Annotated in this window: 49 protein-coding genes and 2 tRNA genes (1 of these 51 only partly in view); 30 read left to right on the forward strand and 21 right to left on the reverse strand. The window is 36.5% G+C overall.

The features are described 5' to 3' along the window. From MM236_RS00240 to MM236_RS00250, 3 genes are all read left to right on the forward strand, one after another. On the forward strand, window positions 1–559 hold the 3' portion of the coding sequence (locus tag MM236_RS00240) for a Nif3-like dinuclear metal center hexameric protein (RefSeq protein WP_241272911.1). The gene continues 542 nt to the left of window position 1, outside the view; 559 of the gene's 1,101 nt are visible here — the last part of the coding sequence; the start codon falls outside the window, past its left edge; its stop codon occupies window positions 557–559. 3 nt (window positions 560–562) lie between these two features. Then, complete coding sequence (locus tag MM236_RS00245) at window positions 563–1,336, forward strand: zinc ribbon domain-containing protein (protein ID WP_241272912.1); 774 nt, start codon at window positions 563–565, stop codon at window positions 1,334–1,336. Window positions 1,337–1,442: 106 nt separating this feature from the next. After that, window positions 1,443–1,868: a hypothetical protein gene (locus MM236_RS00250; protein ID WP_241272913.1), complete on the forward strand. Its 426-nt coding sequence runs from the start codon at window positions 1,443–1,445 to the stop codon at window positions 1,866–1,868. Here MM236_RS00250 and MM236_RS00255 read toward each other — a convergent pair. Next, window positions 1,846–2,475, reverse strand: coding sequence for a histidine phosphatase family protein (locus tag MM236_RS00255; RefSeq protein WP_241272914.1), 630 nt, complete (start codon window positions 2,473–2,475; stop codon window positions 1,846–1,848). The genes MM236_RS00250 and MM236_RS00255 overlap by 23 nt on opposite strands. A 53-nt stretch (window positions 2,476–2,528) precedes the next feature. On the opposite strand from MM236_RS00255, the gene MM236_RS00260 reads away from it, so the two are divergent. The 3 genes from MM236_RS00260 to menD are packed head-to-tail and all read left to right on the forward strand — an operon-like array spanning window position 2,529 to window position 5,872. Next, the gene (locus tag MM236_RS00260) at window positions 2,529–2,951 is read left to right on the forward strand and encodes a hotdog fold thioesterase (protein ID WP_241272915.1); all 423 of its coding nucleotides are present in this window, start codon (window positions 2,529–2,531) and stop codon (window positions 2,949–2,951) included. 27 nt (window positions 2,952–2,978) lie between these two features. Then, on the forward strand, window positions 2,979–4,196 hold the full coding sequence (locus MM236_RS00265) for a chorismate-binding protein (protein ID WP_241272916.1): 1,218 nt from the start codon (window positions 2,979–2,981) through the stop codon (window positions 4,194–4,196). Next, complete coding sequence (menD, locus tag MM236_RS00270) at window positions 4,193–5,872, forward strand: 2-succinyl-5-enolpyruvyl-6-hydroxy-3-cyclohexene-1-carboxylic-acid synthase (RefSeq protein WP_241272917.1); 1,680 nt, start codon at window positions 4,193–4,195, stop codon at window positions 5,870–5,872. The genes MM236_RS00265 and menD overlap by 4 nt, the downstream gene beginning before the upstream one ends. A gap of 1,179 nt (window positions 5,873–7,051) precedes the next feature. Here the strand turns inward: menD and MM236_RS00275 are convergent. After that, the gene (locus tag MM236_RS00275; protein ID WP_241272918.1) at window positions 7,052–8,356 is read right to left on the reverse strand and encodes an MFS transporter; all 1,305 of its coding nucleotides are present in this window, start codon (window positions 8,354–8,356) and stop codon (window positions 7,052–7,054) included. Between the two features lie 72 nt (window positions 8,357–8,428). After that, window positions 8,429–9,253 (reverse strand): helix-turn-helix domain-containing protein, encoded by an 825-nt coding sequence (locus MM236_RS00280; RefSeq protein ID WP_241272919.1) that lies wholly within the window; start codon window positions 9,251–9,253, stop codon window positions 8,429–8,431. Between the two features lie 529 nt (window positions 9,254–9,782). Between MM236_RS00280 and MM236_RS00285 the strand changes: the two genes are divergently transcribed. Genes MM236_RS00285 through MM236_RS00300 form a run of 4 tightly spaced genes read left to right on the forward strand, consistent with a single transcriptional unit; the run spans window position 9,783 to window position 12,510 of the window. Further along, entirely contained in the window at window positions 9,783–10,574 is a 792-nt protein-coding gene (locus MM236_RS00285; RefSeq protein ID WP_241272920.1) for a hypothetical protein, read from the forward strand. Beyond that, window positions 10,564–11,118, forward strand: a complete 555-nt coding sequence (locus tag MM236_RS00290; protein WP_241272921.1) for a hypothetical protein — start codon at window positions 10,564–10,566, stop codon at window positions 11,116–11,118. The genes MM236_RS00285 and MM236_RS00290 overlap by 11 nt, the downstream gene beginning before the upstream one ends. A 47-nt stretch (window positions 11,119–11,165) precedes the next feature. Next, window positions 11,166–11,921: a hypothetical protein gene (locus MM236_RS00295; protein ID WP_241272922.1), complete on the forward strand. Its 756-nt coding sequence runs from the start codon at window positions 11,166–11,168 to the stop codon at window positions 11,919–11,921. After that, entirely contained in the window at window positions 11,911–12,510 is a 600-nt protein-coding gene (locus MM236_RS00300) for a hypothetical protein (RefSeq protein ID WP_241272923.1), read from the forward strand. Before MM236_RS00295 ends, MM236_RS00300 begins: the two co-directional genes overlap by 11 nt. A gap of 5 nt (window positions 12,511–12,515) precedes the next feature. Here the strand turns inward: MM236_RS00300 and MM236_RS00305 are convergent, their stop codons facing one another. Further along, entirely contained in the window at window positions 12,516–12,875 is a 360-nt protein-coding gene (locus tag MM236_RS00305) for a hypothetical protein (protein WP_241272924.1), read from the reverse strand. A gap of 181 nt (window positions 12,876–13,056) precedes the next feature. Here MM236_RS00305 and MM236_RS00310 point away from each other — a divergent pair, with 181 nt between their 5' ends. Next, window positions 13,057–14,538, forward strand: a complete 1,482-nt coding sequence (locus MM236_RS00310) for a M28 family peptidase (protein ID WP_241272925.1) — start codon at window positions 13,057–13,059, stop codon at window positions 14,536–14,538. A 245-nt stretch (window positions 14,539–14,783) separates the two neighbouring features. Further along, entirely contained in the window at window positions 14,784–15,242 is a 459-nt protein-coding gene (locus MM236_RS00315) for a hypothetical protein (protein ID WP_241272926.1), read from the forward strand. A 62-nt stretch (window positions 15,243–15,304) separates the two neighbouring features. On the opposite strand, the gene MM236_RS00320 is transcribed toward MM236_RS00315, so the two are convergent. The 4 genes from MM236_RS00320 to MM236_RS00335 form a co-directional block, all read right to left on the reverse strand. Next, window positions 15,305–15,865, reverse strand: coding sequence for a 1-acyl-sn-glycerol-3-phosphate acyltransferase (locus MM236_RS00320; RefSeq protein WP_241272927.1), 561 nt, complete (start codon window positions 15,863–15,865; stop codon window positions 15,305–15,307). 5 nt (window positions 15,866–15,870) lie between these two features. After that, window positions 15,871–16,665, reverse strand: coding sequence for a patatin-like phospholipase family protein (locus MM236_RS00325; protein WP_241272928.1), 795 nt, complete (start codon window positions 16,663–16,665; stop codon window positions 15,871–15,873). Then, entirely contained in the window at window positions 16,655–17,500 is an 846-nt protein-coding gene (locus MM236_RS00330; RefSeq protein ID WP_241272929.1) for an MBL fold metallo-hydrolase, read from the reverse strand. Before MM236_RS00330 ends, MM236_RS00325 begins: the two co-directional genes overlap by 11 nt. 110 nt (window positions 17,501–17,610) lie before the next feature. Next, window positions 17,611–18,558 (reverse strand): acetyl-CoA carboxylase carboxyltransferase subunit alpha, encoded by a 948-nt coding sequence (locus MM236_RS00335; protein ID WP_241272930.1) that lies wholly within the window; start codon window positions 18,556–18,558, stop codon window positions 17,611–17,613. A 902-nt stretch (window positions 18,559–19,460) separates the two neighbouring features. Between MM236_RS00335 and MM236_RS00340 the strand changes: the two genes are divergently transcribed. Both MM236_RS00340 and MM236_RS00345 read left to right on the forward strand, forming a co-directional pair. Further along, window positions 19,461–19,534: transfer RNA gene (locus MM236_RS00340), tRNA-Asp, on the forward strand. A 115-nt stretch (window positions 19,535–19,649) separates the two neighbouring features. Then, a tRNA-Asp gene (locus tag MM236_RS00345) sits at window positions 19,650–19,723 on the forward strand. 506 nt (window positions 19,724–20,229) lie between these two features. Here the strand turns inward: MM236_RS00345 and galE are convergent. Both galE and MM236_RS00355 read right to left on the reverse strand, forming a co-directional pair. Next, window positions 20,230–21,252: a UDP-glucose 4-epimerase GalE gene (gene galE / locus MM236_RS00350; protein WP_241272931.1), complete on the reverse strand. Its 1,023-nt coding sequence runs from the start codon at window positions 21,250–21,252 to the stop codon at window positions 20,230–20,232. A 71-nt stretch (window positions 21,253–21,323) separates the two neighbouring features. After that, window positions 21,324–24,443: a PKD domain-containing protein gene (locus MM236_RS00355; protein WP_241272932.1), complete on the reverse strand. Its 3,120-nt coding sequence runs from the start codon at window positions 24,441–24,443 to the stop codon at window positions 21,324–21,326. A 175-nt stretch (window positions 24,444–24,618) separates the two neighbouring features. Between MM236_RS00355 and MM236_RS00360 the strand changes: the two genes are divergently transcribed. Beyond that, a complete protein-coding gene (locus tag MM236_RS00360) occupies window positions 24,619–24,969 on the forward strand; it encodes a MerR family transcriptional regulator (RefSeq protein ID WP_241272933.1) in 351 nt (116 codons plus the stop codon). Beyond that, the gene (dprA, locus tag MM236_RS00365; protein ID WP_241272934.1) at window positions 24,953–26,071 is read left to right on the forward strand and encodes a DNA-processing protein DprA; all 1,119 of its coding nucleotides are present in this window, start codon (window positions 24,953–24,955) and stop codon (window positions 26,069–26,071) included. The genes MM236_RS00360 and dprA overlap by 17 nt, the downstream gene beginning before the upstream one ends. A 244-nt stretch (window positions 26,072–26,315) precedes the next feature. Here dprA and ffh read toward each other — a convergent pair whose 3' ends face one another. Beyond that, window positions 26,316–27,653, reverse strand: coding sequence for a signal recognition particle protein (gene ffh / locus MM236_RS00370; protein ID WP_241272935.1), 1,338 nt, complete (start codon window positions 27,651–27,653; stop codon window positions 26,316–26,318). 179 nt (window positions 27,654–27,832) lie between these two features. Here ffh and MM236_RS00375 point away from each other — a divergent pair, with 179 nt between their 5' ends. The 8 genes from MM236_RS00375 to MM236_RS00410 all read left to right on the forward strand — a co-directional run bounded on the left by MM236_RS00375 (window position 27,833) and on the right by MM236_RS00410 (window position 37,111). Continuing rightward, window positions 27,833–30,256: a glycosyltransferase family protein gene (locus tag MM236_RS00375; RefSeq protein WP_241272936.1), complete on the forward strand. Its 2,424-nt coding sequence runs from the start codon at window positions 27,833–27,835 to the stop codon at window positions 30,254–30,256. Then, window positions 30,253–30,978, forward strand: a complete 726-nt coding sequence (locus tag MM236_RS00380; protein WP_241272937.1) for a class I SAM-dependent methyltransferase — start codon at window positions 30,253–30,255, stop codon at window positions 30,976–30,978. Before MM236_RS00375 ends, MM236_RS00380 begins: the two co-directional genes overlap by 4 nt. Before the next feature lie 154 nt (window positions 30,979–31,132). Further along, window positions 31,133–32,158: a glycosyltransferase family 4 protein gene (locus MM236_RS00385; protein WP_241272938.1), complete on the forward strand. Its 1,026-nt coding sequence runs from the start codon at window positions 31,133–31,135 to the stop codon at window positions 32,156–32,158. A gap of 21 nt (window positions 32,159–32,179) precedes the next feature. Continuing rightward, on the forward strand, window positions 32,180–33,658 hold the full coding sequence (locus MM236_RS00390) for an oligosaccharide flippase family protein (protein WP_241272939.1): 1,479 nt from the start codon (window positions 32,180–32,182) through the stop codon (window positions 33,656–33,658). A gap of 544 nt (window positions 33,659–34,202) precedes the next feature. Then, window positions 34,203–35,126 carry a universal stress protein gene (locus MM236_RS00395; protein ID WP_241272940.1) on the forward strand — a complete coding sequence of 308 codons (924 nt, stop codon included), beginning with the start codon at window positions 34,203–34,205 and terminating at the stop codon, window positions 35,124–35,126. A 565-nt stretch (window positions 35,127–35,691) separates the two neighbouring features. Further along, the gene (locus MM236_RS00400) at window positions 35,692–36,240 is read left to right on the forward strand and encodes an RNA polymerase sigma factor (RefSeq protein WP_241273329.1); all 549 of its coding nucleotides are present in this window, start codon (window positions 35,692–35,694) and stop codon (window positions 36,238–36,240) included. Between the two features lie 35 nt (window positions 36,241–36,275). Then, on the forward strand, window positions 36,276–36,647 hold the full coding sequence (locus MM236_RS00405; protein WP_241272941.1) for a hypothetical protein: 372 nt from the start codon (window positions 36,276–36,278) through the stop codon (window positions 36,645–36,647). An 11-nt stretch (window positions 36,648–36,658) separates the two neighbouring features. Then, on the forward strand, window positions 36,659–37,111 hold the full coding sequence (locus MM236_RS00410) for a hypothetical protein (RefSeq protein ID WP_241272942.1): 453 nt from the start codon (window positions 36,659–36,661) through the stop codon (window positions 37,109–37,111). A gap of 35 nt (window positions 37,112–37,146) precedes the next feature. Here MM236_RS00410 and mscL read toward each other — a convergent pair whose 3' ends face one another. Continuing rightward, entirely contained in the window at window positions 37,147–37,566 is a 420-nt protein-coding gene (gene mscL / locus MM236_RS00415) for a large-conductance mechanosensitive channel protein MscL (RefSeq protein ID WP_241272943.1), read from the reverse strand. Window positions 37,567–37,728: 162 nt separating this feature from the next. On the opposite strand from mscL, the gene MM236_RS00420 reads away from it, so the two are divergent. Beyond that, window positions 37,729–38,109, forward strand: a complete 381-nt coding sequence (locus MM236_RS00420; RefSeq protein WP_241272944.1) for a methylglyoxal synthase — start codon at window positions 37,729–37,731, stop codon at window positions 38,107–38,109. Then, the gene (pfkA, locus tag MM236_RS00425) at window positions 38,109–39,095 is read left to right on the forward strand and encodes a 6-phosphofructokinase (RefSeq protein WP_241272945.1); all 987 of its coding nucleotides are present in this window, start codon (window positions 38,109–38,111) and stop codon (window positions 39,093–39,095) included. The genes MM236_RS00420 and pfkA overlap by 1 nt, the downstream gene beginning before the upstream one ends. A gap of 63 nt (window positions 39,096–39,158) precedes the next feature. Here the strand turns inward: pfkA and MM236_RS00430 are convergent, their stop codons facing one another. The 4 genes from MM236_RS00430 to MM236_RS00445 form a co-directional block, all read right to left on the reverse strand. Further along, window positions 39,159–40,712, reverse strand: coding sequence for an alpha-amylase family glycosyl hydrolase (locus tag MM236_RS00430; RefSeq protein WP_241272946.1), 1,554 nt, complete (start codon window positions 40,710–40,712; stop codon window positions 39,159–39,161). Window positions 40,713–40,781: 69 nt separating this feature from the next. Beyond that, window positions 40,782–41,843 carry a class II fructose-bisphosphate aldolase gene (fbaA, locus tag MM236_RS00435; RefSeq protein ID WP_241272947.1) on the reverse strand — a complete coding sequence of 354 codons (1,062 nt, stop codon included), beginning with the start codon at window positions 41,841–41,843 and terminating at the stop codon, window positions 40,782–40,784. A 21-nt stretch (window positions 41,844–41,864) separates the two neighbouring features. Next, window positions 41,865–44,660, reverse strand: coding sequence for an alpha-amylase family glycosyl hydrolase (locus MM236_RS00440; RefSeq protein ID WP_241272948.1), 2,796 nt, complete (start codon window positions 44,658–44,660; stop codon window positions 41,865–41,867). A 118-nt stretch (window positions 44,661–44,778) separates the two neighbouring features. Beyond that, window positions 44,779–45,825 (reverse strand): SusE domain-containing protein, encoded by a 1,047-nt coding sequence (locus tag MM236_RS00445; protein ID WP_241272949.1) that lies wholly within the window; start codon window positions 45,823–45,825, stop codon window positions 44,779–44,781. A gap of 345 nt (window positions 45,826–46,170) precedes the next feature. Here MM236_RS00445 and MM236_RS00450 point away from each other — a divergent pair, with 345 nt between their 5' ends. The 3 genes from MM236_RS00450 to MM236_RS00460 all read left to right on the forward strand — a co-directional run bounded on the left by MM236_RS00450 (window position 46,171) and on the right by MM236_RS00460 (window position 51,734). Then, window positions 46,171–47,211, forward strand: coding sequence for a LacI family DNA-binding transcriptional regulator (locus MM236_RS00450; RefSeq protein ID WP_241272950.1), 1,041 nt, complete (start codon window positions 46,171–46,173; stop codon window positions 47,209–47,211). A gap of 317 nt (window positions 47,212–47,528) precedes the next feature. After that, window positions 47,529–49,952 carry a glycoside hydrolase family 31 protein gene (locus MM236_RS00455; RefSeq protein ID WP_241272951.1) on the forward strand — a complete coding sequence of 808 codons (2,424 nt, stop codon included), beginning with the start codon at window positions 47,529–47,531 and terminating at the stop codon, window positions 49,950–49,952. Between the two features lie 447 nt (window positions 49,953–50,399). Then, window positions 50,400–51,734, forward strand: a complete 1,335-nt coding sequence (locus MM236_RS00460; protein WP_241272952.1) for an MFS transporter — start codon at window positions 50,400–50,402, stop codon at window positions 51,732–51,734. An 11-nt stretch (window positions 51,735–51,745) separates the two neighbouring features. Here the strand turns inward: MM236_RS00460 and MM236_RS00465 are convergent, their stop codons facing one another. Further along, window positions 51,746–52,705: a hypothetical protein gene (locus MM236_RS00465; RefSeq protein WP_241272953.1), complete on the reverse strand. Its 960-nt coding sequence runs from the start codon at window positions 52,703–52,705 to the stop codon at window positions 51,746–51,748. A 457-nt stretch (window positions 52,706–53,162) separates the two neighbouring features. Here MM236_RS00465 and MM236_RS00470 point away from each other — a divergent pair, with 457 nt between their 5' ends. Further along, the gene (locus tag MM236_RS00470; protein ID WP_241272954.1) at window positions 53,163–54,032 is read left to right on the forward strand and encodes a type 2 periplasmic-binding domain-containing protein; all 870 of its coding nucleotides are present in this window, start codon (window positions 53,163–53,165) and stop codon (window positions 54,030–54,032) included. A 68-nt stretch (window positions 54,033–54,100) separates the two neighbouring features. Here the strand turns inward: MM236_RS00470 and MM236_RS00475 are convergent, their stop codons facing one another. The 4 genes from MM236_RS00475 to MM236_RS00490 all read right to left on the reverse strand — a co-directional run bounded on the left by MM236_RS00475 (window position 54,101) and on the right by MM236_RS00490 (window position 57,581). Next, window positions 54,101–54,652, reverse strand: coding sequence for a hypothetical protein (locus MM236_RS00475; RefSeq protein WP_241272955.1), 552 nt, complete (start codon window positions 54,650–54,652; stop codon window positions 54,101–54,103). Then, the gene (locus tag MM236_RS00480) at window positions 54,652–55,116 is read right to left on the reverse strand and encodes a hypothetical protein (RefSeq protein ID WP_241272956.1); all 465 of its coding nucleotides are present in this window, start codon (window positions 55,114–55,116) and stop codon (window positions 54,652–54,654) included. The genes MM236_RS00475 and MM236_RS00480 overlap by 1 nt, the downstream gene beginning before the upstream one ends. Window positions 55,117–55,471: 355 nt before the next feature. Continuing rightward, the gene (locus MM236_RS00485; RefSeq protein ID WP_241272957.1) at window positions 55,472–56,086 is read right to left on the reverse strand and encodes a hypothetical protein; all 615 of its coding nucleotides are present in this window, start codon (window positions 56,084–56,086) and stop codon (window positions 55,472–55,474) included. Then, window positions 56,049–57,581, reverse strand: coding sequence for a hypothetical protein (locus MM236_RS00490; RefSeq protein WP_241272958.1), 1,533 nt, complete (start codon window positions 57,579–57,581; stop codon window positions 56,049–56,051). Before MM236_RS00490 ends, MM236_RS00485 begins: the two co-directional genes overlap by 38 nt. Window positions 57,582–57,671 lie beyond the last annotated feature (90 nt).

Genomic DNA, 57,671 nt, shown 5'->3' on the forward strand with positions numbered 1-57,671 from the left:
AAAAGCAAATCCAAAAATCGGCCAAAAAGGCAATCCCCACACTGAACCTGAGACTAGAATTGAAGTGATCGTACCAAGTCATCTAGAAAGAAGAATCATAGCGGCATTAAAAGATGCACACCCATATGAGGAAGTTGCCTACTACCTACAGAAAATCGAAAATGAACATCAGCATGTAGGCGCTGGGATGGTAGGAGAATTACCATCAGAAATAGATGAAAAGGACTTTTTGAAGATGCTCAAATCAAAAATGAACCTACAAGTGATCAAGCATACAAAGTTAAACAACAAGCCTTTCAAAAAAGTAGCCGTTTGTGGTGGTGCAGGAATATTTCTCCTATCAGATGCAAAAAGGTCAGGAGCAGAAATCTTTATTACTTCGGACATAAAATATCATGAATTCTTTGATGCTGAAAATCAAATAGTTATTTGTGACATTGGACATTATGAAAGTGAAATCTTTACAAAAGAGTTATTATTAGAGTTATTGTCACAAAAATTCACTAATATTGCACTCTATTTGACAAAAGTAGTTACGAATCCCATAACTTACCTATAGTACATGGAAAGTACCGTTGCACAGAGACTTGAAGCATTACATAATCTTCAAAAGATAGATTCCCGCTTAGATTCCATCATTAAAGTTAGAGGAGCCCTCCCTGAGGAAGTCCAAGACCTTGAAGATGAAATCGCAGGCTATGAAACTAGAGTAGAAAAATTCAATACAGACATCCTAAGCCTCGAAGATGAAATCAAGAAGCATAAGGAGAACATCAAAGAGTCTGAAAAGCTGATCAAAAAATATCAAGAGCAGCAGATGAATGTCAGAAACAATAGAGAGTATGACGCCATCACCAAAGAACTTGAACTACAAGACCTAGAAATCCAAGTTTCCAAAAAGAAAATTGGAGAAGCACAAACAAGAATCGAAACAAAAAATCGAGATCTTGATGAGCTTAAGGAAGTTGTAAAAGACAGAAAGAAAGACCTTGACAACAAGCAAGGTGAATTGCAAAATATCGTCAATGAAAGCGAAGCTGAAGAAGCAAAACTTAACAACGACAGAGAAAAGGCATTAAAGAAAATCGAAGACCGTCTTGCAAAATCTTATTCTAAAATCAGAGTGAATGCCAAAAATGGTTTAGCTGTAGTTTTGGTAAAAAGAGGAGCTTGTGGTGGTTGTTTTAATGTCGTGCCTCCGCAAAGACAAGCTGACATCAGAGAAAAGAAAAAGCTTATTGTATGTGAACATTGTGGTAGAATCTTAGCTGGTGTTGAAGATGAAATCGAAGAAGAAGTAGCGCCAAAGAAAAAAAGAAGTACTAAAACTTCATAAGAATAGAGACCTGAAGAAATTCAGGTCTTTTTTTTGCACTATATTTTTTAAGATTAATCACAAACAAAATATTGATTTATCAGTTTAATTTTTATACATTACGGATATGAAAAATTTATTATTGACAGCGCTTCTATTCTCAATCATTAGTTTGGGTTTCGCCAAAAATCCATCTGAAAAAACGTTTTTGATAATATTTAACAAGGCAGAATTGAAACAAATGAAAACAAGCCCAGAATATATAGAACTAAGCTTGATGAATTTGTTTGACACAAAGTCTTTTTCCGGAAATTCAGATGCTGCTATTCTCGTAAAAACAACACAAGAAAGCATTGATAAATGCCTGCTTGGCGATTTTATAATCAGGCTAAACCAAACCACCATTGCTACACTTGATGAAGTTGCTTTCCAAATAGTAGATCTGGACAAATCAAAAGGTGTATATCAAACTTTGGTGTCAGATTTTGAAGCGAAAATTGAAAAAAGCAGCAAAAAGGCCAACAAGTTTTTTAAACTAAATGAAGTCCTTTAAGATGATCTCCTGAGTTGAATTTCAAAATCCTAAATACACCTGTATCATCTACATTCAACTCATACAAACCAAGGTTTTGATGATGAAATTCATCCATAAACCTCAAATCATATTTCATCAAAACACTCAGTAAGATTCGCATAGCCCTGCCGTGCATACAGATTAAAATCAGTTTTTCTGGCTTGCTCAAAATATAATCTATCCCTATTTTTAGTCTTTCTGCTACAATATTCGGACTCTCCCCTCCAGCTATTGCGTAATCCAATTCTCCTGAACTCCATTTCTCAAGCATGTGCTGATAATATCTGTTCTCTTCTGGAGTCATCGGCACACCTTCGTATTTTCCCCAGCTAATTTCATTGAGTTCGACTACACTTTCATGTGGAATACCCAAGTCCAAAAACCCCTCTACAGATTGCTTTGTCCTCTGTAGTCCTGTATAATAAACTTTCTCAAAAGGAATATCCTTATATGTGTCAAAAAATGCTTTCGCTTGCTTATAGCCATTGGAATTCAATGGTGCATCTATCCCACTTCCCTGAACCACTCCCTTCAAATTGTAATCAGTCTGCCCGTGTCTTACGAGGTAAATTTTTTTACTTAACAAGATTCTCTATTTTTGTTTGAAAGAACAAAGAAAAAACTTTTATTCCATTATCCATGATATTTCCTTCAAACCTTACTATAGATACGCTCAATCAATGGGGAGAAAATACGATGACCGATTTTTTGGGGATCAAATTTACCCAAATTGGGGAAGATTTTCTGGAAGCAACGATGCCCGTTGACCACAGAACCAAACAACCACTTGGATTGTTACATGGTGGTGCAAATGTCGTTCTTGCTGAGACAATGGGTAGTGTTGCTGCTACTTTGACTGTCGATCAGAAAAAACAATATTGTGTAGGCTTGGAGATCAATGCAAACCATCTTAAATCTGTAAAAGAGGGATTTGTGAAAGGTATAACCAAACCAATACACATTGGTAAAAAAACGCAAGTGTGGGAAATAAAAATCTACACAGAAAACGGAGAACTAACCTGTATAAGCCGAATCACAATGGCAGTCATTGACAAAAAATAAGATGATTATACGCTATTAAAAATAGATATGCAGACTGCATTAGAAATAAAATTCGATAGTTTAGAACATTATTTGAACAATTTACTTTCCTTACACCTTGAGAAGGGTCATCAATTAGCTATTTGGAGAAAACCAAAATCTCAATTTCTCCAAATACTGATAGACAATTCTGGGAAAGCAAAAAAAGTCTCTCCTAGGCTTGAAGAGTTACCCTCAGGATTTATTGTACATCCTTTTGAAGACCAAGAGGATCAAAAAGCCTATTACTTGGAAGCAAGTTCGTATTTCAAAATAGACCTCAACATTGCCATTGAGGATCAAAAGGAAAACTTGAAAGCAATAGGCATTGTCAAAACAAATACACAAAGCAAAAAACTGATCAATAAATCACTTTTTTCATCAGGTGAAACTGGCGGAAGAGAATCTTATCTTGAATACAGCAAACAAGATTTTGTTGAATTGGTAAAAAAAGGAATCAAAGCCATCGAAAATGGCGAACTGAATAAAATAGTACCCGCAAAACTAAAAAAGATTGAATTGACAGAAGGATTTGACCTTGTGAATTCCATCAAAAGCCTTATCCAAGCGTATCCCAATGCATTTATTAACTTTTTCCATATTCCAGAAGTTGGCTCATGGCTTGGTGCTTCACCGGAAGTATTGATTCAGACAAAAGGAGAGCTATTTTCCACCATGTCATTGGCTGGAACGCAAAAAGCTGTAGGCGATAATCCATTGAAGAACACAGCTTGGACACAAAAAGAAATCGAGGAACAGGCATTGGTAAGTAGGTATATCGTCGATTGCTTCAAAAAAATCCGACTGAGAGAATATGATGAAATTGGTCCAAAAACTGTTTTGGCTGGCAATCTTCTTCACCTCCGATCTGATTTTAGCGTAAACATGAATGCTACAAATTTCCCTCAGCTTGGATCTGTAATGTTGGAATTGCTTCATCCAACCTCTGCCGTCTGTGGAATGCCTAGAAAAGAAGCATTTGATTTCTTACGTACGCACGAAAAATTCGACAGATCGTTGTTTGCAGGATATATTGGCCCAGTAAATATTGAAGAAGAAACTTCCATATACGTGAACCTGAGAACAGCTAGGCTGATGGATGGTTTTGCGATTCTTTATGCTGGAGCTGGAGTCACCGAAGATTCAGATCCTGAAAAAGAATGGGAAGAAACAGAAATGAAATGTGACATTATTGGACAACACCTAAATCTTCAGAAAAAGCTTTGATCTTAGAACCTATTCTTAATCTTGTCTCCATTTGTAGCCAAAAAGGAGTTAACAATGTAATCCTCTCCCCTGGATCAAGATGTGCACCCATCACTTTGGCTTTTGTGAGACATCCAAAAATCCATTCAAGAACAATTTCCGATGAAAGAGCCGCAGCATTCATCGCATTGGGAATGGCGCAACAACTGGAAAAACCAGTAGCCTTGGTCTGCACTTCAGGTTCAGCTGCATACAACTATGCTCCAGCTATTGCAGAAGCATTTTTCCAACAGATTCCTTTGATTGTAATCACAGCCGATAGACCACCGGAATGGATCGATCAATGGGATGGTCAGACCATCAGACAAGAAGAAATCTACGGGAAGCATGTAAAGGGTTCATTCTCTTTCCCTGATGATTTCCAACACAAAGACAAAGTATGGCATGCAAACAGAATAGCCAATGAAGCTATCAACTTGGCTCAACAGTTCCCTGCAGGCCCAGTACATATCAATATACCTTTACGAGAGCCATTCTATCCAAATGCTGACGAGCAGTTCAATTTTGATTCAAAAGTCAAACAGATCGATGCTATCTCTACAGAAGCAGTGATAACTGGTGAAACCAAAGAAAAACTCAAATCAAAACTTTCCAAATTCAACAAAATCCTAATTGTACCTGGGCAGCAAAGGCCGAATGAAAAACTACAAAAAACACTAGATCAAATTGCTTCTTTGAACAAAGCCGTGGTCGTAACAGATACCATTTCAAACCTTCAATCTGAAGAAACCGTCAATTTTCATGATCATTTCATTGGGAACACAGTTTTTCAAAAGGATTTAAATCCAGACTTGATCATCTCTTTTGGCAAATCTATCATTTCCAAAAATCTTAAATTGTTCCTAAGAAATTCAGAAGCTGAGCATTGGCATGTGCAGCAGGATGGTTACTCTCCAGATACATTTCAAAGCTTAACGCATACCATTCAGTGCCAACCTCTTTCTTTTCTAAAATTTCTCGAGGAGAATATGGCTTCAAATGAATTCTATTCATCTTCTTGGAACTTACTTGAAGAAAAAATCAAAAACAACCTACCAAAAGTATTTTCCCAAACAGAATTCGGAGAATACAAAGCGATAGCATCCTGTCTGAAATTCATTCCCCAACACGCCAAACTTCATGTAGCAAACAGTATGGCCATAAGATATGTGAATCTTTTGGGCATCAGAAAACAAGAAGTGATTTGCAATAGAGGAACAAGCGGAATCGATGGAAGCAATAGCACAGCAGTAGGCTGCACTTTCACCACCAAAGATCCTGTTACATTGATCACGGGAGATTTAGCTTTCTTTTATGATAGAAATGCGTTTTGGCATAATTACTCCATGCCAAATCTTAGAATAATTTTGCTCAACAATCATGCGGGTGGAATATTTAGGTTAATCGATGGCCCAGCAAAACAACCTGAATTGGAGGAGTTTTTCGAAACCAAACAGACATTATCAGCCCAAAACCTATGCAAAGACTTTGGTTTTGAATACCATTACATAGCTGACGAAAAGAGTTTGACCGACGTCATGGAGAATTTTTACCATAAATCCTTGAATCCCAAAATCATCGAAATCAAAACTGAGAGTCACAAAAATGCAGAGATATTGAAATGGGTAAAGGCAAAGATAAATGAAGGATTGCTATAATTAAGCGTAGATTGCATCTACATTTTCATATCATTGGAATTTGCAATTCTGCTTTCAAATAATAAACCCCTCGAAGTCGCAATATTTAGGGTGTAGTTGCAAACTACACCCAGTTGGTTAGTGATTGATTTTTAAGGGTGTCTCAAAAATTTGGCGTGTGCCCTAAGTGTAGATTGAATCTACACTTCCATATCAATGGAATTTGCAATTCTACTTTCAAATAATAAAACCCTCGAATTTGAAATATTTAGGGTGTAGTTGCAAACTACACCCAGGCGGTTTGATTGGGGTGTAGTTGCAAACTACACCCAGACGGTTGGTGATTAATTTTTAAGGATGTCTCAAAAAATTGGAGCGAACCCTAAGTGTAGATTGAATCTACACTTTCATATCAATGGAATTTGCAATTCTGCTTTCAAATAATAAAACCAACGCAATCGAAATATTTTGGGTGTAGTTACAAACTACACCCAGTTGGTTAGTGATTGATTTTTAAGGGTGTCTCAAAAATTTGGCGTGAACCCTAAGTGTAGATTGAATCTACACTTCCATATCAATGGAATTTGCAATTCTACTTTCAAATAATAAAACCAACGCAATCGAAATATTTTGGGTGTAGTTACAAACTACACCCAGTTGGTTAGTGATTGATTTTTAAGGGTGTCTCAAAAATTTGGCGTGTGCCCTAAGTGTAGATTGAATCTACACTTCCATATCAATGGAATTTGCAATTCTACTTTCAAATAATAAAACCCTCGAAGTCGAAATATTTAGGGTGTAGTTGCAAACTACACCCAGACGGTTAGTGATTAATTTTTAAGGATCTCTCAAAAATTAGACGTGTGCCCTAAGTGTAGATTGAATCTACACTTCCATATCTATGGAATTTGCAATTCTGCTTTCAAATAATAAAACCCTCGAAGTCGAAATATTTAGGGTGTAGTTGCAAACTACACCCAGTTGGTTGGTGGTTGATTTTTAAGGATCTCTCAAAAATTTGGCGTGTGCCCTAAGTGTAGATTGAATCTACACTTCCATATCAATGGAATTTGCAATTCTACTTTCAAATAATAAAACCCTCGAAGTCGAAATATCTTGGGTGTAGTTGCAAACTACACCCAGGCGGTTGTAAACCTTTTAGCATGTTTTAGGTAAAATTATGGAACCAATTGTCCATACTCAGACCTCTTTTAATTTCACAGCAAAGATCAAAGCCAAAACAAGTAGGCCAACAAAGACGAAGAGCATCACAGGAATCCCAAAAATTGAAGATAAAGTACCCAAACCTGCTCCAACCAAAGTAAACACGCCAATCATGGTGTTGGAGAGAGATACATAAAGTGGTCTTTCGTCACTTGGTGCAAAATCCACTAAGTAAGTCTTCCTGCTTAACCTTGCACCGCCATGAGCCATCACTTGAATCAAAAACAAACCCGCGAAAGTATATATGTTCTTCCATGCTTCAGGCCAAATTGGAAAAATAGCCATCAAAGAAATGTTGACAATACCCATCAGTGAAACCCACACCATCAGCTTTTTGCTTGATTGATCTGCAAATCTCCCCCAAAATGGACTGCTGATGATGTTGGCGATACCAGCTGCGATGACCATGATCCCCAAATTAGTCACTTCATTTCCCAGCTCTTCTTTTCCCAAAATCACAAAAAATGGCTGTGCTAGTGGAATGGCCATCAAAAGCCCTCTGGTAAGGACAAATATTCTTAAGTTAGCGTCCTTCTTCCAAATTTTCAAACCGTTTTTTAATTCATTGATTGGAGATCTTCCGCCATCTGTGGCTCCAGCTTGTTCTGAAATAAGTGCAAAAAACAATGCCGAAAGGATCCACAAAAATGCTCCTGACAGTACTACCCAAAACAATAGATTATTATCCTGCTCCTTTTCTAAATCCTGAAGGATAAATACCCCTGCACCTAAAGTTAAAATACCACCAATCGTAGATCTCAAAGCCAATAACTGTCCTCTTTTCCCTTTGGGAATCGTTTTGGCAATGACATCCTTGAAACTGATACTTGCTACACCACTAGCCAAAGAGTAAACTAACAGAAGCAAAAGGATCAAATAACCTGCGAAACTCCCTTCCAATCTCAAAACAACAAAAGCCATCAGCGACAAAGCCAAAGCTTGTAAAACCGCAGGTACTACCCAAAACCATTTTCTGACAGGATATTTTCTGATTTTTGCGGAAACAAATAGCTGGGGCAATAGTGAGCCTGCATCTTTGATGGGAACGAGTGCTCCAGAAAAAGCATTTGGAACTCCAAGTGATGACATTATCCAAGGAAGTGTGGTACCTGGACTTACTAGCTGTTCCGCAAGCTTGGATAAAGCTCCACTGAGTACATTTTTGAAATAATTACCGGGGGTTTCTTCGCAGGCAGAATCAGGAATGGCATCACAAGCCCTCTCCTCTCCATCATCCGTAATCAAATCATAAGCTTTATCTGCTAAATTTTTATCAGGCATAGCCAAAATTAAGAAACCTTTTCCACAACCAAGTCTAAGTTATGGAAAAGGGGGAGATCTTTCAATTTTAGCTTAGTAAAACAATTGGGTTTTACCTAAAAATGAATACCCTTTATCTTGTTTTTTTAGGTTATATTCCTTGTGGAGTAACACTATCAAGAGCAATTCAAATACTGTAAGTACCATCAAACCAGGAATGGCAAAAACAATAGTCATAAAGCTGATGCCTGCAAGTAAACCTACAGCCCCTGTGATGATATAGATTGTGCCTTTACTTTTTGATAATTGAAGAAAACCAGTTGCAAATAAAACATACACTATTCCTGATATTATTGATCTAAATAACAACCCTGAAAACAAATCAACTCCCAACCAATAGGTTGCAATATCTTCCACAATAAACATCCCTGTCAAAACAATCAAGAAGATAGACATTACTTTCAACAAAGCACTTGACTGGAATTGACCAAGTCTATAAAATCCAAGGATGAACATGATAAACAAAACAAACACAGATATCTTAATAAATGTATATAAAAATCCCAATCCAGATGAAAGTACCACATTTTCAACAATCAAATAAACATCAAAAAATGATTCTACTATTGCCAAAGACAAATAAATAATTCCAGCTACGAATGAAAAGCGGTACCAAGAAGAAAGTCCTTCTGGGACACTTTTTTCAGTTAATTGTTCTTGAGCTGGCAATTCATCCTGAGAAACTCCAAGCACTTCCAAAATGGCTTTGATTGTATATGATCTTGGTGTGACTTCTCCAGCTTCGATTCGCTGGATTGTTCTGACATTGATGTTACATTTTTCTACAAGTTCTTCTTGAGTCAATCCTTTGGCCTTCCTCCACTCTTGGATTTTTTGACCGAGTTCTGGTTGTTTCATTGTGATGATCGTTTGTTTAACCATGGCAATTTGGATTGATTTCTACAAATATAACCTGAAAGTAGGGAGGATTTTACCCGACATTTGGACGGCATTGGGTTCTGAGAGCCAAAATACAAAAACTGATCGATAAACTCGACGTTTGACTTTATGATAAATACTAAAGTGCTGAGTTAAGTAGGACATGTTAAAAGCATCTTTTACCCTTCTGATAAAGAAAATCAGCAAAATCAAAGTCCTGAAAATATGAACATTATTTTAGTACTAAGCGAGGAGCTAAAATAACCAGTGATCGGAATCTAAATTATTTTAATCTATTTGAGTATTAAAATTTTCACAAATTTTTTGGAAAATAACCATTTGTATATATTTTTAACCATCAATAAATTTTTAACTAACTTTTAATATTATAGAAATTTTCAAAAAGGGTGAAAATCAAAGAAAGCGAATCCTGTCATTATGTAAAAAGAGGGAATCAAGATGGGGAAATCAGAATTTTAATCAATAAAAACATAGACTAAATTAAAAAATGAATATACCCAAATTTTATTTATATCTATTCTTCACAGCATTTTGTTCTAAAAATCTAATAGCCCAAGGAAAATTTTCCTTGGGTATAGATGCAGGAGTTCGTAATGAAAAAGCCAAATTTGATGATCCAAAGGAATATATATTTAGAAATTTATATCCTTCCGGCACGATTGGCTTAGCTGGAACTTATGAATATTCAGATCGATGGGAGTTTGAAATTGGGGTTTATAGAACCACATTCAATTCCAATGTAAGTGCATTTTATAATGAACCTGGCTATACACCATTCACCAAATACGGAGATCAAGGAGGTGGTGGTTTTGCCAGTTTGCAAATTCCTGTCCGTGGGATATACTTCTCAGGAATTAAATATAGAAAGTTCAGTCTTAATATACTCGGAGGAATTACTATTTTCCATCAATTTGATACAAGAAAATTTTCAAAATACATAGGTCCTGGCACAGTTGTATTTCCCCAACCTGCTCCTGTAGTTAGGATGGAGTTTATAGATCAAATTGTCAATAGAACATCAATTGCCTTTGAAATAGGCCCTGAAATTAGGTATGATATTTCAGAAAGATTTTATTTAGCATATAGATTTTCTGGAAATTTAGGAACTAGAGATAAGGTATCTATTGAGGGAAGTTATTTCACTAGTGATAACCCTCAAACTATCCATGATTTCGAAGTGGTACAAAGAGGAACATCAATAAATCATTTCTTAAGTATTCGCTATAGACTTGGTAGAAAAACAAAAAATAACACTGACTTTGATTACTATGGGTACTGATAAATTTCTTTTTTTATTGATTTCCCTCTTTTTTTCATTGGCTTTTGCTTCAAGTATTTTTGCTCAAAAAGGAAATAGTCATATATCAATTGGCATAGAGGTAGGTCCATCTCTTAATTGGCAAGCAGCAGACTTTCCTATTCAGATCGGAATACCATTCAAAGCCTATTTGGGTACTGGTAAAAATGGGCAAATGATGTTGAGAACCGGATGGCATCATTTCCCGAATTTAGCGAGACAACTAGAGCCTGATGTAGAAAGTCTAACCCGTACAGCTGTACCTGTAGCATTAGGGTATAGACACAATATCAAAAAATGGTATATTGAAGGAAGCTTCGGAGTTTCTTATGATGTGATATTAATTAGGCACAAAGATTCACTGAAAGAACCTGAAGGGCTTGTATCCATGGAACCGCATTATGGATTGGAGCTAGGCAGAAGATACAATAGTATCGATATTGGATTAGCTATATACAATCACGGCAATGTACCTTTTAACATCGCGTTTTTAGGCTTCAAATCGGTCTATAAAATTAGATGGTAGATCCCTTTTTATAAGTATGCAACATGTATAAAAAAGCTCTTTTTGGTTTGTGTATAATTTTAAATGTATCCACCTCCCTAGCACAAGGGAGGTTGTCTGTGGGTTTTGATTTAGCTTCAAGAAAAGAAATAAGAAGTTATCATGACCCACAAGGCTACCTTAACAAGCAATACACGCCTTTGTTTGCTATTGGTGGAAGTCTCAGTTATATGATAAATGATAAGTGGGAAGTAGAATCAGGAATTTATGAAACCAGCTTTCACCAGACGGTAAGTGCTTACTATAAAGAACCGGGCTATATCCCTTTAAGCGGTACAGGATGGCAAGTAAATGGATTAAAAACTTTGCAGATACCTCTGAGGGGAGTTTATGATCTTGGTTTGAACTGGAAAAGGTTTTCATTTTCAGCAATTGGGGGTTTAAACTTATACCATTTAAACGGTAGCTTAAAAACAAGAGGAGAAGCAGGCTTGAGTGCCATACCTGTTTATCCAACCCCTCCAACTAATTTGATGATTTACTACGAAAGTTATCCGATAAGAAAATCTAGTATTGCTTTTGAACTTGGAGGCCAATTAAAATATCAAATTTCAAATAGATTGAATTTTATTTATCGTTTTACTGCACTTGCTGGCACTCGTGACATGATCAAAATGGAGGGTTATTATGAAATAGACAACCCTCCTACCCTATATCCATTTGAAGTCACTTCCAATGGAACTGCCCTACATCACACATTCAGCCTCAGGTATAGAATGGGAAAAAAGAAAGAAAAACAAAACTGGTGGGAATATGAAGACTAAAACAATATTATTTTTGATTGCCTTGAGCTGTAGTTTTATTGCTTCAGCAAAAGATGGAGATAGTGAAAAGACAATTTCAGAATCAAAATACAAGACTAATCCAATGCATGGAAATGGTCTGAACTATGTAAGTTTTGGATTAGAAATAGGGCCTATACTCAACCGTTATAACCAAACTTACACTGTACACTTTGGCTTACCTGTGAAGGTGTATTTAGGCAGACAGAAAAAAGGTCGTTTTCTTGTGAGAACAGGAATCCATTACTTCCCTAGTACCAAAGAAAGCATGTGGGTGGATGTAAAAAGATCTTACAAGACAATTATTCCACTAGCAATTGGATATCGTAAAAACATCGATAGCTGGTATGTGGAAGGTTCTGTGGGCGCTGCATTAAACATGGGAACAACCGTATTCAAAGATTCATCCATCGAAAACTGGAGCGTTACTTATCGGGAAATCAATTATGGTATTGAGGTAGGAAAACAGATAGGAGATTTTGATATCGGGCTGGCAGTTTACAACACTGGCCCTATTCCATACCATATACTATATGCGGGAATCAAGGGAAGTTATAGGATCAAGTGGTAATTAATCTAATTGATATTAATCCCAATAATCAATCCCAGCCATGGTTTTCTTTGATAGATCCATAGATTAGAATTCTTATCTAGGAGCCTATCCCAACCTAGTGCGAATCCCAAATTCAAGTAATCTATCCCAATGCTAAAGGCAAGCCCATTTGACCAAACCAATCCATCATATTCTTCGGTAATTTGATCATTTGTAAACCAAGGGGTTATTGGGGACGAACCAAACCCAGAAAATGCTCCAAACGATAAGCCATAATGCCTTGTCTTTCTTTCCTGCTGCCCAAATTTGTTCCTACTATATTTCAAACTATAGAAATCAGTCCTGTAGCCCGCATAAACTGATGCGTTCAAATTCGTACTCAACTGTTGTGGTTGATTCGCTACAGGAAACCTATATTTGAATGGAATGGTAATTAGATCTATGTCAAATCCGTTTGTAGTAAAATAACTATCCGTTTTTGAACAATCTTTCCCTGTTTTCCAAAAAGCTTTTGACCAAAGCGTTGTTTATTTCTATATTCAGGCTGATTAATAAAATATTTAGATGAAGAGAACTTATTTTACCATGTCATTGGCTTTGCTTTTGTCATCGACAAGCATTTTCGCCCAAAGCGACAAAAAAGCCATAGAAGCAAATTTTAACGAAAGAGAGGCTATTTCGCATTTCAGATACTTGGCATCTGATGAATTGATGGGGCGGGATCCCATTCGGCCAGAAATAGATGCTGCTGCTCGTTATATTGCTGAGCAATTTTGGAAATATGAAGCCAAGGAAATAGACGGAGCAAATGGCTATTATCAACACATTCCTTTCAGACTATCTGGCCCTCCTACAAAGGGAGTTGCAATGATTGGAGATAGCACATTTACCCAAGGCGAGAACCTTCTGGTACTTGATGGCCCTGCCATTGATGGCGAATATGAGTTGATTGTGATTGGCTATGGCCTTGAGGCCGATTATGAAGGGAAAGATGTAAAAGGAAAGATTGTAGTAACCAATGTTGGGGCTCCGGATAGATTAACTCCGAGCGACCTTTTTGCAGTTGGGAGAGAAAAAGTAGCTCTTGCCCAATCAAAAGGAGCAATTGCAGTACTTGAAATGTATAATATTCCTTCACCTTGGAATTTTGCAGCCAGAACTCTCAACCGAACTCAATTGACAATAGACAATACAGGCGGGAAGGCAAGTATTCCTTACATCTGGATTAGCGATACAAAAAACCAATCAATCAATGCAATAGGTAATGGCACCATAAAAACTGCAAAATTAGAAGTAGCAGGCAAAATCAATCGGGATATTATCGGAAAAAATGTCGTAGCAGTAATAGAAGGTACTGATCCTACGCTAAAGAATGAATATGTGATGCTTTCTGCCCATTATGATCACATCGGTGTGGGAAGGCCAGATGCCAATGGTGATTCTATTTACAATGGTGCCCGAGACAATGCTGTAGGAACTGTGGCTGTCATCAATGCTGCAAAATACTTTGCTGAAAACCCTCCAAAGAGATCCATTCTTTTGTGTGCATGGACTGCAGAAGAAAAAGGGCTTTTGGGAAGTAGATACTTCGCAGACAATCCGTTGATTCCTTTGAATAAAATCATCTACAATTTCAATATCGACAACGGTGGTTATAATGACACTTCTATCATTACAGTAATTGGTCTTGGAAGAACTTCTGCCGATCCTTTGATCTCCAAAGCAGTAAGTGAATTTGGTCTGGAAGCCATAGCTGATCCAGCTCCAGAACAAGGATTATATGATAGGTCTGACAATGTAAACTTTGCGAGAAAAGGAATCCCTTCCCCTACTTTTAGTTTGGGTTTTACTGCATTTGACGAAGAGATCGGGAAATACTACCACCAACCTGGTGATCAAGTTGATAATTTTGACTTGGATTATGCGGTTAAATATTGGAAATCTTATATTCTTTCTGCTCTCTACATTGCAAACACCACTGAGAAGCCTGTATGGACATCTGGAGATAAGTATGAGGAAGTGGGCAAGGAGCTTTATGGGAATTAGGGAGCAAAATTGGAAAATTGTAATATTAGAAAATTTAAGAAATATATTTTCTTATACACCAATAAACAGTTTATTAAAGTGAAATTCTGTTAGAGATCGGTAGGGATTATGAACCTACCGATTTCTTTTTGAAGTTTGCAAATAAGATAATGACAGCAGCAATGAAAAACATCAAAAGGCTATAAATTCCTATTTGGATTGTCGTAAAATCACAATTTCCCAATACAAAACCAAGCTTTAGAAAAATGAGTACAGAAGCATTTGACCAAAGAGTGATTGAATTCAAAAAGTATATTGATGAGAAAGCTGCGGGATACAGAAAAAGGCAAATTCAACAATATGAAATTGAGATATTGAAAAGGCTTCCGGAAAAAATCGGAAAGGCTATTCCAGCATCAAATGGAGAATATTGGATGAGTCAGTTTGAAGTTATTGCTAAGAAACTTCCTGGGTCAACAGAAAACGGCACTCCTTATGTGAAGGCTAAAAACAATCTTTTGAGAGAGTTAAACAAAAAATATAAGCTCCAAAGGAAAGGTCAATGGACAACCATCATGATGCCTGTTTTTATGAGTGCAATTGGAATTCCGATTGGAATGAGCACGGAAAACTTGGGATTATGGCTACCAATGGGTATGGTAATTGGGATAGTTATAGGGATTTCTATAGATAAAAGCGCAGAAAAAAAGGGACTTGTACTATAAAAGAGCATAGTTAATGGTTATCAGTTATTAACTGCTTCAAACAAACCGGTTTTTAAAAAAAATCACTTAATTCCCTGATCCGGATATTTTCCTGTCACGGTCCTGCCAAATGCTTTCAACTCCTCAACCTGTTCATCCATATTTCCATTTGGATATATGATGGTTCCGATTCCAGCTTCCTTCTTTTTATAATCCAAATAACCAATCACCACTGGAACATCTGCTCCAAGGGCAATGTGATAAAACCCAGATTTCCATCGAGGAGCATAGCTTCTTGTTCCTTCTGGAGTCACCATGATCACTAACTCATCCTCAGTTTTCAGCATATTGATCATTGCTTCTGTATAGGTCTGCTTTCTACCTCCCGGAATTCTCTTTCTATCTATCGCAATACCACCAAGAGCTTTGATAAACCATCCCAATGGGCCAACCATTACTTCTTTTTTGATTGTAAACTTTACCGGTACATCCATTAAATAAAAGGCCGCCCTTGCATAAAGCAAATCCCAATTACTCGTATGGGGTATTGCAATCAAAACCGCCTTCTTTAGATCTTTGGGCCAAACGGAAACAAATTTCCAACCTGTTATCCAAAAAACAATTTTTGATAAAAATTTCATCATCTCACTTACAGTTTTACAGTAGATTGTCCCAAATCTTTCAATTCTTGGTGCGAATTTATGAATTCTGTCGCATACTGGTACCCAGCATCAAAAATTTCTCTCGCTTTTTTGATATCAAAAACTCCATACTTAGCCAATCCTTTTGGTTCAATAAAAAAATCACATTTCGATTTTCTACTATAGACATTGTAATTCATTGACATGATAATTGTCCGTTCGATCAGATTTTTGATATTCTTGATATTATGCTCCACAGGTAAATGATTACAGTTTACCCCAATTACAACATCACAAACACCTTCATGTGGCTCCACAGGAAGATTATTCAACACTCCCCCATCCACATAAAAATTGCCTTCAATTTCGATTGGGTCAAACATTCCCGGTATGCACGAAGATGCCATGATGGGCTCAATCAGATTACCTTCTGAAAAATAAGCTACCTTACCTCTCTTGATATCTGTCGCTGCTACAATAAGTGGTGTTTTTAAAGAAGAAAAATTATTGACAGGCAAATACATTTCATATAGTTGCAATACACTTCCCATTTTAAGAATCCCAGTCCAACTAATGGCTGGCCTCATAAATTTAAAGTAATTTGTCTTCACAATGATATCCATGATCTCTTCAGGATCATATCCACTACAATACATAGCACCAACTATGGCACCAGCACTGCTGCCACTAACTTGCGTGGGGAATATCCCATTTTCATTAAGCGCTTTGAGTACTCCTAAATGTGCAATACCTCTAACTCCACCGCCAGAAAAGGCTATTCCAATTTTTTTGTCAGATTTCATTGAGTGAAAATGTTTGATCTAAGCGAACACCCTTGTCCGTCATTTTAACGGTACAACATTCATTTATTGGATCATGTTCCAAGAATATGATGTATTCGTTAGTAGCGGCCTCTTCTAAGAACTTTTTCTTTTCATCTAAGGTCAATAATGGTCTTGTATCATACCCCATGACATAAGGAAGTGGAATATGACCTACAGAAGGGAGAAGATCGGCTGCAAATACAATAGTCTTGCCTTTGTAACTGATTTTGGGAATCATTTGCTTATCTGTATGTCCATCTGCTGTAAAATATTCAAACCCTTCAAAAAGCTCTTTTTTTGACAAATCCATAAATTCCAATTGACCACTTTCCTGCATGGGAAGAATGTTTTCTTTCAAGAATGAAGCCTTTTCTCTTGAGTTCGGCTCTGTTGCCCATTGCCAGTGGTCAGCATTTGTCCAATATTTTGCATTGGGAAATACTGTCTGAAGCTTTTCTTTATTTCCATCTACATAAGAAACCCCTCCTCCACAATGATCAAAATGAAGATGAGTCAAAAAGTTATCTGTAACATCTTTGAAATCAACCCCAACCTTGTGCAAAGAAGATTGAAGAGAATCATTGCCATGGAGGTAGTAATGTGAGAAAAATTTGGCATCCTGTTTTTCACCAATACCATTGTCAATCAAAACCAACCTTCCCTGGTCTTCTACCAACAAACACCTCATTGCCCATGTACAAAGGTTATTTTCATCAGAAGGGTTTGTTCTTGACCAAAGCGACTTTGGTACTACTCCAAACATAGCACCACCATCCAATTTAAAAAAACCTGTATTGATAACCTGAAGATTCATAAAGCCATGATTTAATTTTATGGTATTTACCAAAGAAAAATTCCCGCAAAATGAAAGCTCAAAGTCAATAACCTAACTTGATCCATACATTTTACGGGAATGAATATTTTTTATTCTACTACCACACCCATTGCACAGAATTTATCGATTCTTTGATCAATTCTCTTTTCGGGTTTGATTTTATCCAATTCTTTCAAAGCATCCAAAATTGTAGCTTTTATAGTTTGAGACATCTTCTTCATATCTTTATGTGCACCTCCCAAAGGTTCCTCGATAATTCCATCTATCAAACCATTGGATTTCATATCATTAGCAGTAAGCTTTAATGCTTCCGCAGCTTGCTCTTTGTAATCCCAACTTCTCCATAGAATAGAAGAGCAAGATTCTGGAGAAATAACTGAATACCAAGTATTTTCCAACATCATTACTTTATCGCCAATGGCAATTCCCAAAGCACCTCCAGACGCACCTTCACCGATAATGATACATATCACAGGAACTTTCAGCATGAACATCTCTTTGAGATTTCTGGCGATAGCTTCACCTTGTCCTCTTTCTTCAGCTTCTATCCCAGGAAATGCACCAGGTGTATCTATCAAAGTAACGATTGGCTTTCCGAATTTTTCTGCCATTTTCATTAAGCGGAGCGCCTTTCTATATCCCTCTGGGTTAGCCATTCCAAAATTTCTTTCTTGGCGCTGTTTGGTATTTCTACCTTTTTGTTGCCCAATGAACATCACAGATCTTCCATCCAAATCTCCTAAACCACCAATCATGGCTTTATCATCTTTTACTGAGCGATCACCATGCAATTCGATAAAATCGTTGGTCATTTCGTAAATATAATCCAAAGCATAAGGCCGATCTGCATGTCTAGATAGTTGTACTCTTTGCCATCTAGTCAAATTTTGAAATGTTTCTTTTTTCAAAGCTTGTATCTTTTCTTCCAAAGACTGAATATCTGAGGATAAATCTATATTTCTACCCTTAGCCAAGTCTTTCATTTCTTGCAACTTAAGCTCCAAATCAACAATTGGCTTTTCGAATTCTAATACCATAGTAAGCGTTTTTAACAAAGACAAAGATAAAAATAATATGACTAAGAAAAATATTTTTATCCAATGAACTGATAATTAGAGATATAATTTTACAAGTAATCACTATGTAGAACAATTTATATATAAAGAGATTTAATAACTTGCAAATTGACAACAGTCCACTGATGACAGTCAACAGCGTTTCAAATCGTTCCTCCAAGATTCTATAGTCTAGGTACATTTGATAAAGAGGATAAGAAAATTTAAATTTTGAAATCTAAAAACTTTAAAAGGAATATATTCTAAGTTTTGATGAGGTAAAAAATATTAAAAGGTGTAAGACTAAGTAAAAGCACCAAGGTTACCCAATAAAATGTCTTAAAGATAAAAATTATGTGTTTGAAAATTAGTAGGATAACCAAGTCACTTTGATTTTTTTTATTTGATTTATTGCAATGCATCTTCAAAGTATTACCTTTGCATCACTTCAAACGAGAAGGTGACAATTCAAAAACAAATAAGTGGTAGTTCAGCTGGTTAGAATGTCCCGACATGTCGGGAAAGTCGCTAGTTCGATTTTCACTTAAGAGAAAAAAAAAGGAGTGGTAGTTCAGCTGGTTAAAATGTCCCGACATGTCGGGAAGGTCGCTAGTTCGATTTTCACTTAAGAAAAAAAAAGGAGTGGTAGTTCAGCTGGTTAGAATGTCCCGACATGTCGGGAAGGTCGCTAGTTCGATTTTCACTTAAGAGAAAAAAAAAGGAGTGGTAGTTCAGCTGGTTAGAATGCCCCGACATGTCGGGAAAGTCGCTAGTTCGATTTTCACTTAAGAGAAAAAAAAAATGGAGTGGTAGTTCAGCTGGTTAGAATGTCCCGATATGTCGGGAAGGTCGCTAGTTCGATTTTCACTTAAGAAAAAAAAAAAGGAGTGGTAGTTCAGCTGGTTAGAATGCCTGCCTGTCACGCAGGAGGTCGCGGGTTCGAGTCCCGTCCATTCCGCAAATTTGTTTATCATCAAATTAAAAAAAGATAATTAAGAGTGGTAGTTCAGCTAGTTAGAATGTCCCGACATGTCGGGAAGGTCGCTAGTTCGATTTTCACTTAAGAAAAAAAAGGAGTGGTAGTTCAGCTGGTTAGAATGCCTGCCTGTCACGCAGGAGGTCGCGGGTTCGAGTCCCGTCCATTCCGCAAAGTCCCAAGCAAAACTTGGGACTTTTTTTATTGTGGAATTCTAGTATTAATTTTTCAAATCCTTTTCAAATTAAAAGTTTTTAAAATGACCACTAAGGAAAATTAGAGGTAAGGATTTAACAGCAAAACAGATCAAAAAAAATCATTTTCTGAAATATTATAACTAAAAAAAGCTAGTTCTGAAACCAGTAAAAAGATATTCCTTTTTCAATTAATATTATTTGTTAGTTCAGCTGGTTACAATGCTTGTCCCGACACATCGGGAAGGTCACGGGCCTGTCTGTCTCAGGTAGATTCAAGTCCCGTCTCCCGAAATTCGGGAAAGGCTATTCCGCAAAGTCCCAAGCAAAACTTGGGACTTATTTAAGGTATTTTTCTTTTCGAAAATTTAAATTCGAGCAAACGTTACTTAACCAATCATTAAATGGGGTTATCAAATAAAAGATGAATGGTAAAGGAAATCAAACTAACTAATTTTTCAATATTTTAATTTTTCAGTTTTTTTATTCCTCCATTCCCGAAAGCTTTTTTTGCCAATTCCATGAATCCCTGAGACTATCTTCTAATGAATATTTTGCTTCCCAACCAAGAAGTTTATTGACTTTATCTGTGTTTGCCCAGACTTTTTCAATATCTCCAGCCCTTCTTGCCCCAATTTCATAATTCAAATTCTTTCCAGAAACTTTCTCAAATGCTTTGATCACTTCCAAAACAGTATTTCCATTACCAGTACCAACATTGAAAATATCAATAAAATCATCTTGCTTTGAATCCAAATATTCTAAGGATTTGACATGGGCATCGGCCAAATCCAAAACGTGAATATAGTCTCTCACGCAACTTCCATCTTTGGTTTCATAATCACTCCCAAACACGGTGATTTTTTCTCTGATTCCTACTGCTGTTTGTGTGACAAATGGTATCAAATTAGCTGGAACTCCAATTGGCAACTCTCCTATTTCAGAACTTGGATGGGCACCAATTGGGTTGAAATACCTCAGAGCGATCACTTTGACTCCTGCTTTACTCTTGACATGATCGTGTAGGATATCCTCACAAATTTTCTTCGTATTACCGTAGGGACTTTCAGCCTCTTTTCTTGGTGTTGATTCTAGCACCGGCAACACATCTGGCTGTCCATAAACAGTGCATGACGAAGAAAAAACAATGTTTTTTACGTCATATTCCTTCATCACTTCCAACAAGACCAATAGAGAACCTATGTTATTTGAGTAATATCTCAGAGGAATTTTGGTGCTCTCTCCTACTGCTTTGCTTGCTGCAAAGTGGATTACACCATCAATTTTATTTTCCCTAAAAATTTTTTGAACTAGACTTTTATCATTACAATCGCCTTCATAAGTTTTTACTTCTTTACCAAGTATATTTTTCAAACCTACTAACACACTTTTTTCAGAGTTAGAAAAATCATCTATGATAATTGGGGTATAACCTGATTCCTCCAAGGCTACTGCTGTATGTGATCCGATATACCCAGCTCCTCCTGTGATTAAAATATTCTTCATTTTTAGTGTTTGGTTTAATGGTCTGCAAAATTAAAGATATAATCACAGAAGATTGTCATCAATTCATAAAACTATCTGATTAAAATAAAGCTTCCAGACAATTGACCGCTTTTTGGCTCGCCATTCAAAATATAATTGTAAGTCAAAACATAACTGTAAGTTCCTAAAGGCGCATCTTCTTGGTTGATCTTACCATCCCACCCAGTTGTCCCTTTGTAGATCAATTCACCCCATCGTGTATATACTACCAATTCATAATCCAAATCACAGTTAGCTACTGCTTCAAGCACTCCATCTTTTGGATTAAATCCTGTTGGCATTCTTGCTATGGGATCAGCCTCCAGCATTTCTCCTGATCCAAAACTAATACATCCACGGCTATCCAGTACAGTCACTTCATAATTCCCTCTTGGAACACCTTGGATTGTGAACTGATTGGAATTATCAAAATCCCAAGTGTAAAAAAATGGTTCGTTGCCACCCAAAGGCTCTGCCAAAAGTTCCCCATTGGATTCACCAGGACATGCAAACTTTTCAATTCTTACAGCAACTTCCAAAGGAAGAGGTGAATCGATTGTGAAATTGACTGGTAAAACACATCCATTTGCATCCGTCACTTCTAACTCATATGCTCTGCCTTCAAGTTCAAACAAAGAAAATTGATTGCCTTGGAAAGTACTAGTTTCCAAATTGATTGTATAAGGACTTACACCTCCTTGAATCTCTAAGGTAGCTTCCCCATCATTTTTGCCAAAACATGAAGTAGCTATCATATTTAAAGCCGCTACTTCCAATAATTCAGGTTCCGATACAACTATATTATCAAGCACAATTTCGCACCCAAAGTTATCCCTAACAGTTACAGAATAATTCCCTGCTGGAATACCAACAGCTGTAGCTTCATTCAAAGTCTGATCATGTGACCATTCAAAAGTATATGGCGCTTGTCCTCCAGACACTATCAGCTCAATACTTCCCGTTTCTTCACCAAAGCAAAGAATTCCGATTGAGTTATCGACCACCGCTGTAAATACATCTGAAACTACCACATTCATTTCTGGAGAAACGCCTTCGCAATCGTCGCTAACCAGACTGTACTCTCTATATGATACCAGACCGACAGAATTTGGAACAGACCAATTGACTTGTATAACACTGTTTTCGTTAGAGCCAACAATATCTCCTCCAACTACAAACCACTCATAACCCCTTCCATCAATAGGCTCAGCGACTGTGTATTCATAAATGGTAGTTCCATCAAAGCATATTTTAATATCTCCCATTGCCTCTTGAGGTTCTATCTGATTGTTTATAGACACAGTCAGCTCAATAAGTTCACCTGGACATCCCTCCAAATTGTATGGTAAGGCAGTCAATCTAGCACTTGGATTTGTTTCTCCCCATCTCACTGTCACTCGATTCTCTGACTCCTCGATTATCTCTCCTCCATCAACATCCCAAGTCAACTTTGAAATTTCCTTGTCGATGTCAAAAACATATTCAATTTCTTCAATTTCAGGACATACGCTGACAGGCCCAGTTATTTCTCCTTCAAACGCTTCCACCAAAACCTCAAAACGAATCTCTTCTTGCTGGTCGCAACTTTCAGGACTGATAGAAGCAGTAACCACAACCTCGTAAGTTCCCGGACTATCATAAGTATGACTAACTTCTTTGCCTTCTTCTATTTCTGAACCATCTCCAAAATTCCAAGTGAAATATTCGAATATGTCATTTTCAGGATTAATTTCCCAAACTGCTGCTGAATTTAGACAAGCCACTAAATCTCCCTCAACTTCAAAATCATATTCTTGCGCTATCTCAAAATTCAAATTCTCCAAACTTGCCCCGACAGCAAAGCCATAAGATTCTATGTTTCCAAAACCGTAGACATAACCTATTAGACCATCAACATTTTCCAATCGATGTACTCCCTGCGAAATCTGTATTCTGGCATAAGCATATGCTGGGTTATCTGGAAAGGGAACAAATTGATTGCCTACATTTTGACCATCTAATCGAGTATTTTGAATAGAAGCTGTCGCTGTAATGACATTAACAAAATGTGCATTGATCGATGGTAACTGCAGCGCATTAAATGTGATCTGACTTAAAAGCTGCTGATTGGGGCTATAAGTGATCATAAACGGATCACCTATATTACTTCCTTGGCCTGGTTGATTACAATCCATACTTTTCGCAAAACCCGTTACCGAAATTGGCTTGTCACTAGAAATTGAAGCTGTCTCTATATGTGAAAAATCCGTAGTTATAAATTCTCCTGGGCCAAGGGTCCCTACATTCACTCCGTTGATTGTGATTTGACTGTTTTCCTCTGAAGCCAAGACTTTTACCAGCTCCCCCGAATTCCTGCCAGCAAGCGGCACATGCAAAAAATCATTACCCCAGGTATTCACAGGGTAAGCCTGCTGAAAAAGGTGGTCATTGGCATAACCACAGTTCCCTACACCTGTCCATTTATTTCCCCCAAAAACAGCTATGTTCTTACAATCATTGGCATTGTCCCCAATGACCCTTACTCTAGAACCTGTCAAATCACCTCTGGCTTTTAGCTGGTAAGACTCCCCTGAGTTCATTTGAATAACATATGGAACACCTCCAGCTTGACCAGAAACAGTATTTACTTTTGGAGTTATTTCAATACTGGTATTATCCTCCACAGCTATCACAAGCAGTGTACTTTCATTGTTGATATTAGCATCGAAATCCACGATTGCAGTCACAGTTTCAAAATGGGAGGTAATATAATAATCCTTCCCAAGAGTACTCACAGGCAACACAACTGTTCCATCTGCACTTTTTTCTCTTTCATTAAATGCATAGACAGAAATGTTTCCCGAAGAAAGGATGTAAACACTTTTATTCTCTTTGTTGGCAGATAATCTATGTAGCGCATCATAGTTTTCAATTCTATGAACAAATTGTTGTCCAGCTTGGATATTGAAATTAATAGTACTTCCAGGGTATTCAATTGTTCCTACAGAAGCCTCACTTGCAGTTATGACTACAATCCCTAGATCTTTAGCACCTGGGCCTCCATTATTCTCCATAAAACCAACCAAAAACTCTTTCCCCACTGTAGTGACTTGTGCATAGGAAAGGTTAGTGAAAAAAGCAATTGAAAGGAATAGTAGTAAGGTAGTGATTTTATGAATTAAAATTCTATTCATTCTTTTGGGTAATTATCTATGAATCAGATATCAATATAGAAATCTATTTTTCAAAATTTTATCTTATTCAAAATTTATTTGCTTTGAAAACAGAAAATTTAGAATATGATCATTTTCTATTCTCACAATTGAAATAATTTGTTAATTTTGATTGGTTAACTTTTAAAAATCAGCTGTGCCGTACAAAGAACGTGAAATAGAGAAAAAATACTTTTCGATTGGTGAAGTTGCCACCATGTTCAAGGTTGCCCCTTCTCTGATACGTTATTGGGAGGGAGAATTTGAAATAATAAATCCAAAAAAAGACAAAAAAGGCAACCGAAGATTTACCAAAGAAGACATAGAGAAAATTCGATATATCTATCAGTTGGTAAAAGTGAAAGGTTTTACACTTCAAGGTGCTCAAGAAGTCATCAAAAAAGAAGAGAACTACGTTTTTGACAAAGTAGCAACAATTGCCAAGCTACACCAAATCAAGAAATTTTTAGCAGAAATAAGGGATACCATGCATGTCAAATCCGAATGAAACTTTAAAGTATGAATTAGCATTAAGTTTGGTACCCAAAATCGGCCCTGCTGTATTTAGGGGAATACTTGCCTATGCAGGCAGTGCTCAAAACTTCCTGAAAATCCCTAAAGGAAAAGCAGAAAAAATCCCTAGAATTGGAAAGCAAATCGTAGCTATTAGAGATGACTTTGAGTCTAACCTAAAATCTGCTGAAAAAATCATAAATGATTGCCTGAAAAAAGAGATCAAAATCGCTACTTTTTCAAGCCCAGATTACCCGGAAAGGTTAAAGAATCTTGAGGATTTTCCAATGGCACTTTTTGTAAAAGGAAATGCCGACCTAAATCCATCTAGAACCATCGGAATAGTAGGCACGAGGAATTGTACGGAATATGGGAGAAGTGTTACCAAAAAAGTGATTGAAGACTTGGTTCCATACCAACCAACGATAGTCAGCGGGTTAGCTTATGGGATCGATATTGAAGCACACCGAGCAGCACTTCAATCTGGTCTTCCAACTATTGGCGTATTGGGCTCATCAGTTGATAGTATATACCCTTCCCTCCATAAAAATACTGCAAATGAAATGTTGGGAATTGGAGGCTTGATGAGTGAATACAAACCAGGATCACAAATGCATCCCAGTAATTTTCCACAAAGAAACCGCATCATTGCTGGATTCTCGGATGCATTGATCGTCGTAGAAGCTGCAATCAAAGGTGGTGCATTGATCACTGCGGAGATTGCTTATGGGTACAATAAAGAAATCTTCGCTATTCCCGGCAACCTTCAATCACCCCTTAGTGAAGGATGCAATAACCTTATAAGCAAAATGAAGGCTTCAATTTTTACTGGTGTAAAAAATGTAGAAGAAGCCTTGTCTTGGTCTAAAGAAAACCCGCAGGAAAGCAGATTTAACAGAGAAAAAACTTGGCTTACACTTCCAGAAGAAGAACAAGAGATATTGAAAATCCTTAAAGAAAAAGGAGAAATAGAAATCGATCAACTTTCTATCCTAACCAACTTATCCAATTCTTTTCTTTCCTCCAAACTATTAAATCTAGAATTCGAAGGTTTGATCAAGACTTTGCCTGGAAAAAGATATACCTTGGTACCTTAAGATTTGTGAAAAATAAGATTTTGGCTATATGATTTTATAAAAAAATCGAAAAAAACACAAAGAAGGCACAAAGAATAAAATTATCTAGCGACAGTAAATACTATCCCCTATTTTATTCTCTGTGCCTCCATTAATACAAATATTGTAAAAATCTTTCTGCTTCTTTGCGTGCAAAAATCATAAAAAAACTTTGCACCTTTGAAATCTTTGCGAAAGATTCTTGCTTTTTGGATTTATAGAATGATCATCTTTTACCCATCTTCGGCATGATGTTTCCAAGGGCTTTTTGAGCTCCTCCCATCTTATTCATCTGCTTCATCAATTTTCTCATATCTGCAAACTGCTTCATCAGATTATTCACTTCTGTGATTGACCTTCCACTACCAGTTGCAATTCTTTTTCTTCTGCTTCCATCTATTACATCAGGATTTTCACGCTCCATTGGAGTCATACTTCTGATGATTGCCTCTATTGGTTTGAAAGAATCGTCATCTATATCTAAACCTTTCATGGCTTTTCCCATTCCAGGAATCATACCCATCAAGTCTTTGATATTCCCCATTTTTTTGATTTGTTCCAGCTGAGATAGGAAATCATCAAAATTAAATTGATTCTTTCTGATCTTGGAGTTGATTCTCTTCGCCTCATCCTCGTCGAAGGTCTGTTGTGCCCTTTCTACCAAAGAGATCACATCACCCATTCCAAGAATTCTCTGCGCCATTCTATCAGGATGGAACACATCCAGATTTTCCATTTTTTCTCCCGTGGAGATGAATTTGATTGGCTTGTTGACTACGTGTCTTATGGAAATGGCTGCACCACCTCTTGTATCACCATCTAATTTGGTCAATACGACTCCGTCAAAATTCAGTCGCTCATCAAAAGTCTTAGCTGTATTTACAGCATCTTGACCAGTCATGGAATCTACCACAAACAATGTCTCGGAAGGATTCAAAGCCTTCTTCAAAGCTTCAATTTCTTGCATCATTTGCTCATCCACAGCAAGACGACCCGCAGTATCGACAATTACTGTTTTCTTACCAGTTTTCTTTGCATAAGCAATTGCATTGTTAGCAATTTCCAGTGCATTTTTATTTTCAGGCTCAGCATAAACTTCTACTCCGATCTGCTCTCCCAATACCTTTAGCTGATCAATCGCTGCTGGTCTGTAAATATCACATGCCACCAAAAGTACTTGTCTGCCTTGTTTTTTGAGATAACTCGCAAACTTACCGGAGAAAGTTGTTTTACCAGAACCTTGCAAACCTGAGATCAAAACTATCGCAGGATCACCTTTAATATTGACATCAACTTTGGTTTCACCCATCAATTTGGTCAATTCTTCTTGGGTGATTTTCACCAACAGCTGGCCTGGTGACACCGCAATCAATACATCCCTACCTAGGGCTTGCTCTCTAATAGTGTCGGTTACTTCCTTGGCTACTTTATAGTTAACGTCAGCATCTATCAAGGCTCTTCTAATTTCCTTGACAGTCGTTGCTACGTTGATTTCAGTGATTTTTCCAGTCCCTTTGAGGGTCTTAAAAGCTTTATCTAATTTTAAACTCAGATTATCAAACATGCCTTTTTATTCTATTTGATGCAAAAATAGAAATTTATTTGGGAAAAGGGATTGCTTATCACAAAGGTTTTGACATATCATTGATTTGGTATCCATGAAAGTTAATTAAGAATTAAGCTTCAGACATTCTTTTTATTTTTTAATTTGCGAACATTCTCAAAAATGAAAACCAAAACCTAATGCAAATCAATCTAAAAAAAGACGTTTTGCCGCACGTTATCAGTGTAGCAGTTTTTTATTTGATAGTACTATTTTATTTTTCACCAGCAGTATTTGATGGCAAAATCATTTTCCAAAATGACATTCTCCAATGGGAAGGTGGTGCTAAAGAAATTCTAGACCACAGAACTGAGAAAGGTGAAGAAGCACTTTGGTCCAATAGCATGTTTGGCGGGATGCCAGCTTATCTTGTAAGTTTTGAAATCGCTGGAGACATTACTAACTATATCACAAAGGTTTTGACCTTGGGACTACCACATCCTATCAATTCAATATTTTTTGGAATGGTCGCCATGTATATTTTATTATTGAGTTTCAAAGTCCGACCTGAGTTTTCTCTAATTGGTGCTATCGCCTTTGCCTTTAATACATTTCACATAATCTCTATCGACGCAGGTCACAATGCCAAAATTTGGGCTATCTGTCTGATCCCATTAATTCTTGCAGGGATCCATATGGCATTCAACCAAAAAAAGCTTCTTGGTTTGGCTCTTTTTACTTTGGGATTGATGCTGCAACTCAAATTCAACCACCTTCAGATTACCTATTACACTGTCATTATTGTATTTATATATCTGATTGCTGTGATTTATGAATATTATAAAGAGAAGATGATTCCTGAATTTGGTAAGGTAGCATTGATTCTTGTTCTAGGTACCTTGATCGCAGTTGGAGGAAATGTCAGCAGATTTTTGAGCGTTTATGAATATGGAAAATATTCTACCAGAGGTGCTCCAAACCTAGAAACAGGAACCAATTCCCAAGCTGGTCTTGATAAGGATTATGCTTTCAATTGGTCTCAAGGAAAAACTGAGACATTGACACTTCTTGTGCCATTTATCTATGGTGGTGGCAGTGCTGAATCACTCCCTGAGAACTCAAATATAGAAGCAGCATTAAGGGCTAATGGTGTTGACAATGCCCAAATCAGAGGTTTTGTGAATGGTGCACCAACCTATTGGGGTGACCAACCTGGGACTGGTGGACCGATTTATGGTGGAGCCATCATGATATTTTTGTTTGTACTGGGAATAATCTATGCCCAAAAATCCTACAGAAATGCATTCATTGCCATAACAATCCTCTCTTTTCTCCTTGCTTGGGGAAAAAACCTAGAATGGTTCAATTATGCTGTTTTCGATTATTTGCCAGGATACAATAAATTCAGGGCCGTTTCCATGGCCTTGAGTATTGCTTTATTTTCCATTCCGGTATTGGGAGCTTTAGGTTTGGAAGGATTGTTTGCAGAGAAGTTTGATAAAAAAACCATAAAAAGCCTAGTCATCGCATTGGGCAGCACAGCAGGATTTGCTTTGCTTTTGGCGATCTTGGCAGGCACTTTTGGATTTAGGGGAGCTGTGGACACAAATCTCCCTGACTGGTTGGTTTCAGCTGTTCAGGATGACAGAAAGGCTTTTCTTCGCTCTAGTGCATTCAAGAGTTTCTTTTTTATCATACTTTCCGGCGGCTTGATTTTAGCGGCTTTGAAGAATAAAATATCTGCTCAAATAGCTGGATTAGGTGTTGCTGTTTTGTTGACTTTTGATTTGTGGATTATCAACAAGCGCTATTTGAACGATGAGTCATTTGAGTACAATCCTTCAGAGCAATTCTTTACAGCCACTCCTGCAGATAAGATGATTTTACAGGATCAAGGGTACTTCAGGGTTTTGAATTTGGGAAATCCATTCAATGATGCAAGAACCTCTTATTTCTTCAATAGTGTAGGTGGATATCATGGTGCGAAAATGAGAAGATATCAGGAGCTTATAGAAAATGTCATCAGTCCAGAAATGAGTTCATTTATTCAAAAGGCACAAGCTGGTGATTTTGATTTCGAAAGTCTTAATGCATTGAACATGCTCAACACCAAATACATCATGGCTGGGCAAACAGAAAATGCTGTTTTTGAGAATCCTTTGGCAAATGGTCCAGCATGGTTTCCAGGAAACATCATCGGAACCAATAGCAATGATGAAGAAATCAAATTGGTAGCTGAGATCAATACTTTGCAAGAAGCCACTGTAAATATGCTGGAGTTTGGAGAAGTGCAAGCTGGAGCGGGCACTGTTATCCTTGACCATCAAAGTCCCAATGAACTGAAATATGAAGTAAATGCAGAAGTTGGCGGACTAGTGGTATTCTCTGAAATCTATTACCCAGTTGGCTGGAAAGCCACCATCAATGGTCATGACGCTGAAATCATCAGAACAAATTATCTACTCAGAGGAATCGTCGTGCCAGCTGGCAAAAGCACTGTGGAGATGAAGTTTGAGCCAGCTAGCTATTACAAAACGAAGGGGATCAATGTCATTTCACAATATCTTTGGTTAGGTCTATTTTTGGTTAGCTTGGTAATCACTTTTAAAGAGAAAAAATCATGAGTACCGAGAAAAATAAAATCCAGGGCTTTTATGACGAGTTCTCAGACAAGCAAGTAAAGACAGGCGTTAATTCCAGACATCTTAATATAATAAATAAATTAGTGTCATCAGGATTGAAATCATCCCATAAGGTGCTGGAAGTAGGCTGTGGAATCGGTACAGTCAGTCAGCTTATCGCACAAGTGGCAAGCAAAGGGAATGTACTGGCAGTCGATATCAGTGAAAAAAGTATAGAAAAAGCTTCCCAACTTTGGAAAAATCATAAAAATTTATCCTTTGAGGTTTCTGACATGAGTGATTTCTTCAAGCCAGGTCAGAGCTTTGACTATTTTGTGTTTCCTGATGTTTTGGAACATATCCCAGTGGACCAGCATCCTAATTTGTTTGCCAATATAGCGAAGCATTCGCACGAAAATTCAGTGGTATTTGTACACATTCCATCGCCTAGATTTTTGGAATGGATGATTCAAAATGAGCCAGAAAAACTTCAAATCATTGATCAGCCACTTGATACTTCAAAGTTGGTCGGGGTCTTGCAGCAATTTGGCTTTTATCTTGAAGAGATGAAAACCTATTCGATATTCTATGAAGAAAAAGATTATCAATATTTTGTATTCAGAAAAAACAAAGCGATAGAAAAGACCACACCGAGAACCAAATGGGAAATCTTAGCTGAAAGAGTTAGTATAAAATTGAATACTAAATTTCTTTCGTCTAAATGATACTATTTATATTTTCTGTAAAGAGTTCTGATTTTCTTAGTGAGATTAGTGAAATACTTTGTGACCTATGTGCTAGAAAAGCTTAACCACAAGGGCCACGAAGCTTGCACAAAGAGCACAAAAACACTTGAACAACCTCAATTTAAGATCTCAAATGATTATATACATTTATCCAGTAAAGACAGCATTTACTGAACGTGATATTCACATGTTGAGAGCCGAATTCAAAGTAAAAGCATTGGCATTTACGCAATCGCCTTTGATGCTTCCTTTTTTTCTGATTTTACAATTCTTCCAATTATTGATTCTTCTACCTTTCACAAATCATTACCTCTGTTTTTTTGGAGGTTGGCATAGTGTGATTCCAACATTCTTTGGCAAGCTTTTCAACATCCCCACTTTCATTCAAGCTGGAGGAACTGATGCTGTCAATATGCCAAGTATAAATTATGGGAATTATCGAAAAAAATGGCTCAGAAAAGCCACTACTTACAGCTTTCTGAATTGCAGCAAAATCCTACCCGTGGCAGACAGTCTTGTTGGTTATGATTATCATTACGATCCCAATATTCCTAGAAAACAAGGTTTAAGAAACTTGATTCCAAATCTAAAAACGCCTATTGAAGTTATTCATAATGGATTTGATGCTGTTTTCTGGAAAAATTTGGAAATAGAAAGATTTACTTATTCATTCATCACTGTTGCCAAAGGCATTTCAAAATCAGCTCGAGCAAGAGTAAAAGGAATCGACTTAATAGAATTGCTTGCCCTTGAATTTCCACAATACAAATTCACACTTTTGGGAGACGAAGAATATATTCCAAATTCAAAAAACATACATGTAATCGGCTCAATGCAACCAAAGGAAATGGTGAAAATTCTAAACCAACATCAATTCTATTTGCAACTATCGACTTCCGAAGGCTTTCCAAATGCCTTAGCGGAAGCAATGCTCTGTGGATGTGTCCCAATAGGTTCGGCCGTTGGAGATATTCCTGCGATAATAGGGAACACGGGTTTGATCTTGGAAAATCGAGATTTCGAAAAACTCAAAAGTTTAGTACAAATGGTTGATCATGACTTGTTTTCAGAGAAAAGTAAATTGGCAAGAGACAGAATTGTTTCTGAATTTTCTTTCGAAAAAAGAAAAAATGCGCTTTTATCTTTAATTAAAAGTTAAAATTGAATCAGAAAAGAAAATATGAAACCAATCGCACGTCAAAGTATCTTAACCACATTATCCTCCTATTTAGGGGTGGTGATTGGGTATTTCAATGTACTTTGGCTTCTTCCTTATGCCTTGGAACCAGAGCAAATTGGGATATTTAGGACTATCCAAGATATGGCATTGCTATTTGTTCCTTTTGCACAACTTGGGGTTGGCAATGGAATTACGAGGTTTTATCCAAAAGTAAAATCTTCTCAATTTTCGTTTTTTACACTGAGTCTTTTGCTTTCCCTTTTTGGCTTTTTGGTTGTGGCGGTATTGTTTTTTTTCTTCAAAGACACCCTAATTTCTGCCTTTGCGACCAATTCTCCAGAAGTCATTGATTTCTTTGGTGTGGTTTTATTTATCACACTATTCTCTGTTTTGAATACGATACTGGACGCTTTTTGTAGATCATTTTTGAAAGTAGCAGTACCTGCTTTTTTCAGGGAGGTAATTTTGAGATTACTTGTAGCAATCCTTATCGCTTTCTATCTGCTTCGCTGGGTGAGTTTTGATATTTTTATGTGGGGCTTGGCTTTGACGTATTTCATAGCACTTTTGGGAATGATCATTTACATGATAAGAGTTGATCTTTTCAAGCTAAACTTCCGGTTCAGTGATTTTCCTGTAGGTTTTTTAAAGGAATTTATCAATTACAATTTGATAACACTTTTAGGAACAACTGGCGCAATCTTGATTATGAAGATTGATAGCTTGATGGTCAGTTCATTGATTGGCTTAGACGCAAATGCAATTTATACCATAGCATTTTCGATTGCTGTGGTGATCGAAATGCCAAGAAGAGCAATCTCCCAGGTGATCATGCCAGTGGTAGCGGAACATTTTGAAAAAAACGAATTATCTGAGATCAATAAACTTTACAAACAAGTAGCTGTCCACCAATTATTGATTTGTTTGCTTTTGTTTTTGGGTATTTGGTCTAGTATTGATAGTCTTTATCATTTTGTTCCGAACAATCAGGTGTATGAAGTCGGCAAATGGGTGGTACTTTGGATTGGCTTGGGAAAATTGTCAGATGTACTCTTTTCAATCAACGGTGAAATCATCGTTTTTTCGAAATATTATGTGTTCAACATAACTGCTACATTGATAATGTGCGTAGCAGTAATCATTCTTAATCTGGTTTTGATCCCACTGATGGACATAGAAGGCGCAGCGCTTGCATCATTTTTGGCCATGTTTCTATTCAACTTTGTAAAGTACATCTATGTCAAAAATCGATTGAATTTTGACCCTTTTTCGATGGATATTTTAAAAATCATATTCTTGGGAATCATCACATTCACGATTCAATACTATTTGTTCCAAAACCGAGAGTTGGGAATTTCAGATATAATTTTAAGATCACTAGTGGTGATTTTAGTGTATTTAGGAGGAATTTTTTTACTGAATATTGCTAAAGAAAGCAGAGAAAGCATTATCAAAAAAATAAAAAGAACCGGATCTTAGAGTGTTACAAACCCCTTTATAGACAAGATTTGAGCTGCCTTGAAATCGCAAACTTCCACTGTTATCCTGACTCCGAAGAGACGAGGTTCCGTCCCGATAGCTATCGGGAGAAATGAGGCCTGTTTTTGAAAAGGGCTTCACTCGGTAATTTATGTTAATTGTGAAGTTTGAACATGTCGGCGACCCGGTTCCTTGGACAAATATACGGATTATACTTGGAGAAGTTAACGATCCGCAAGTCATTATTCACCATTAATGGTAAACCATACAGAACATTATTCTATTATTCCCATCTCCAAAAAACAACTACAACACAATGGCTGTATATTTAACAAAAAAGTAAATAAATTAGGCAAAAGCTCGGAATATAATTAAAATTGGAAAAAATACAGATTAGAATAATTTTTGAAATTATCTGCCTTTTTGCATTTCACTGATATTTGGAAAAACCAAAGATTATTTCGCAACCACAAAATATTATTCCAGTAAATTGAAAAACTCAATTTAATTATCAATAATTTTGCAGCGGTAAAAGCGCATTAAAATGTATCAAATCAAAAAGCTCATAGTTTGTCTTGATCAAACAGAATTAGACGAAACTTTAATCAAATTTGCGTCATTTGTTGCACAGGTAAATCAGACGAAGAAAATCTATTTTACCAATGTGATCCGCAACCTAAATATCCCCAAAGAGGTCATTGAAGAGTTTCCTAATTTGATTGAGAATATTGTAGAGGAGAGAAAAACCAAAATGAAAGAGTTGGTGAGCCGAAATTTTACAGTATCAAAGGATATAGAGCTTTCATTTGTGGTGAAGGAAGGGCAGTTATCCAAGAAAATCCTGAAACTCGCCCACGAAAAATCCGCGGATATGATCATTCTTGGAAGAAAAGTTCAATTGTCCGGAACAGGCGTCTTGTCCCAAAGATTGGCAAGAAGGGCTAGTTGTTCCTTGTTGATTATCCCAGAAAACTCCATCCCAAAAATTGACAAACTGCTGGTTCCAAGTGACTTTTCGGATTATTCAAAAGACGCAATGGAAGAAGCCATTATGATCGTAGGGAAATATGGTGGCAAGGCCGAGATCTTCTGCCAGAATGTATTTTCTATACCTTCAGGCTATCATTTTTCAGGTAAAACATACGAGGAGTTTGCTGCAATCATGCAAATGCATGCTGAGATCAATTTCAAAAAATTCATAAGAAAAATAGATACAAAAGGAATCAATATCAATCCACTTTATACCAAGGATGAAGACGATGATCCTGTAGAGGACATCCTTGCCAAAGCAAATGAAATCAATGCTGATGGAATCATCATTGGCGCTAAAGGACGAACTGCCGCTACAGCTTTGTTTATCGGAAGTATGGCTGAGCGCTTGATCCAAATGAATCATAAGATCCCCCTTCTAGTCACCCGTCCAAAAGGTAAAAACGCAGGAATCTTGGATTATATACTGGAGATCTAATCAACCTTTGGGGTTTTCTAAAACCCCGAAGGTTTTTATACCAACCATTACCAGAAGAACACTAGAAATATTTTTTTAGTATCAGATAAGGTATCTCTACCCATGAAAATAATTGACGCTTTTTTTTGATTGTTCTTTATTGGAGAAGCGAGACAGAAGCAGGGATGAAATCAACCCCGAAGTGCCTGCCTGCTGCAGGCAGGGTTAAACTTTGAATAGCCCCGGATTGCTACCCGGGGATCAAAGTAGATGAGAGAAACAACAACCCCGAAGTGGGTTGAACCCTACTAATTGTAAGAATAAAGTGTCAACTATTTTCAGGACAAGACCTTCACACCTCAACTTCAATTTTAACTTTCCAATTTCAAATAGGGACGAGACCTCTCTCCCGGATCCTTTCGGGAGAAAGGTGACTCATATCTTATTTCTCATCTCTCGCTTCAAGACTATTAGACCTGGAAGCTTGTGTCTCATTTCTTGGCACTTAGCCTTCTTTTCGCATTCAAAGTAAAGTTTTTAAAATTTCTCTTTAAACTTATTGGTATATTCATTGTCTAAGAAAGCAATGATGTCACTCAGCGATCTCGCCATCCTAAATATGATCAAAGACCCTAACCAACGTGAAAAGGGTTGTCGTGCATTGGTGGAGACTTATCAAAGACGTGTGTATAGCATTATCAGAAAAATGGTGATCATTCATGAAGATGCAGATGATATCACTCAAAACACCTTCATCAAGGCATTCAAAAATCTGGAAAATTTCCAAAGCAACTCTTCCCTGTTTACTTGGCTCTACAGAATCGCTACAAATGAAAGTTTGAATTTTATAGAGAAAAAGAAAAGGCGCTTCTTCTTTCCAATAGAAGATCATGAGGAAGTGATGAAAAACTACATCGATGAATCCTATTATATCGATGGTGATGAAATAGAAAAACAACTTCAAAAATCTTTGCTCAAACTCCCTGACAAACAAAGACTGGTGTTTAATTTGAAGTATTTTGAAGATTTGAGTTATGATGAAATAAGCCGTATTACAGAGACTTCAGTAGGAGCTCTGAAAGCCAGCTATCATCATGCTGTAAAGAAAATCGAAAATGAATTGAAAATAGAGTAAACCCTTTAGTTTCACTTCTGTCTAAAGCATATATTATGAAAAATTTATCTAAAAAAGGAATTTTCAAGGTACCTGAGCATTACTTTGATACACTTTCTGATCAAATCCTTGAAAAGAGGGCTTCACAAAAGACCAAAATGTTCTACTTAAGAAGTATGGCAGCGGCAGCAGTGGTAATTATAGGTGTGGCAGTCTTTGTTTTCAAGAATGAAGTCAGTGGTCCTGACTATTTCAACCAAAGCATAGCCGAAGACATCAATTTGTATATCAATGCGGGTCATTGGGGAGCTGAAGAAGTCCTTAACTTATCAGATGATCCGAATCTGATTTTGGATCAAATCATTGATCAGGAATGGGGGAATTACAACACAACTGATTTTGAATTGGAAAATGACTTTCTATATTAACCCTAGAGACTATGAAAAACTTAAAATTTATACTTCCTATATTATTTGTATTGATCAGCTCTTCGATATTCGCACAACGAAACGAACAAAAATTCGATAGGGAAAAATATGAGTCAGCAAGGGTGGCATTCATAACTAATAGATTAGATTTAAAACCAGAACAAGCTGAAAAATTCTGGCCTTTATTCAATAAATATAATGAAGACAGGGAGCGGATGATGAGAGAATTGTCCAACATCAACAAACAAAGTGAAGGGGATTTAAATGAAAGTAAAGCAAAAGAACTTATCAGCGAACGTTTTAAAATCCAACAAAGTATTCTTGATTTGGAAAAAGACTTTACCCAAGATATTTCTAAAGTAGTTAGTTCAAGTCAAGCCCTGAAATTAGGAGGAGTTAGTAGGGATTTTGTTAGGCAGATCTACCGAATGAATCAAAGAGGTGGAGATCGAAGAGGAAATTAAAACAAAGAGAGGTGTAAATTTACACCTCTCTTTGTTTATAATTCTTTTTTCTTTAGAAGATCCCGTATTTCTTCCAAAAGCACTTCTGATTTTGGAGGTGCAGCAGGTGCTGCTGGTGCAGCTTCTTCTTTCTTTTTCATGGAATTCATTGCTTTGATGGCAAGGAAAATTACAAAAGCGATAATTAAGAAATCCACTACATTTTGGATAAAATTACCATAACTCAAAGTCACAGCAGGAAAATCCGTACCAGCTTCAGTATAGGCTTCTCTCAATATGATAGCCAAATCCTTGAAGTCCACACCACCGAGTAAGATACCCAAAGGAGGCATGATAATATCATTTACAAATGACGATACAATCTTGCCAAAAGCACCTCCAATAATTACAGCAACAGCCAAATCAATGACATTACCTTTCATTGCAAATGTTTTAAATTCTTTTAACATTCCCATAATTACAAGTTTAATTTTTTGTTTCTTAAATTTTAATAGGAAAAATACGGAAAAATTAAATTAATGCTAACAATCTACTTCTAAATAATATAAATAACATCCGCCATGATTTGAAATTTATTATTTTTCCTAACTTTGAACCATAACCTATTAAACAAAAAAATGAAAATTGCATTGATTGCACATGACGGTAAAAAAGCCGATATGGTTCATTTCCTGTCGGGATTTAAAGATGAATTGTTAAAAGAAGATATACACCTAGTGGCCACTGGCACTACTGGATCACACATTGCGAGAGCGGGTTTTGAAGTTCAAAAACTATTATCTGGACCATTAGGAGGAGATGCACAAATTGCAGCTATGGCAGCAGAAAAAGAATTGGATTTGGTTATTTTTTTTAGGGATCCACTTGATAAGCATCCTCATGAACCGGATGTACAGATGCTAATGCGAATATGTGATGTCCACAACATCCCTTTGGCCACTAATCCTGCCGCTGCGGATATGTTTTTTAAATATTTAACCTTGCTTAGAAAAAAATAATGGAAATCAAAACGATAAAGAAAATTGGTGTCTTGACCTCTGGTGGAGATGCACCTGGAATGAACGCGGCAATTAGGGCTACTGTAAGAGCTGGCTTCTATTACAACCTGGAGATGTATGGGATATACAGGGGCTATGAGGGGATGATTAATGATGAAATCAAAAAACTTGAAAGTAAGAATATTGCACATGTTTTAGAAAGAGGTGGTACATTCCTCAAGTCGGCCAGAAGTGCAGAATTCAGGACTAAAGAAGGAAGACAAAAAGCATATGACAACCTAAAAAAGCACGGTATCGATGCTTTGGTGGTAATTGGTGGTGATGGATCCTTGACTGGTGCACATTTGTTTTTCCAGGAATTTGGAATCCCAGCTATAGGCCTTCCAGGTACCATAGACAATGATCTTTCAGGAACTGATAGCACGATTGGCTTTGACACGGCATGCAATACTGCAATTCAGGCAATTGATAAGATACGAGACACAGCTACCTCACATGACAGATTGTTTTTTGTAGAAGTGATGGGAAGAGATGCTGGATTCATCGCAATCAATGCAGGAATAGGAAGTGCAGCAGCCGCAACACTTATTCCTGAGAAGAAAATGCCTATAGAAAGATTAGTAGAAAGGCTAAAAGCTAGAACCAAAGCACTCAAGCAATCAAATATTGTAATAGTAGCCGAAGGTGGAAAAAGTGGTGGTGCAGCAGAAATTGCATCAAAAATCAAAAAACAGCTTCCATACTATGATATTAAAGTCACGATTCTAGGCCACTTGCAGCGCGGCGGTTCACCGACATCTTTTGATAGAGTGCTAGCGAGCAAACTTGGGGTGGCAGCGGTAGAAGGTCTTATGCAAGGGAAATATGATGTGATGGCTGGGATTATCAACAATAAAATTGTATTTACACCTATCACAAAAGCAATAGTGGATGATAAGGAAGTAGATGAAGATGATTTTAGAATTGCAAAAATCCTCTCGACCTAAGGAATTACAGAATTTGAATGAATAAAAAAGACCTGCTAAAATAAAATTTAGCAGGTCTTTTTTTTAATCTTTAGATAAAATCAATGTGGAATAAGGGGGTAAATCAATCACCATATCATCCAAAGAACCTAATCCTAAAGTGAATAAAACTTTATCAAAATCTTTCGGTGCATCAATTGATAGCGTTTGGTCAGAAAGATTATGCACCACAAAAAGTTGCTGTTCTTTGTATGATCTATAGTAAGCCATCAAAGGCTTTGCCAATTCCTCTTCATAAAGTGACAAATCCCCTAAAGCCAATGCACGATTTGAATTTCTCAATTTAATCACCTCCCTATAGTGATTGAAAAAACTCGTACTCATAGATTTTTGGATGGCAAGTGGTGTCACCATATCATCAATTGAATATTCTGCCTCAATCCAAGTTGTCCGACCAGTATCGTTTGCCTTGATGTCCCAAAGGAAAGGTTCTCTTATGTTTTCATCAGGTTTTTTTCCAAGCATCCCAATCTCTTCTCCATAATACAAGTAAGGCGCTCCAGGCATCGACATCAGGATTGTGATAGCTTGCTTCAATTTTCTGGGATTACCTCCCAACGAATTTAATAATCTAGGCTGATCATGATTTGATGAAAAAGTCGCATCAATAAATTCATCAGATATTTGTTGGTAAAAATCCAATATTTCTTTTTGATTTTTTGCCAACAACATACCATCTTCCTCTTCATAAGCCTTCAAAAGAGTGTAATGAAAATCAAAATTGAATAATGCGGGTAATCCTGGCAAATATGGAGCAACCACTTCTTTCATATCATAAACCTCCCCTACCAAATACACATCAGGCTTAATTTTAGTCATTTCAGATCTAAATTCTTTCCAAAACGCATGATTATCTTCCGCTCTGTCATCAGGAAAGATATGTTTGGCTGCATCCAATCTAAATCCATCTACTCCAATTTCCTCCAACCAAAAACGTCCAATTTCATAGATCTCTTCTCTTACTTTTGGATTATCAAAATTCAGATCTGGCATACCTCCTATAAAAAAACCATAATAAAAATCTTCTCCTACCCCTGGATCATGCCACTGTCTAATATTGTCACTGTCTAAAGTAATAGTCTTTTTGTTTAAAAAATCTGCAATTGTATCCTTTTGAGCCCAAACGTAGTAATCCCTATAAGGATTATCTCTTCCTTTTCGAGACTCCACAAACCACGGATGCTCGCTACTCGTGTGATTGATGATCAAATCTATCACTACCTTGATATCTTTGCTATGAGCTACTTCCAACATATTTTTGAAATCATCCATAGTTCCGTAATCTGGATGAATAGCTTTATAATCTGTCACGTCATACTTATGATAGCTTGGAGAGGGCATGATTGGCATAAACCAAATTGCGTTTGCACCCAACTCTTTTACATGATCTATTTTCTTGGCAACTCCATTGAAATCCCCTATTCCATCACCGTTTGAATCATAAAAAGACTGGACAAAAATTTCATATGTAATGCCTGCATGTGGCCAATGATTTTCTACTTTGGTCTCTGTAGAATGCGAACAAGATGTCTGTAATGCCAAAACAAAAAGAAACAATATGGGTAAATATATTTTCATAGGATAATAGGTATTAAAATAGAAAAAGTCACTTAATAGTGACCTTTTCTAAACTAGGTTAATTTGATCTTAGTTTCTGTTGATTGCATTAAGCATATCAAATGCAACTTCAAGTCTTTCTACAAAGTTTTCTTCACCTTTTCTCATCCAAGCTCTTGGATCATAGAATTTCTTATTAGGACTATCTGGCCCATTAGGATTACCTAGTTGTGTTTGAAGAAATCCTTCATTCTTTTGGTAATATTTCAAAACACCTTCCCAGAATGCCCATTGCATATCTGTATCAATGTTCATTTTTACAGAACCGTAGCTGTTTGCTTCTCTGATTTCTTCTACAGTAGACCCTGAGCCGCCATGGAATACAAAGAACAAAGGCTTACCTGAAGTTCCATATTTCTCATTGATATAATCTTGAGAATTTTTTAGGATGATTGGTTTTAGACTTACGTTTCCTGGCTTGTAAACACCATGCACATTGCCAAAAGCAGCAGCTATGGTAAACATATCCCCCACTTTTTTCAAGTTTTCATAGGCATATGCTACTTCTTCTGGCTGTGTATATAGCTTAGAACTATCGATATCTGTATTGTCTACACCATCTTCTTCACCACCAGTCACACCTAGCTCGATCTCAATGGCCATTTGTAGTTTGTTCAACTCTTCAAAGTACTTTACAGAAGTCCCAACATTCTCTTCCAAAGACTCTTCTGACAAGTCAAGCATGTGAGAACTATATAGTGGTCTTTTGAAAGCTTCATAGTAAGATTTCCCTTCTGCTATCATGCCATCTACCCAAGGTAATAATTTTTTTGCTGCGTGATCTGTATGCAAAATTACAGGAACACCGTATGCTTCTGCCATTTTATGAACATGCAAAGCACCAGAAACAGCTCCAGCAACACTCGCTTGTTGTTTGTCATTTGGAAGTGATTTCCCTGCATAAAATTGGGCTCCACCATTTGAAAATTGAATGATCACTGGAGAATTTACTTTTTTAGCAGTCTCCAAAACGCCATTTATAGTACTGGTATTGATCACATTTACCGCTGGAAGTGCAAATTCACTTTCCTTTGCGTAAGACAATAAGTCTTTCAGCTCTTCACCGTACTTTACTCCTGGTTTGAATTTCATGTTGTTGATTTAATGGTTTGATTATTTTTTTATAAATCGCCTTCTGAGCAGCTGACGATTATCATTAAGCTCAAAGATATAAAGACCTGCCTTAAAATCCTTTATTTCCAACTCTAAAAAATTATTTACATTTTTGGAATCGCCTTCGACTAGGACTTTTCCTGTCACATCCAATACTCTATAATTGAATTGGTTAAACCCTTTTGGAAGTGAAATATTTAGGTTTTCATTAACTGGATTTGGATATAATTTAAATTCTGAATCATCTATGATCTCCTTTTCTATCGATGTAATAATATCCTCGAGGATCTCTCCTTCTGGGAGCGGAAGCTTTTGGTTGGTATAGAGCAAAAACTGATTCGCCCTTATTCTGGAGTTTAGCGTATTTGATGTCACATTAATCTCTGCTTCAGTAAAATAATTATACCAAGTGCCATCTGATGGAAATGTAAGTGTTGCATTGTTCACATCTGTCAATCCAAAATTTCCATAAAGTACTATTTGAAGATCTCCATCACCTACTTGGATTGATTTCACCGGCTGTGTCAAAGACAAGGTGACATTATCTGGATCATTGAAAATATTATAATCATTCTTTAACTTAATCATTGCCCTGTAGAGATTATACAACCTCTGTCTTTCGGGATTTTCTAGGTAATTCCATCTGGTCGGTTTCACTCCTAATCGATCATTATTCAATTCCAAATCATATCCATATTCTTCAAACTGCCATAGCATTTTCGGACCTGGTATCGCAAAAAAGAAAGTAGCCAACAACTGATTTCTATTCACTCCATTTCTCAATTCACGAATATTGACTGGTGAGGTCTGTCCAAAAGTCAATGATTCCCACATAGTGCGTTCTTCATCATGACTCTCCATATAACTTACAAGGTTGTTCTGATCCCATCCCCTAGTCTTATAATATCCCCAGTCAAAGTTTCTGGAATTCCCTTTGGCCATTTCCCTAAAATCATTATTCAAATTGCCCCAAAACATCATTCCATAGTTAGCAAGCTCCCTCTCCTCACTATTGTCTGCAAAATGTTCCAAAATCACATAAGCATCAGGATGATGTTCTTTGATATTATCATAAATATCTTTCCAAATTTCAATCCTAGATTCATCTCTTTGGCTCCATTGAGAAACGTTATCTCCAGAATTTACTTGAGTAAAACCTTTGCTCAAATCAAATCTGTAGCCATCAAATTTATATTCTGAAAGCCAATAATTATTTACTGTATCCACAAATGCTTTTGTGTATGCGCTTTCATGATTGAAATCATAACCAACATTGAATGGATGTCTAGCAACTCTATTGAACCAAGGGTTGTCTAGAGTAGGAGCTCCATAATCACCATCATTATAAAGTCTCACCATCGGATTCTGACCAAAGGCATGATTCAAAACCATGTCTAAAATCACAACCATATCTCGCTTGTGCGCTTCATCGATCAACTCTTTCAATTCATTTTTAGTCCCATAGTATTTGTCAGGAGCAAAAAAGAAAGATGGATTGTATCCCCATGACAAATTCCCTTCAAACTCTTTTATAGGCATTAATTCAATTGCATTTATCCCTAAATCTTTCAAATAATCTAACCTCTCGGTCACAGCCTTATACGTTCTTCTATCATCAAAGTCCCTTACCAACAGTTCATACACTACCAATTCTTCCGGTTCTGGTTTGTTGTATTCCAAATACTTCCATTCATAAGGTTGCTGAGCTGTCTGGAGATAGGTAGCCTGGAATAATGTTTTACCACTTGGAAATGGTTTAAGGCCTGGATATCTGTTTTGGTCAATTATTTCTTGATCATTGAAAGGGTCTGATGTTTTGTCAGCATAAGGGTCTCCTATCCGAATGCTCCCATCAACTAGATACTGGAAAATGTATTCTTCACCTGGTGTAAGATTTGATACATTTAGCCAAAAAAGTTCTTTGTCAGGCGTCTGAAACATTTGATAGTCAGGCAAAATCTGCCAGTCATTAAAATCTCCAATAACAAAAACATTTTTCTTGTCAGGCGCTTCCAACACCAAGATCACCTCTGTATCAGAAATATAATTGATACCTTTCTTTGCACCTTGGGGTAGAGTCGCTTGTGGGCTTTGTCCTACGACGTTGATAGTAACTGTAGAAGTGGTCTCTTCTGATCCGGCCACAGCTTTTGCTTGGATTACGAATACACCTTCGGACGTAGCTTGAAATTCATAATTGAGTGTTTCTACATCTGATGCACTAGCCACAGGTGTATCATTCACTAAGATACTCAAATCAGAAGCTTGCGATGCGACTATAGCTATTTCTTGGGACTCTCCTACTTCCAAAAGCATTGAATTTGTCTGAGGATTAGTGAAGCTCACCTCAAAACCTTGACTCAAATTCACGAAAAAATCTCCGTTGGTACTTGTTTTTCCCTCTAGGTTGCCTGCAGCATTCCTAAACACCATACCCATTCTATATATCACTTGATCTCCAGTAGGGTTAAAAAATTCATTTGGAATAATTTCCCACTCCCAAACATTGTTTTCGCCCTCTACTTTTGACATAAGTGCGGCTTGATTTGCTGTCCCCCATTCAAATGGAACAATTGACCAAGTATTTGATGTTGGGCTTTCGATGACTGCTCCTATGTGAATATACACAGCATCTACTCCAGCCAAACCAGTCGTGCCTTGGCTTGCATCGTAGATAATCTTAACTTTCTGGTCGGCACGTGGAAAGCCTGGCACTGTGGTTACTTGTGCTTGGATATTTCCCCAAAAGAAAAATATCAATGCACAAATGGATGAACTTGTAATTTTGAATTTCATATAATTGCAATCGAGGGCCGGTGATTTGTTAATTGACAAAAATCCAAAAACTAGATTTGGTTTAAAGAAAAAAAGTACTGGGATTATCCAGTACTTTTTTTCCAATTACTATATAGGATTAATTTTTTGTTACTGAATATCGTACAGTTCCAGGAGTTTTGAAATCCAAGGTAATGGTATAATTCCCAGCCTCAGCAATTGGAATATCAGCACCATCGTTATTAAATCCAGCTATTCCTTCTTCATCTGAAGCACCATAATTTTGATCCCAAGTATTTGTTCTAAACTTAAGAAATCCAGCAGTCAAGTTGGTAGTAATATTCAAAATATTCTCTGCCGCATTAAATGTCATAGGGGTTTCATTATCCCAACCACCTGCGGTAGCATCACCGATAATTCCCCAAATACCTATTCTTTCTAATTCATAAGTTAGGTTTTCAAGATCAGCTTTTACTCTATATGTCCCAAAGCCATCTTCAATTTCTATATCTGATCCTTTTTCCACTAGGCTGCCAGGTGTCGCTCCTAAACCAAAATCTGGAAATGCATCCCACTCTGGACCAGTTATGAATTTAAATGCACCAGACCCTGAAAGAATATGGACAAAGCCTTCATAAACATCATCTGAATTTTCAGAAAAGATCACTGTATTATCATTTATAGGAGCCCAGCCTTGGTAATCACCAGGAACCCTTAAAAATGGTAAATCCACATCAGTAGGATAAGGTGTCACTGAAATGGTCATTCCAGGGCCAAAAACGTCTGGAATAGATCTACTCGGGATAGCCTTAACTCTAAACTCCAAATCTCCAGCAACTTCAGGAGTCAAACCTTTTGCAAGAGCTCTCCTATTCAATTCAGAAACTTCAACCTCAACGGTAGTGGTAGTAGATGTACCAACAGCAAGAGGTGCTGCAAAATTATTCCCTACTGCATCTACTTGGATTTCATAAGTTACTTCTGAAACTTGCGTCCCAAAGTTTGCTGCATTTACATTAAAAACAAGCATCTCTTCTGCATCCGCAACGTTCAAAATTAAACTTGTTGGAGGGGATGCTAATGTTGCTCCTTCTTGCTGAATTATTTTTGGCTGCTCAAGAGGGTCACATGACCAGATAAGTGGTAGTGCAAAGACTACAAATAGAAGTTTAGTAAATACTCTCATAATGGTTTTTGGTATAAATTGTTAATTCAATAGGGTAAATAATTTATATTTTTACTTTGATAAATCACATGCACTTTATCAATCATCATTGAACTTTAAGATTTTCAGATTAAGGCATATAACTATATTAGTCAATGTGATTTTTTTATGCAAGGAATTGTTGAAAAAAACACCACAAAAAAACTATGCAAACGTCACCGCAATCGATTGTGTTAATTTTCATTTTATAGGATTTATTGTGGAATTGGGTTTAGATTAGAAAAAAAAATAGTAGAAATAACTATTTAAGATTTAATTTTCGTATTATTTCATATTAAATTGAAATCTTAGAATAATATAATTTTCATGAAACTAGGCCAAGCCACTATCAAAGATATTGCTAAGGAACTAAATGTCTCCCTGTCGACTGTATCCAGAGCACTAAAGGACTACCCAGGAATCAGCAGTGAAACAAAAAGAAAAGTAAAAGAACTTGCCGAAAAACTAAATTATAGACCCAATGCAATAGCTCTAAGTCTAAGGAAAAGCAAATCCTTTACCATTGGTGTCATTATTCCTGAAGTTGTACATTTCTTTTTTTCCACTGTGATCAGTGGAATTGAAGAAGTTGCTTTTGCAAATGGCTACAATGTCATTCTTTGTCAAACAAATGAAAAACTCCAAAGAGAGTTGAGCAGTATCGAAGCTATGCTTGATAATCAGGTCGATGGCCTTCTAGTCAGTTACTCAAAGGAAACTGAAGACTTTGAACATTTTACAAAACTACTGAAACAGAACTTTCCGATAGTATTTTTTGATCGAGTTCCAGAGATTGAGAATACGGTGAACGTAACTGTGAATGATTTCAAAGGTGCATATGACGCCACCTCCCACTTGATCAATCAAGGGTATAAAAATATCGCGCATTTGGCAGGACCAAAAAACCTTACAATAAGCAGAAAAAGACTAGATGGATATTTAGCTGCACTTCAGGATCATTCCATCAAACAAAACCCTGATTGGATTATCCCATGCCCAATAGGAACGCAGGAAGAAAGTTTTAATTTCACCAAAAAACTATTTGAAAATGGAAAAATTAAACCAGATGGTATTTTTGCAAGCAATGACATTGCTGCTGCTGGAGCCATGATGGCAGTAAAATCTTTGGGACTAAAAGTCCCTGGTGATGTAGGTATCGTAGGTTTTTCTGATTGGCAATTCTCCTCCATGATAGACCCTCCCCTCTCAACAGTATCCCAACCAGGTTTTCAAATGGGTGAAAAAGCAATTTCCCTGCTCCTTGAAATGATCAATAAAAAGAAAGATGAAATTTGGTCTCCAAAAACAGTGGTATTGGAAACAGAATTGATTATCAGGAAATCATCAGAGAAAATCAATAAAATATAGTCTGAATTTTAAACACTTTTCAGTTGAGGATTCTAAAGCTTTGATAGGACAAAGTAGGCGTAAATAGTTGGCTAAATTGAAAAATCAGGTCTAATTTTCAAAATATTTAAAAAAAAGAGAAAAATTGTTGCTTTTTTATGCAATCGTTTGAATAGGGCTTGATTTTTATCTTTCCGTATTTCAAAGCTAGGTTAAATTAATTCTCACCCCATAACCAACATAGAAGCAATTTTTTACTTTAATTATACTTTCTAAATTTAGCTGAGACAAATAGCTTTTCAGCTAAACAACGAGCCAAAAAAACAAAAATTAAGCGAATGACCTTTTCTATAAATAGCAAAAAGCAAAATCAAAACCTACATGCTGGTAAGGTTGAGAATTGGGATAAAAACATACTTGGTATTACCGGAAAAACAACAAATGGGAATTTTTCAATCGCTGTATATAATCATGACACGATCCGAGTTCAGGTAAGCCAAGATGAAACTTTTGATCAAAACCCATATAGTGTTATTAACCAGCCAAAAAAAGTTGATTTTAAGATAACAGAAAATGAAAATTCAATCTCAATATCCACCGACTTAATTGAAGCAAAAATCAATCTCAACCCCTTTCATATAAAATTTTTGGATAAAAAGGGAAATGTGATCAATGAAGATGATGAATCATTTTCTGTCTCATGGCTTGGGACTGAAATTACCAATTACAAAAAAGTCCAACCAAATGAGAAGTTCATTGGATTGGGAGAGAAAACTGGGAATCTCAACAGGGCCGGAAGAGCCTACACCAATTGGAATACAGATTATTTTGCTTATGGAATAGGAGATGATCCCCTGTATCTTTCAATTCCATTTTATATAGGAATCCACCAAGAGTTGGCTTATGGGATCTATTTTGACAACACCCACAAGTCAGTTTTCAATTTTGGGGCTTCCAACAATCGCTTTATGTACTATGCTGCAGATGGTGGTGATATGGATTATTATTTCATTCATAACCAAAATGTTGGGGAAATTATCGGTGCTTACACACATCTGACAGGAAGAATGGAAATGCCTCCAATGTGGGCGTTGGGCTTTCAGCAATGTCGCTACTCGTACTATCCCGATACAGAAGTGCTGAATTTGGCCAGAACCTTCCGAGAAAAAGACATGCCGGCTGATGTGATATACTTAGATATCCATCACATGGAAAAATACAAGGTTTTCACTTTTGACAATGAAAAGTTCAGTGATCCTAAGGCCATGATCAACAGGCTGAAAGAAAAAGGTTTCAAAGTGGTCGTCATTATGGATCCAGGGATCAAGACAGACAAAGGCTATTTGCCTTATGATGAAGGGTTGGAAAAGGATCTTTTTGTCAAATATCCAGATGGAGAAATCTATGAAGGACAGGTTTGGCCGGGTTGGTGTGCTTTTCCTGATTTCACCAAAGAAGAAACACGGACATGGTGGGGTGAGAAGATGAAATTCTACAAAGACGCAGGTGTTGATGGATATTGGACTGACATGAATGAACCCGCTTCTTGGGGTCAATTTACACCAAACTTGATCAATTTCCACTATGAAGGTGAAGTCGTAAGCCATCGAAAAGCAAGGAATATCTATGGACTTCAGATGGCCAAAGCAGCCAAAGAAGGAAGCGAACTTCAGTCTCCTGATAGCCGACCCTTCGTATTGACTAGATCAGGTTTTGCTGGGGTACAACGCTATGCTGCAGCTTGGACTGGAGATAATGTCAGTAGCGAAGAACACATGCTTGCAGGTATTCGCTTGGTCAATAGCTTGGGGTTGAGTGGTGTTTCATTTGCTGGCTATGATGTTGGTGGATTTGCTGGAGAAGCTACTAAATCCCTATTTGCCAGATGGATGAGTATTGCAGCCTTTTCACCATTCTACAGGGCACATTCCATGATCAACAGCAATGATTCTGAGCCTTGGTCTTTTGGTGAAGAAGTAGAAGAAATTTCCAAAAACTACATGAAGTTGCGTTACCAATTGCTCCCAACTTTATACAGCAATTTTTACAAAAGCAGTCAAACAGGGCTTCCAATTGCGAAAAGCTTAGCAATAGATTATCCTTTTGACCCATTTATATACACTGAACTGTTCCAAAACCAATATTTGTTTTGCGATTCACTTCTAATTGCCCCTATAGAAAGTACTAGACAGATTGCAAAAGTATATCTTCCTGAGGGAGAATGGTACTATTTCTACAATGACCAAAAGTTCTCCGGAAATCAAATTGTATATGTTGACACACCCTTGAGTTACTTGCCGGTTTTTGCAAAAGCAGGTTCGATAATAGCCATGCAAAGTACCATTCCACACACCGAAAGCAAAAATGATGGAGTATTGAGACTTCATATCTACAAAGGAGAAGGTAACAATAGCTATACCCATTACGAAGATGATGGAATTAGCAAGGCGTATAAAGGAAATGGTTATTTCAAAAGGGAGGTAAAATGGGATTCGGAAAATCAGGAAATCCACTTTGGTGCAGTTGATGGGAAATACAAATCTAAGTTTGATAAAATCCAATTATATATCCACGGGATATCCACTGATAAAATTTCCATCAATGACTTACAGATCAACGCTCATACAGAAAACTTGGCCTTCTTGAGAAGGTTGACTGATTTTGACCCATTGCCTGATCATTCGCATCCCTATTTCGAAATCGAAAACATCAATTCTTTTATAATTGAACATCAATTTGAAGAATTTACAGTCAAAATCTAATTAGGTAACATTGTAGTTTAGATAAGACCTGCCAGGTTTTCTATTAAATAGGAACAGGTCTCTTATTTGGCAGGGAAGACTAATAAAAGATTTAAACCTGGCAGGTCTGGTTTCTTAACTAAGCGACATTGAATTAGCTAATATGATTTTCCGCAAATACACATCTGAAATAACTTCAATTCGGATTTGAGAATAAATACTAATATCAAATTTTGACATGTAATGGTCTGTAAGGACCAAGGCCAGAATCAAAGCAAATCAAGAACTATTTGTCTGTGTCTCCACAGACCAATGTAGCATTATTATAAATCAATTAATTGACTGTTAATGTGATTGTTTTCTATTGGTCTGTGAGGACACAGACCAAGGTAAGGGACACAGACCAAGGTAAGAGAAATAAGTATATAGTGATATTCCATATTACCACATTTCAATAAACCCAAGAAAATGCAAGTAGAAGAAAATAAGCCAAGACTGAGTTTTTGGCAAATCTGGAATATGAGTTTCGGATTTTTGGGAATCCAATTTGGTTTTGCTCTCCAAGGAGGATTTATGTCAAGGATCTTCCAAACCTTAGGAGCAGAAAAAGACGCTATCCCGATGCTATGGATCGCTGCACCTTTGACAGGTCTTTTGGTACAGCCAATTGTGGGTTACCTAAGCGATAGGACTTGGCATCCCAAATTTGGCAGGAGAAGGCCATTTTTCTTCTTTGGAGCAGTTTTTAGTACCATTGCATTGTTTTTTGCACCCTATTCCAGTGCGTTGTGGATGGCAGCTGGATCACTTTGGATCTTGGACGCATCTATCAATATCAGTATGGAGCCATTTAGGGCTTTGGTGGCAGACAAGTTACCTGATAGTCAAAGATCTTATGGATTTGTGGTACAAACGCTGATCATAGGAATCGGTACTTGGATAGCGAGTAACCTGCCTTGGTTTATGACTCAAATTGGTGTGCCCAATACAGCAGAACCAGGGGTAATCCCTGACTCTGTGAAATTTGCCTTTGGAATAGGTGCGGTGGTTCTGTTTTCCTCAATCCTCTATACCATCTTGACTACCAAAGAATATCCACCTGAAAATCTGGAGGAATTTGAAAAAGAAAATCAAGAGAGCAGTGGCTTTTTGAAAGGTGTAACAGAAATATTCAAAAACATCTTCGGGATGCCGAATGTAATGCTCAAACTAGGTTTAGTACAGTTTTTTTCTTGGTTTGCATTTTTTACCATGTGGAGTTTTGCAACTCCTGCGATTACAGAGCATATTTTCAAAGCGACCGATACTGCTTCTGTAGCATATAATGATGCAGCAGATAGCGTTGGGAATTATTTGGGGACTTATGGATTGACTTCCATGTTTTTTGCATTGATCCTTGCCTTCATCACCAGCAAAGTGAAGATAAATCGAAAATTAGTTCATATGTTCAGTCTGTTTGCAGGTGGTGCGGGATTCATATTGATTTATTTTATTTCAGAACCTTGGATGCTCCATATTTGCTTTGCACTTGTGGGAATAGCTTGGGCAAGTATCCTTTCGATGCCTTACGCCATGCTCTCGAGTTCTGTCAATCCCAAACAAATGGGCGTTTATATGGGAATCTTCAATATGTTTATCGTCATACCTCAAATCATTGCAGCCCTAGGAGGAATCAATTACATGTACAAATTGCTATTTGGAGAAGAAGTCGTATTCACCATGGTGCTTGCGGGAACTTCCCTGATTGTAGCAGGGCTTTGTAATTTGTTTATTACAAATAAAGGAGTGACCCATGATGGATAATCCCAATAAACTTAATCAACTTCTAATTCATCTATTCGATAAATCCCAGTAGGACTGGTTTCAATCCATTTCCCTTCAATCTCATGAATTTCGGAAGTACCTCTGCTTTTGATTGTAAGCTTGTATGATAGTATTCTTTTCCTCATTTCAATATTATTGGTAAATATAGATTTTCCGGCTGGAGCTTCTATAGTCACCATCAGATTAGGTATATATGGAATAGACGATGGGTTTTTGCTATATATACTCATCCTATCTGAAAAATAAATATTTCCATCAATGATATCAGAAGGTGTCTCTATTTCGATTGAGTCACTATCAAACCAAATAAAGGCATTCATTTCTTCACTTTCAAAATATGAGTTAACAATCACATTAGGGCCAACAAATGGGGAAACTTCCAGCTGTCTTGGTTCTAAAAAATCAAACTCATATCTATGTATGTTGTCTCTCATATAAAGAGAATCCCCGTCATCTTCACCTTGATAAAACTCAATCCCTTCAAAATCATAACCCTCAGATTCCACTTGATCTACATAAATTCTTTTAGAATTATTATCGTTTTGAAGCATTACAATTATTCCATACGGTTTACCAGAAGCATTCTCTTTCAGTTCAATCTCTAAAACACCATTGGTCTGATGTCTGATTTCAAAGCCAACATAATTTGTCGCTGACACCAAAGATCCAAGTCCAAACAACTCTAATTGACGGTTTTCCGAGATCAACTCTCCATTCAAATCAAAGACTTCACCAAATATTCTATGACCACCTTCTTTGGTTTCTACACCCACAACATCCCATCCATCTGACCCCAACTCAACAGTCTCTAAACCACCCTCACCGTCAAAATCAAGTTGAATGACGGTGTTTTCATCTTCTGGTTCATTCTGTGAAATGCATCCTGCAACCAAAAATAGTAAGGTAAAAACAATACACAGTTGGCCACCCTTAATATCAAAAATTAGCATAAGATTATAAATTTTTTAGAACTACTGAAGTTAATTAATAAACAATAATATTTTTCATTATAATTAAGATATTAAAAATAGGTTTTAGTAATATAAAAAACAAATAAATTTATATTATGTAAGTTTCAACATTGTTATAAGTTAGGCAAAATCATACTGAGGACATGCCAAAGTAAACCGTTGACGATTTGATCTTGCTTGAATTTGGTTTACACATTAGTGTCTAGCGTCAGGTTTTGTTCTTTGTTTAATTGGATATCCCTCTTCAAACTAGTAGCCATTTGTAATATTGTTTGAAGTTCAAATCAACCTGCTGTTGTCGGATGACCGCCGACTCTTGTGCGCCGTGGCGTAATTGTCAGAATGATTTCATGTGAAAATCCACTCTCTGATATCATTGCAGATAATCTTAATATTTTTATTCTTAATATAAAACGAATTAGGCTTAGCTTTGTATATGAAAAAAATCACCATCACTGGCGTACCTGAGCATTTTAATTATCCATGGTTGAAAATCATAGAACAGCAACCATTTTTAGATGATGGATTTGAGCTTGTGTGGCAGGAAGAATCCAAAGGTTCTGGAGCCATGAACAAAGCTCTGAGAGAAGGCAGTACAGACATTGCACTGGTGCTGACAGAGAGCTTTATCAAAGACTGGATTGAAGGAAATCCAAGTAAGATCATTGGACTTCACATTGCTTCGCCATTGAATTGGGGAATCCACCTTTCCGGTAAGTCCAAAGAAGAATCGCTAGATGAATTGAGTGAAGCTCCTTTTTTGATCAGCCGTTTTGGCTCTGGATCACATTTGATGGCTTTTTTGCTAGCAAAGCAGCAAGGATGGGACACTAATAAATTAAAGTTTGAAGTCATAGACAACCTGGACGGTGCAAAAAAAGCTTTTGGAAACGAGGAAGCTAAAATGTTCCTTTGGGAAAAATACACCACCAAACCACTTGTGGATGCAGGTCAGTTTAAGCGTGTAGGTGAAATCCCAACTCCTTGGCCATGTTTTGTGACAGTGGCTACTGAAAATTCACTAAGTGAAAATGGCTTGATTATAGAAAAAATCAGGGACAAGGTTTATGAATTTGCTTCTCAAATGGTCAAAAATGATGGTTTTTCTGAAACTCTCAGCCTCCGTTACGGAATTTCCCATAAAGATATCCAACAATGGCTAACCCAGACAAAATGGGCTACAGATAACGGTATTGCAAAAAAGGATCTTGAAGAAACGATGGATATTTTGCTTGGTTTGGAGTTGGTTGAGAGGAAAGTTGAAGTGAAGCAATTGGTGGATTTAAAATATGTGGATTTAAGTTGATTTTCATTGAATAAAGCAATCTCTAATCTGATGAAAATAATATCAGATTAGAGATTGGAATTTGATCTTCACTCTTCCATACTTTTTACAAAAGGCTTAATAAAAAACTCATAATAATCCTCTTCGATCATGTAACCAATGATATGACCTTGATCATCAAAACTAACTGGATACTCTGTTCGAAATTCAAAGTAATCGTTATTGTTTTTCTGAATACTTTGGATTAAATATGGTTTGTTACTTTCATTTGAGACTAAGTAACTTACTATATTTTTTGTATCCTTGTCAACGTAAATATGGGCATGCTTATCAGATTTATATTCAGCTCTTTCTGATTTTGATAATTTTGAGTACTCAAATCCAGACCCCATAAACTCTTTTGGTTTTGTATATTTTCTATTCTTGCTCTTTTTAAATTCTTCAATTTTGTATTTCAGATTATCTAGGTCTAAAACCCCAAGTTCGTTGGAATATGGCATCAAAATATATAATTCATTACTTCCTACATGAAATGCCAACTCGTTCACATTATCTTCAGAACTTCCTTTGTGGATTTCTGAAAAATCATTAGATCCAATAACACTTTTTAAGATTTTATACTCTTTTACGTTATTCTCCATCAAAGAATAACAAGCGAAATAACATGTTCCATTTTTATCAACAGAAATCGTCCTACATTTATTTTTTTTGGAAAAACATGCCTCATACTAATTTTATCAATTTCTTCTCCATCATAATTGTATTTTACAAACAGTCCAATATCTTTTACCAAATAAAAATAATCTTGAAAAAGAAAAATCTCTTCTGATATACCACCTATAACCGTCCTAGTATTGGGTTTAATCAACTCTTTTTGCCAAACATTTCCATCTTCATTTACTATAAACAAACTTTGCCCATCTAAACTAAACTGATTTAAAGCAACAAAATTTCCATTATTGAATTTGACATTTGAAAATTTCCCAGAAATATTTTTCTTGGGTACTCTAATGGTTTTATTCACATTTTGATAATACTGTTCTTCTGTAGAACTGCATGCAAATAGAACTAATATTAAAAACATTAAAAGATTGGTTTCTTTCATGATTCAAGAGTTTTTCAATTTAAATACATTTCGGGATTAAATGTTTTTAAGTTCAACAATTTAGTCTTCCAGTTGATTTTTTTTTATGTGTATCCGCTTTCCTGCACGTAGCCAAACAATAGGATGGCGGATGAACGATTTGTGGTTCTGTTGACAGTAAACTGTTGTCTGCCGACGAGTATCCGCAACTTACAAAGTTACTTTTTAACTAAGCTGCAACATTGCGGATACTCATATTTTTTTTTGAAATAAAAAGACTATCGAACTATCTTGAACAAAATTGCTAAAAAAAAGCAGTCCATATTTGAATAATATCAAACATGGACTGCTCATCAAATTTTTTACATTATATTTATTAATCTTTCCTGATAAAGATAATTTTTTTAGGGATTGATAATCGAGAGTTGTATTTAACCCGATTATTAGCATCTTTATTTGGTAATTTTAAGTTAGCACCCTCGCGACTATTATCTATCTCCATTTCTAGAACCCCCTCTTTATGAACTAAACGCCCTCTACCTGATCCGCCTAAAGAATTATTAAGATCATCGTTATAAGTAAAATTCAATACCGCTTTATTTATATCCATAGGTGTTCCTAATTTAGCTACAAAGAATTGGTTTTTATATTTAGTTTCTAAATCCTTAGGAGAATAGAATTTTTCGCCAGATTTGTAGTAAATCAAATTCATCAAAAGTACATCTGTCTTATAACCTGTATCCCAGGTTTCGCTTTTAATTGGGAATTTCTTCTCAAATTTCATCTCCAAAATTATACTATCCGATTCACTAAGGTTAGCAATCCATTCACCTTCGAAATAAACTATTTCATTTCTCTCTAAATATTGAGCATTAATTGATTTACCATAAAACATAAACACAATTAAGATAACCAGCAATTTCATTCTTTCCATCTTTTTTTTAATTTTCATTTTAACATCCATTTGCAATTGAATTTGTTCCTTGATCATTAATTTTTCTTCTTTCCCAAGAATCAAGTAAATCGTCTTGACCTACAGCTCTGAACAAAACTAATCCAGCATTTTCAAAAGCTTTTAAAAATGCATGTTCATAACTTTGAATATCATCCATCATTAAAGCCATATTTACTGCTACCCAATTTTCAAAATAATTTTGTAAGGCATTAAAATTATTTACTGAATTAAAATTTTCCTCAGCAAAATTCAGAAATGCAACTTCATCTTCTACCTTTAATATATATGCAGTATTTTCTGTAATTACACCCATCACAAAAGATTCTAATCCATTTGCTAGAAGGTTATTTTCATGTAGTTGGTAAATTGCATTTACATCAGCTAAAGAAAATATTGGGTCTAAACCCTCATAATGTGAATGAATAAATCCATCTATTGGGGTAGTAGGCGAAAAATTAACCTGAGGGACACCATATAATCCTCTTCCAATACCATATTCATAAATCCCAATACTATTTCTCACAATTAACCCATAACTTTCATATCCTTGACTAATAGAATTTTTCAAGTTATTGAAATTCTCTTTAAAATTAGAATCTTCTCCTAAAGCCTGTGCATGCAAACATGGATCTTCAAGCAGAAAATCATCAAAGTAAATCAATGTTTCACCCACATCCATTTCTTCTTCTGCAGGACTTCCAGAATCTCCAGAACCATCATCACCATTTCCTCCACCAGGCCCACCAGAGCCAGAGCCAGATCCAGAGCCCCCTCCTGACGAATGACTTGTTATACAAATAGTGATAGTTTCAGTATATAAAATATATTCACTTCCGTAAGTTACATCAAATCCTAATGAAACAACTTCATTATACTCAAGTTCTACATCAAAGCAAATCATAGAGCTATTTGACGACTTATTTAAATCCTTTTCATCAGGTTCATGAGCTTTTTCTACTGTTCCTCTACTCACATAGATTCCATTCTCATATTGGTAAGTTGCCAGTATTTTATCATCAAATCCATTCAAAGTAACTTGCCCTGAAAAATCTTTGGGAAGCTTCCTCAGACTATATGAATCAAAACCGATAGTTTCAGTTTTTTCACCTTCATCAAAAAACTTGAGAATATAAATTGTATAGCCAGAACTTGATTCCACAAAAATCACTGACTCACTTTGTTGATACAATTTTCTTCCTGATAAAATAGTATTATAATTGTTTTCGTATTCTAATCTGTATTCCCATGCCTTTCTGCCACTGGCAAACGTATATTCAATCCTATTGTCCCAAATTATTCTCTTGTTCAAACTTGGGAAATTGGAATTTATTCTTGATTTCCAATAAGGAATGTTGTTCAAATCAGGAATTTGACCGTTAAGTGATTCGTACCATGTTTTGATTTTGTCATTTTGCTGATTGGAAATTGGATTGGTTTCTTCGTCCGTTACACAAGAATTCAATGTAAAGGCAATCAACAGATAACCGAAACAAACCAAGAACTTCTTAATAGAAGTTTTCAATAAGTTCATTTACGTTAAATTTAAAAGATTTCACAAGTTTTTTCAAAGACTAAATCCTAATTCCAATTCTGGAAAAAATCTATGAAAAACAAATATGGC

The organism is Belliella calami (genome assembly GCF_022549695.1).
Classification (GTDB): Bacteria; Bacteroidota; Bacteroidia; order Cytophagales; family Cyclobacteriaceae; genus Belliella; species Belliella calami.

Excerpts from the sequence above, each read along its gene's own strand:
- MM236_RS00490 (WP_241272958.1), bottom strand. The coding sequence starts at position 57,581 with ATGAACTTATTGAAAACTTCTATTAAGAAGTTCTTGGTTTGTTTCGGT.
- MM236_RS00445 (WP_241272949.1), bottom strand. The coding sequence starts at position 45,825 with ATGAGAGTATTTACTAAACTTCTATTTGTAGTCTTTGCACTACCACTT.
- MM236_RS00315 (WP_241272926.1), top strand. The coding sequence starts at position 14,784 with ATGAGTACAGAAGCATTTGACCAAAGAGTGATTGAATTCAAAAAGTAT.
- MM236_RS00355 (WP_241272932.1), bottom strand. The coding sequence starts at position 24,443 with ATGAATAGAATTTTAATTCATAAAATCACTACCTTACTACTATTCCTT.
- MM236_RS00395 (WP_241272940.1), top strand. The coding sequence starts at position 34,203 with ATGTATCAAATCAAAAAGCTCATAGTTTGTCTTGATCAAACAGAATTA.
- MM236_RS00400 (WP_241273329.1), top strand. The coding sequence starts at position 35,692 with ATGATGTCACTCAGCGATCTCGCCATCCTAAATATGATCAAAGACCCT.
- MM236_RS00485 (WP_241272957.1), bottom strand. The coding sequence starts at position 56,086 with ATGATCAAGGAACAAATTCAATTGCAAATGGATGTTAAAATGAAAATT.
- MM236_RS00385 (WP_241272938.1), top strand. The coding sequence starts at position 31,133 with ATGATTATATACATTTATCCAGTAAAGACAGCATTTACTGAACGTGAT.
- MM236_RS00475 (WP_241272955.1), bottom strand. The coding sequence starts at position 54,652 with ATGGAGAATAACGTAAAAGAGTATAAAATCTTAAAAAGTGTTATTGGA.
- MM236_RS00455 (WP_241272951.1), top strand. The coding sequence starts at position 47,529 with ATGACCTTTTCTATAAATAGCAAAAAGCAAAATCAAAACCTACATGCT.
- MM236_RS00310 (WP_241272925.1), top strand. The coding sequence starts at position 13,057 with ATGAAGAGAACTTATTTTACCATGTCATTGGCTTTGCTTTTGTCATCG.
- ffh (WP_241272935.1), bottom strand. The coding sequence starts at position 27,653 with ATGTTTGATAATCTGAGTTTAAAATTAGATAAAGCTTTTAAGACCCTC.
- MM236_RS00275 (WP_241272918.1), bottom strand. The coding sequence starts at position 8,356 with ATGCCTGATAAAAATTTAGCAGATAAAGCTTATGATTTGATTACGGAT.
- MM236_RS00335 (WP_241272930.1), bottom strand. The coding sequence starts at position 18,558 with ATGGTATTAGAATTCGAAAAGCCAATTGTTGATTTGGAGCTTAAGTTG.
- MM236_RS00390 (WP_241272939.1), top strand. The coding sequence starts at position 32,180 with ATGAAACCAATCGCACGTCAAAGTATCTTAACCACATTATCCTCCTAT.
- MM236_RS00300 (WP_241272923.1), top strand. The coding sequence starts at position 11,911 with ATGAAGACTAAAACAATATTATTTTTGATTGCCTTGAGCTGTAGTTTT.
- MM236_RS00325 (WP_241272928.1), bottom strand. The coding sequence starts at position 16,665 with ATGAAATCTGACAAAAAAATTGGAATAGCCTTTTCTGGCGGTGGAGTT.
- galE (WP_241272931.1), bottom strand. The coding sequence starts at position 21,252 with ATGAAGAATATTTTAATCACAGGAGGAGCTGGGTATATCGGATCACAT.
- dprA (WP_241272934.1), top strand. The coding sequence starts at position 24,953 with ATGTCAAATCCGAATGAAACTTTAAAGTATGAATTAGCATTAAGTTTG.
- MM236_RS00450 (WP_241272950.1), top strand. The coding sequence starts at position 46,171 with ATGAAACTAGGCCAAGCCACTATCAAAGATATTGCTAAGGAACTAAAT.
- MM236_RS00410 (WP_241272942.1), top strand. The coding sequence starts at position 36,659 with ATGAAAAACTTAAAATTTATACTTCCTATATTATTTGTATTGATCAGC.
- MM236_RS00265 (WP_241272916.1), top strand. The coding sequence starts at position 2,979 with ATGCAGACTGCATTAGAAATAAAATTCGATAGTTTAGAACATTATTTG.
- MM236_RS00290 (WP_241272921.1), top strand. The coding sequence starts at position 10,564 with ATGGGTACTGATAAATTTCTTTTTTTATTGATTTCCCTCTTTTTTTCA.
- MM236_RS00380 (WP_241272937.1), top strand. The coding sequence starts at position 30,253 with ATGAGTACCGAGAAAAATAAAATCCAGGGCTTTTATGACGAGTTCTCA.
- MM236_RS00330 (WP_241272929.1), bottom strand. The coding sequence starts at position 17,500 with ATGAATCTTCAGGTTATCAATACAGGTTTTTTTAAATTGGATGGTGGT.
- MM236_RS00245 (WP_241272912.1), top strand. The coding sequence starts at position 563 with ATGGAAAGTACCGTTGCACAGAGACTTGAAGCATTACATAATCTTCAA.
- MM236_RS00440 (WP_241272948.1), bottom strand. The coding sequence starts at position 44,660 with ATGAAATTCAAAATTACAAGTTCATCCATTTGTGCATTGATATTTTTC.
- mscL (WP_241272943.1), bottom strand. The coding sequence starts at position 37,566 with ATGGGAATGTTAAAAGAATTTAAAACATTTGCAATGAAAGGTAATGTC.
- MM236_RS00460 (WP_241272952.1), top strand. The coding sequence starts at position 50,400 with ATGCAAGTAGAAGAAAATAAGCCAAGACTGAGTTTTTGGCAAATCTGG.
- MM236_RS00405 (WP_241272941.1), top strand. The coding sequence starts at position 36,276 with ATGAAAAATTTATCTAAAAAAGGAATTTTCAAGGTACCTGAGCATTAC.
- MM236_RS00480 (WP_241272956.1), bottom strand. The coding sequence starts at position 55,116 with ATGAAAGAAACCAATCTTTTAATGTTTTTAATATTAGTTCTATTTGCA.
- MM236_RS00285 (WP_241272920.1), top strand. The coding sequence starts at position 9,783 with ATGAATATACCCAAATTTTATTTATATCTATTCTTCACAGCATTTTGT.
- pfkA (WP_241272945.1), top strand. The coding sequence starts at position 38,109 with ATGGAAATCAAAACGATAAAGAAAATTGGTGTCTTGACCTCTGGTGGA.
- MM236_RS00250 (WP_241272913.1), top strand. The coding sequence starts at position 1,443 with ATGAAAAATTTATTATTGACAGCGCTTCTATTCTCAATCATTAGTTTG.
- MM236_RS00260 (WP_241272915.1), top strand. The coding sequence starts at position 2,529 with ATGATATTTCCTTCAAACCTTACTATAGATACGCTCAATCAATGGGGA.
- MM236_RS00465 (WP_241272953.1), bottom strand. The coding sequence starts at position 52,705 with ATGCTAATTTTTGATATTAAGGGTGGCCAACTGTGTATTGTTTTTACC.
- fbaA (WP_241272947.1), bottom strand. The coding sequence starts at position 41,843 with ATGAAATTCAAACCAGGAGTAAAGTACGGTGAAGAGCTGAAAGACTTA.
- MM236_RS00430 (WP_241272946.1), bottom strand. The coding sequence starts at position 40,712 with ATGAAAATATATTTACCCATATTGTTTCTTTTTGTTTTGGCATTACAG.
- MM236_RS00420 (WP_241272944.1), top strand. The coding sequence starts at position 37,729 with ATGAAAATTGCATTGATTGCACATGACGGTAAAAAAGCCGATATGGTT.
- MM236_RS00280 (WP_241272919.1), bottom strand. The coding sequence starts at position 9,253 with ATGAAACAACCAGAACTCGGTCAAAAAATCCAAGAGTGGAGGAAGGCC.
- MM236_RS00375 (WP_241272936.1), top strand. The coding sequence starts at position 27,833 with ATGCAAATCAATCTAAAAAAAGACGTTTTGCCGCACGTTATCAGTGTA.
- MM236_RS00320 (WP_241272927.1), bottom strand. The coding sequence starts at position 15,865 with ATGATGAAATTTTTATCAAAAATTGTTTTTTGGATAACAGGTTGGAAA.
- MM236_RS00470 (WP_241272954.1), top strand. The coding sequence starts at position 53,163 with ATGAAAAAAATCACCATCACTGGCGTACCTGAGCATTTTAATTATCCA.